At 51.3% G+C, this 56,510-nt stretch carries 61 protein-coding genes and 2 tRNA genes; 59 read left to right on the top strand and 4 right to left on the bottom strand.

From position 1 onward, the window contains the following. From tuf to IQ22_RS18225, 31 genes are all read left to right on the top strand, one after another. Positions 1-1,193, top strand: a 1,193-nt coding sequence (tuf, locus tag IQ22_RS18075) for an elongation factor Tu (RefSeq protein ID WP_145144593.1), incomplete at its 5' end; no start/stop codon positions are given. Between the two features lie 142 nt (positions 1,194-1,335). Continuing rightward, entirely contained in the window at positions 1,336-1,647 is a 312-nt protein-coding gene (gene rpsJ, locus IQ22_RS18080; RefSeq protein ID WP_003243886.1) for a 30S ribosomal protein S10, read from the top strand. Between the two features lie 83 nt (positions 1,648-1,730). After that, the gene (gene rplC, locus IQ22_RS18085; protein ID WP_145144595.1) at positions 1,731-2,366 is read left to right on the top strand and encodes a 50S ribosomal protein L3; all 636 of its coding nucleotides are present in this window, start codon (positions 1,731-1,733) and stop codon (positions 2,364-2,366) included. A 14-nt stretch (positions 2,367-2,380) separates the two neighbouring features. Next, entirely contained in the window at positions 2,381-2,983 is a 603-nt protein-coding gene (gene rplD / locus IQ22_RS18090) for a 50S ribosomal protein L4 (protein ID WP_145144597.1), read from the top strand. Continuing rightward, the gene (gene rplW, locus IQ22_RS18095) at positions 2,980-3,279 is read left to right on the top strand and encodes a 50S ribosomal protein L23 (protein ID WP_145144599.1); all 300 of its coding nucleotides are present in this window, start codon (positions 2,980-2,982) and stop codon (positions 3,277-3,279) included. Before rplD ends, rplW begins: the two co-directional genes overlap by 4 nt. Before the next feature lie 13 nt (positions 3,280-3,292). Further along, positions 3,293-4,114, top strand: a complete 822-nt coding sequence (rplB, locus tag IQ22_RS18100; RefSeq protein ID WP_145144601.1) for a 50S ribosomal protein L2 — start codon at positions 3,293-3,295, stop codon at positions 4,112-4,114. A gap of 18 nt (positions 4,115-4,132) precedes the next feature. Continuing rightward, the gene (gene rpsS, locus IQ22_RS18105) at positions 4,133-4,408 is read left to right on the top strand and encodes a 30S ribosomal protein S19 (RefSeq protein ID WP_145144603.1); all 276 of its coding nucleotides are present in this window, start codon (positions 4,133-4,135) and stop codon (positions 4,406-4,408) included. A 13-nt stretch (positions 4,409-4,421) separates the two neighbouring features. Then, a complete protein-coding gene (gene rplV / locus IQ22_RS18110) occupies positions 4,422-4,754 on the top strand; it encodes a 50S ribosomal protein L22 (protein WP_003103908.1) in 333 nt (110 codons plus the stop codon). Between the two features lie 13 nt (positions 4,755-4,767). Continuing rightward, positions 4,768-5,454, top strand: coding sequence for a 30S ribosomal protein S3 (gene rpsC, locus IQ22_RS18115; RefSeq protein WP_145144605.1), 687 nt, complete (start codon positions 4,768-4,770; stop codon positions 5,452-5,454). A gap of 12 nt (positions 5,455-5,466) precedes the next feature. Then, positions 5,467-5,880 (top strand): 50S ribosomal protein L16, encoded by a 414-nt coding sequence (gene rplP / locus IQ22_RS18120; protein WP_145144607.1) that lies wholly within the window; start codon positions 5,467-5,469, stop codon positions 5,878-5,880. Further along, a complete protein-coding gene (rpmC, locus tag IQ22_RS18125; RefSeq protein ID WP_010796757.1) occupies positions 5,880-6,071 on the top strand; it encodes a 50S ribosomal protein L29 in 192 nt (63 codons plus the stop codon). Before rplP ends, rpmC begins: the two co-directional genes overlap by 1 nt. 2 nt (positions 6,072-6,073) lie before the next feature. Then, positions 6,074-6,340 carry a 30S ribosomal protein S17 gene (gene rpsQ, locus IQ22_RS18130; protein ID WP_010796758.1) on the top strand — a complete coding sequence of 89 codons (267 nt, stop codon included), beginning with the start codon at positions 6,074-6,076 and terminating at the stop codon, positions 6,338-6,340. A 12-nt stretch (positions 6,341-6,352) separates the two neighbouring features. After that, positions 6,353-6,721: a 50S ribosomal protein L14 gene (rplN, locus tag IQ22_RS18135; RefSeq protein WP_007161241.1), complete on the top strand. Its 369-nt coding sequence runs from the start codon at positions 6,353-6,355 to the stop codon at positions 6,719-6,721. A gap of 12 nt (positions 6,722-6,733) precedes the next feature. Next, complete coding sequence (gene rplX, locus IQ22_RS18140; RefSeq protein ID WP_145144609.1) at positions 6,734-7,048, top strand: 50S ribosomal protein L24; 315 nt, start codon at positions 6,734-6,736, stop codon at positions 7,046-7,048. A gap of 19 nt (positions 7,049-7,067) precedes the next feature. Continuing rightward, complete coding sequence (gene rplE / locus IQ22_RS18145; RefSeq protein WP_145144611.1) at positions 7,068-7,607, top strand: 50S ribosomal protein L5; 540 nt, start codon at positions 7,068-7,070, stop codon at positions 7,605-7,607. 12 nt (positions 7,608-7,619) lie between these two features. Then, entirely contained in the window at positions 7,620-7,925 is a 306-nt protein-coding gene (rpsN, locus tag IQ22_RS18150) for a 30S ribosomal protein S14 (protein WP_145144612.1), read from the top strand. 156 nt (positions 7,926-8,081) lie between these two features. Beyond that, positions 8,082-8,474, top strand: coding sequence for a 30S ribosomal protein S8 (rpsH, locus tag IQ22_RS18155; protein WP_145144615.1), 393 nt, complete (start codon positions 8,082-8,084; stop codon positions 8,472-8,474). An 11-nt stretch (positions 8,475-8,485) separates the two neighbouring features. Next, entirely contained in the window at positions 8,486-9,019 is a 534-nt protein-coding gene (gene rplF, locus IQ22_RS18160) for a 50S ribosomal protein L6 (protein WP_145144617.1), read from the top strand. Between the two features lie 10 nt (positions 9,020-9,029). After that, positions 9,030-9,380, top strand: coding sequence for a 50S ribosomal protein L18 (gene rplR / locus IQ22_RS18165; RefSeq protein ID WP_145144620.1), 351 nt, complete (start codon positions 9,030-9,032; stop codon positions 9,378-9,380). A 3-nt stretch (positions 9,381-9,383) separates the two neighbouring features. Continuing rightward, positions 9,384-9,884: a 30S ribosomal protein S5 gene (rpsE, locus tag IQ22_RS18170; protein ID WP_010796765.1), complete on the top strand. Its 501-nt coding sequence runs from the start codon at positions 9,384-9,386 to the stop codon at positions 9,882-9,884. Between the two features lie 2 nt (positions 9,885-9,886). After that, positions 9,887-10,063, top strand: coding sequence for a 50S ribosomal protein L30 (gene rpmD / locus IQ22_RS18175; RefSeq protein WP_145144622.1), 177 nt, complete (start codon positions 9,887-9,889; stop codon positions 10,061-10,063). 3 nt (positions 10,064-10,066) lie between these two features. Continuing rightward, a complete protein-coding gene (gene rplO, locus IQ22_RS18180) occupies positions 10,067-10,501 on the top strand; it encodes a 50S ribosomal protein L15 (RefSeq protein WP_145144624.1) in 435 nt (144 codons plus the stop codon). Continuing rightward, positions 10,502-11,830, top strand: coding sequence for a preprotein translocase subunit SecY (gene secY, locus IQ22_RS18185; RefSeq protein WP_145144626.1), 1,329 nt, complete (start codon positions 10,502-10,504; stop codon positions 11,828-11,830). Positions 11,831-11,859: 29 nt separating this feature from the next. Beyond that, positions 11,860-11,976: a 50S ribosomal protein L36 gene (gene rpmJ / locus IQ22_RS18190; protein ID WP_003281814.1), complete on the top strand. Its 117-nt coding sequence runs from the start codon at positions 11,860-11,862 to the stop codon at positions 11,974-11,976. Between the two features lie 132 nt (positions 11,977-12,108). Then, positions 12,109-12,465: a 30S ribosomal protein S13 gene (gene rpsM / locus IQ22_RS18195; RefSeq protein ID WP_145144628.1), complete on the top strand. Its 357-nt coding sequence runs from the start codon at positions 12,109-12,111 to the stop codon at positions 12,463-12,465. A 30-nt stretch (positions 12,466-12,495) separates the two neighbouring features. Next, the gene (gene rpsK, locus IQ22_RS18200; protein WP_003093689.1) at positions 12,496-12,885 is read left to right on the top strand and encodes a 30S ribosomal protein S11; all 390 of its coding nucleotides are present in this window, start codon (positions 12,496-12,498) and stop codon (positions 12,883-12,885) included. 16 nt (positions 12,886-12,901) lie between these two features. Further along, positions 12,902-13,522 (top strand): 30S ribosomal protein S4, encoded by a 621-nt coding sequence (rpsD, locus tag IQ22_RS18205; RefSeq protein ID WP_145144630.1) that lies wholly within the window; start codon positions 12,902-12,904, stop codon positions 13,520-13,522. A gap of 22 nt (positions 13,523-13,544) precedes the next feature. Next, positions 13,545-14,546 carry a DNA-directed RNA polymerase subunit alpha gene (locus IQ22_RS18210; protein ID WP_010796771.1) on the top strand — a complete coding sequence of 334 codons (1,002 nt, stop codon included), beginning with the start codon at positions 13,545-13,547 and terminating at the stop codon, positions 14,544-14,546. Positions 14,547-14,589: 43 nt separating this feature from the next. Continuing rightward, positions 14,590-14,985 carry a 50S ribosomal protein L17 gene (gene rplQ, locus IQ22_RS18215; RefSeq protein ID WP_145144633.1) on the top strand — a complete coding sequence of 132 codons (396 nt, stop codon included), beginning with the start codon at positions 14,590-14,592 and terminating at the stop codon, positions 14,983-14,985. A 231-nt stretch (positions 14,986-15,216) separates the two neighbouring features. Next, the gene (locus IQ22_RS18220; RefSeq protein ID WP_145144635.1) at positions 15,217-16,674 is read left to right on the top strand and encodes a catalase; all 1,458 of its coding nucleotides are present in this window, start codon (positions 15,217-15,219) and stop codon (positions 16,672-16,674) included. A 145-nt stretch (positions 16,675-16,819) separates the two neighbouring features. Then, positions 16,820-17,653 (top strand): MBL fold metallo-hydrolase, encoded by an 834-nt coding sequence (locus IQ22_RS18225; RefSeq protein ID WP_145144637.1) that lies wholly within the window; start codon positions 16,820-16,822, stop codon positions 17,651-17,653. A gap of 49 nt (positions 17,654-17,702) precedes the next feature. Here the strand turns inward: IQ22_RS18225 and uvrA are convergent, their stop codons facing one another. Next, positions 17,703-20,537, bottom strand: coding sequence for an excinuclease ABC subunit UvrA (gene uvrA, locus IQ22_RS18230; protein WP_145144639.1), 2,835 nt, complete (start codon positions 20,535-20,537; stop codon positions 17,703-17,705). Positions 20,538-20,753: 216 nt separating this feature from the next. On the opposite strand from uvrA, the gene IQ22_RS18235 reads away from it, so the two are divergent. The 5 genes from IQ22_RS18235 to IQ22_RS18255 all read left to right on the top strand — a co-directional run bounded on the left by IQ22_RS18235 (position 20,754) and on the right by IQ22_RS18255 (position 27,155). Then, the gene (locus IQ22_RS18235) at positions 20,754-22,217 is read left to right on the top strand and encodes an MFS transporter (RefSeq protein ID WP_280177100.1); all 1,464 of its coding nucleotides are present in this window, start codon (positions 20,754-20,756) and stop codon (positions 22,215-22,217) included. Between the two features lie 29 nt (positions 22,218-22,246). After that, positions 22,247-22,756: a single-stranded DNA-binding protein gene (locus IQ22_RS18240; protein ID WP_145144643.1), complete on the top strand. Its 510-nt coding sequence runs from the start codon at positions 22,247-22,249 to the stop codon at positions 22,754-22,756. 245 nt (positions 22,757-23,001) lie between these two features. Further along, the gene (gene yccS, locus IQ22_RS18245; RefSeq protein WP_145144645.1) at positions 23,002-25,215 is read left to right on the top strand and encodes a YccS family putative transporter; all 2,214 of its coding nucleotides are present in this window, start codon (positions 23,002-23,004) and stop codon (positions 25,213-25,215) included. A gap of 106 nt (positions 25,216-25,321) precedes the next feature. Further along, positions 25,322-26,221, top strand: a complete 900-nt coding sequence (locus IQ22_RS18250) for a sugar nucleotide-binding protein (protein WP_145144647.1) — start codon at positions 25,322-25,324, stop codon at positions 26,219-26,221. Next, complete coding sequence (locus tag IQ22_RS18255) at positions 26,214-27,155, top strand: NAD-dependent epimerase/dehydratase family protein (protein WP_145144649.1); 942 nt, start codon at positions 26,214-26,216, stop codon at positions 27,153-27,155. Before IQ22_RS18250 ends, IQ22_RS18255 begins: the two co-directional genes overlap by 8 nt. 58 nt (positions 27,156-27,213) lie before the next feature. Here the strand turns inward: IQ22_RS18255 and IQ22_RS18260 are convergent, their stop codons facing one another. Continuing rightward, positions 27,214-27,759 carry an outer membrane protein assembly factor BamE gene (locus tag IQ22_RS18260; protein WP_145144651.1) on the bottom strand — a complete coding sequence of 182 codons (546 nt, stop codon included), beginning with the start codon at positions 27,757-27,759 and terminating at the stop codon, positions 27,214-27,216. A 92-nt stretch (positions 27,760-27,851) separates the two neighbouring features. On the opposite strand from IQ22_RS18260, the gene fur reads away from it, so the two are divergent. Beyond that, positions 27,852-28,256 carry a ferric iron uptake transcriptional regulator gene (gene fur / locus IQ22_RS18265; RefSeq protein WP_145144653.1) on the top strand — a complete coding sequence of 135 codons (405 nt, stop codon included), beginning with the start codon at positions 27,852-27,854 and terminating at the stop codon, positions 28,254-28,256. A 59-nt stretch (positions 28,257-28,315) separates the two neighbouring features. Here the strand turns inward: fur and recN are convergent, their stop codons facing one another. Then, the gene (gene recN, locus IQ22_RS18270) at positions 28,316-29,983 is read right to left on the bottom strand and encodes a DNA repair protein RecN (RefSeq protein WP_145144655.1); all 1,668 of its coding nucleotides are present in this window, start codon (positions 29,981-29,983) and stop codon (positions 28,316-28,318) included. 198 nt (positions 29,984-30,181) lie between these two features. Here recN and grpE point away from each other — a divergent pair, with 198 nt between their 5' ends. From grpE to greA, 8 genes are all read left to right on the top strand, one after another. Further along, complete coding sequence (gene grpE, locus IQ22_RS18275; RefSeq protein ID WP_145144657.1) at positions 30,182-30,751, top strand: nucleotide exchange factor GrpE; 570 nt, start codon at positions 30,182-30,184, stop codon at positions 30,749-30,751. Positions 30,752-30,843: 92 nt separating this feature from the next. Then, positions 30,844-32,766 (top strand): molecular chaperone DnaK, encoded by a 1,923-nt coding sequence (gene dnaK, locus IQ22_RS18280; protein ID WP_145144659.1) that lies wholly within the window; start codon positions 30,844-30,846, stop codon positions 32,764-32,766. Positions 32,767-32,882: 116 nt separating this feature from the next. Then, on the top strand, positions 32,883-34,016 hold the full coding sequence (dnaJ, locus tag IQ22_RS18285; protein WP_145144661.1) for a molecular chaperone DnaJ: 1,134 nt from the start codon (positions 32,883-32,885) through the stop codon (positions 34,014-34,016). A gap of 60 nt (positions 34,017-34,076) precedes the next feature. Continuing rightward, positions 34,077-34,883, top strand: coding sequence for a 4-hydroxy-tetrahydrodipicolinate reductase (dapB, locus tag IQ22_RS18290; RefSeq protein WP_145144663.1), 807 nt, complete (start codon positions 34,077-34,079; stop codon positions 34,881-34,883). Positions 34,884-35,161: 278 nt separating this feature from the next. Next, complete coding sequence (carA, locus tag IQ22_RS18295) at positions 35,162-36,298, top strand: glutamine-hydrolyzing carbamoyl-phosphate synthase small subunit (RefSeq protein ID WP_145144665.1); 1,137 nt, start codon at positions 35,162-35,164, stop codon at positions 36,296-36,298. A 3-nt stretch (positions 36,299-36,301) separates the two neighbouring features. Then, entirely contained in the window at positions 36,302-36,958 is a 657-nt protein-coding gene (gene leuE, locus IQ22_RS18300; RefSeq protein ID WP_145144667.1) for a leucine efflux protein LeuE, read from the top strand. Between the two features lie 19 nt (positions 36,959-36,977). Next, positions 36,978-40,199 (top strand): carbamoyl-phosphate synthase large subunit, encoded by a 3,222-nt coding sequence (gene carB / locus IQ22_RS18305; RefSeq protein ID WP_145144669.1) that lies wholly within the window; start codon positions 36,978-36,980, stop codon positions 40,197-40,199. Further along, a complete protein-coding gene (gene greA / locus IQ22_RS18310) occupies positions 40,196-40,672 on the top strand; it encodes a transcription elongation factor GreA (protein ID WP_145144671.1) in 477 nt (158 codons plus the stop codon). Before carB ends, greA begins: the two co-directional genes overlap by 4 nt. 132 nt (positions 40,673-40,804) lie before the next feature. Here greA and yhbY read toward each other — a convergent pair whose 3' ends face one another. Further along, positions 40,805-41,116 carry a ribosome assembly RNA-binding protein YhbY gene (gene yhbY, locus IQ22_RS18315; protein ID WP_145144673.1) on the bottom strand — a complete coding sequence of 104 codons (312 nt, stop codon included), beginning with the start codon at positions 41,114-41,116 and terminating at the stop codon, positions 40,805-40,807. Positions 41,117-42,017: 901 nt separating this feature from the next. Here yhbY and ftsH point away from each other — a divergent pair. From ftsH to pnp, 14 genes are all read left to right on the top strand, one after another. Then, on the top strand, positions 42,018-43,934 hold the full coding sequence (gene ftsH / locus IQ22_RS18320) for an ATP-dependent zinc metalloprotease FtsH (RefSeq protein ID WP_145144760.1): 1,917 nt from the start codon (positions 42,018-42,020) through the stop codon (positions 43,932-43,934). Positions 43,935-43,940: 6 nt separating this feature from the next. Next, positions 43,941-44,789 (top strand): dihydropteroate synthase, encoded by an 849-nt coding sequence (gene folP / locus IQ22_RS18325; RefSeq protein ID WP_145144675.1) that lies wholly within the window; start codon positions 43,941-43,943, stop codon positions 44,787-44,789. Positions 44,790-44,804: 15 nt separating this feature from the next. Then, positions 44,805-46,142 (top strand): phosphoglucosamine mutase, encoded by a 1,338-nt coding sequence (glmM, locus tag IQ22_RS18330; RefSeq protein WP_145144677.1) that lies wholly within the window; start codon positions 44,805-44,807, stop codon positions 46,140-46,142. Between the two features lie 66 nt (positions 46,143-46,208). Continuing rightward, entirely contained in the window at positions 46,209-46,967 is a 759-nt protein-coding gene (gene tpiA / locus IQ22_RS18335) for a triose-phosphate isomerase (protein ID WP_145144678.1), read from the top strand. Then, positions 46,967-47,350, top strand: coding sequence for a preprotein translocase subunit SecG (gene secG / locus IQ22_RS18340; protein ID WP_145144680.1), 384 nt, complete (start codon positions 46,967-46,969; stop codon positions 47,348-47,350). Before tpiA ends, secG begins: the two co-directional genes overlap by 1 nt. A 23-nt stretch (positions 47,351-47,373) precedes the next feature. Next, positions 47,374-47,459: transfer RNA gene (locus IQ22_RS18345), tRNA-Leu, on the top strand. A gap of 83 nt (positions 47,460-47,542) precedes the next feature. Next, positions 47,543-47,619, top strand: a tRNA-Met gene (locus tag IQ22_RS18350). A gap of 129 nt (positions 47,620-47,748) precedes the next feature. Beyond that, the gene (rimP, locus tag IQ22_RS18355; protein ID WP_145144682.1) at positions 47,749-48,207 is read left to right on the top strand and encodes a ribosome maturation factor RimP; all 459 of its coding nucleotides are present in this window, start codon (positions 47,749-47,751) and stop codon (positions 48,205-48,207) included. A gap of 47 nt (positions 48,208-48,254) precedes the next feature. Continuing rightward, the gene (gene nusA, locus IQ22_RS18360; RefSeq protein ID WP_145144683.1) at positions 48,255-49,736 is read left to right on the top strand and encodes a transcription termination factor NusA; all 1,482 of its coding nucleotides are present in this window, start codon (positions 48,255-48,257) and stop codon (positions 49,734-49,736) included. 26 nt (positions 49,737-49,762) lie between these two features. Then, the gene (infB, locus tag IQ22_RS18365; protein ID WP_145144685.1) at positions 49,763-52,345 is read left to right on the top strand and encodes a translation initiation factor IF-2; all 2,583 of its coding nucleotides are present in this window, start codon (positions 49,763-49,765) and stop codon (positions 52,343-52,345) included. A gap of 90 nt (positions 52,346-52,435) precedes the next feature. After that, positions 52,436-52,816, top strand: coding sequence for a 30S ribosome-binding factor RbfA (gene rbfA, locus IQ22_RS18370; protein WP_145144687.1), 381 nt, complete (start codon positions 52,436-52,438; stop codon positions 52,814-52,816). Positions 52,817-52,819: 3 nt separating this feature from the next. After that, complete coding sequence (truB, locus tag IQ22_RS18375; RefSeq protein WP_145144689.1) at positions 52,820-53,734, top strand: tRNA pseudouridine(55) synthase TruB; 915 nt, start codon at positions 52,820-52,822, stop codon at positions 53,732-53,734. Between the two features lie 93 nt (positions 53,735-53,827). After that, on the top strand, positions 53,828-54,097 hold the full coding sequence (rpsO, locus tag IQ22_RS18380; protein ID WP_145144691.1) for a 30S ribosomal protein S15: 270 nt from the start codon (positions 53,828-53,830) through the stop codon (positions 54,095-54,097). 150 nt (positions 54,098-54,247) lie between these two features. Next, entirely contained in the window at positions 54,248-56,353 is a 2,106-nt protein-coding gene (gene pnp / locus IQ22_RS18385) for a polyribonucleotide nucleotidyltransferase (RefSeq protein ID WP_145144693.1), read from the top strand. Positions 56,354-56,510: the final 157 nt, after the last annotated feature.

Genomic DNA, 56,510 nt, shown 5'->3' on the forward strand with positions numbered 1-56,510 from the left:
TGGCTAAAGAAAAATTTGAACGTAACAAACCGCACGTCAACGTCGGCACCATCGGCCACGTCGACCATGGTAAGACAACGCTGACCGCTGCGCTGACCAAGGTTTGCGCAGAAACGTGGGGCGGCTCCGCGCGTAACTTCGATCAGATCGATAACGCACCGGAAGAAAAGGCTCGCGGTATCACCATCAACACCTCCCATGTTGAATACGATTCGCCTGTTCGTCACTATGCTCACGTTGACTGCCCGGGTCACGCTGACTACGTGAAGAACATGATTACCGGTGCTGCGCAGATGGACGGCGCTATCCTGGTATGTTCCGCTGCTGACGGCCCCATGCCGCAGACGCGTGAGCACATTCTGCTGTCCCGACAGGTAGGCGTTCCTTACATTGTCGTGTTCCTGAACAAGGCCGACATGGTTGATGATGCCGAGCTGCTCGAGCTGGTAGAAATGGAAGTTCGCGATCTGCTGAACACCTATGACTTCCCGGGCGATGACACTCCGATCGTTGTTGGCTCCGCGCTGATGGCGCTGGAAGGCAAAGACGATAACGAAATCGGTGTATCGGCTGTACGTAAACTGGTAGAAACTCTGGATGCTTACATTCCTGAGCCGGTTCGTGCCATTGATCAGCCGTTCCTGATGCCAATCGAAGATGTATTCTCCATCTCTGGTCGCGGTACTGTTGTGACTGGTCGTGTTGAGCGCGGTATCGTTAAAGTGGGTGAGGAAGTTGAAATCGTGGGCATTCGTGCTACGACCAAGACTACCTGTACCGGCGTTGAAATGTTCCGTAAGCTGCTTGACGAAGGTCGTGCTGGTGAGAACGTTGGCGCTCTGCTGCGTGGCACCAAGCGTGAAGACGTTGAGCGTGGCCAGGTTTTGGCCAAGCCGGGCACTATCAAGCCGCACACTAAGTTTGAGTGCGAAGTGTATGTGCTGTCCAAGGAAGAAGGTGGTCGTCATACCCCATTCTTCAAGGGCTACCGTCCGCAGTTCTACTTCCGTACTACGGATGTAACTGGTAACTGCGAGCTGCCGGAAGGCGTTGAGATGGTAATGCCGGGTGACAACATCAAGATGGTTGTTACCCTGATCGCTCCGATCGCCATGGAAGAAGGTCTGCGCTTCGCGATTCGTGAAGGTGGCCGTACCGTTGGTGCCGGCGTGGTTGCCAAGATCGTCGAATAAAATCGACGTTCGTCTAGAGAAGGCCCTTCGGGGCCTTTTCTGCTTTGTCTATTATTGACACCCCTTCAGTGCGTCTATAGAATTGCGCCTCCTTTTATCGGGCATATTCTGCCTGAGGGGAAAGCTTGGAGTCTGAGGTCAAATGCAAAACCAACAAATCCGTATTCGGTTGAAGGCTTTTGATCATCGCCTGATTGATCAGTCCACCCAGGAAATCGTGGAAACCGCGAAGCGTACTGGGGCTCAGGTGCGTGGTCCGATTCCTCTGCCTACCCGCAAGGAACGTTACACAGTGCTGATTTCTCCGCACGTCAACAAGGATGCACGTGACCAGTACGAAATTCGTACTCATAAGCGTGTGCTGGATATTGTCCAGCCAACGGATAAAACCGTTGATGCGCTGATGAAGCTCGACCTTGCTGCTGGTGTAGAAGTACAAATCAGCCTCGGCTAAGACCTTTGTGTTTTAGTCGTGTAACGCTCTGAAATGGGCGGCCATAGCGGGTGAAAGCCCCGTACACTCAAGAGGTTTATATAATGACTATTGGTGTAGTCGGTCGTAAATGCGGCATGACCCGCGTTTTCACCGAGGAAGGCGTTTCCGTTCCGGTCACAGTCATCGAGATTGAGCCGAATCGTGTAACCCAAATGAAAGTAGAAGATACTGATGGCTACCGTGCTGTGCAGGTTACAGTTGGTGAGCGTCGTGCTTCTCGTGTAAGCAAGGCTCAGGCAGGTCATTTTGCCAAAGCGAGCGTTGCTGCTGGTCGTAGCGTGCTTGAGTTCCGTCTTGAAGAAGGCGAGTACAGCACTGGCGATCAGATTACGGTTGATATTTTCCAGGCGGGACAGTTGGTCGACGTGACTGGCCAGTCCAAAGGTAAAGGCTATGCCGGTACCATTAAGCGCTGGAACTTCCGTGGTCAAGATAATACTCACGGTAACTCCGTTTCTCACCGCGCACCTGGCTCCATCGGCCAGTGCCAGACTCCTGGCCGAGTGTTCAAGGGCAAGAAAATGTCCGGTCACATGGGTGCTGAGCGTGTAACTGTGCAGTCCCTTGAAATTGTCCGTGTTGATGCTGAACGCAACTTGTTGCTAGTTAAGGGTGCCATTCCTGGTGCTCCTGGCGGTGACGTGGTTGTTCGTCCTGCAGCCAAAGCTCGCGGTTAAAAGGGGAACGGAACATGCAACTTAATGTAAATGGCTCTCAGGCTATTGAAGTCTCTGAGCGCGCTTTCGGTGGCGAGTTTAACGAAACCCTAGTTCATCAAGCTGTGGTTGCTTACATGGCTGGTGGTCGTCAGGGTACTCGTGCTCAAAAGACTCGCTCCGAAGTTTCTGGTGGTGGCAAGAAGCCCTGGCGTCAAAAAGGTAGCGGCCGTGCTCGTGCCGGTACTATCCGTAGCCCTATCTGGCGTGGCGGTGGTACTACCTTTGCGGCCAAACCGCAGAATCATGAGCAAAAGCTCAATAAAAAGATGTACCGCGCCGCTCTGCGTTCTATTTTGGCTGAGCTGGTACGTCTGGATCGTCTGGTCGTAGTGGATGAGTTTTCTATCGATGCCCCTAAGACCAAAGGGTTAGTAAGCAAGCTTGATGGCCTTGGCCTGAAAGATGTCCTGATCGTAACTGATAATGTCGATCAGAACCTTTACTTGGCTGCCCGCAACCTGCCTTTTGTTGACGTGCGTGATGTGCAGGGTTCTGACCCTGTCAGCTTGATCGCCTACGACAAAGTGCTGGTCACAGTGTCTGCCGTGAAGAAATTCGAGGAGCTGCTGGGATGAACCAGGAACGTGTATTCAAGGTACTGCTTGGTCCGCACATCTCCGAGAAGGCTACTGTGCTGGCGGAAAGTCAAAAGCAGTTCATCTTTAAGGTTGCAACTGATGCAACCAAGCTGGAAATCAAAAAAGCTGTCGAACAGCTGTTCGACGTAAAAGTGCGTAGCGTAAGTACTCTGAATGTAAAGGGTAAGACGAAGCGTACTGCGCGTGGTCTGGGCAAGCGTAACGACTGGAAAAAAGCATATGTTGCTCTCCAGCCGGGCCAGGATCTCGATTTCTCCAGCAATGCTGAGTAAGTAAGGGGGCATCATGGCAATCGTTAAATGCAAGCCGACCTCCGCTGGCCGCCGTTTTGTGGTCAAGGTTGTCAATGCTGAACTGCACAAGGGCGCTCCGTATGCTCCTCTTGTAGAGAAGCAGGGTAAGTCTGGCGGCCGTAACAACAACGGTCGTATTACCACTCGTCACAAAGGCGGTGGTCATAAGCAGCATTATCGCCTAGTTGATTTCCGTCGCGACAAAGATGGAATCCCGGCTGTAGTAGAGCGTGTTGAGTACGATCCAAACCGTACTGCTCACATTGCTCTTCTTAAATATGCTGACGGTGAGCGTCGTTATATTATTGCGCCGAAAGGTGTAAGTGCTGGTGATCAGCTGATTTCAGGTGCTGGTGCGCCGATTAAAGCAGGTAACAGCTTGCCGCTGCGCAACATTCCTGTTGGTAGTACTGTGCATGGTATCGAGCTGAAGCCTGGTAAAGGTGCTCAGATCGCTCGTTCTGCTGGTGCTTCTGCTCAATTGGTTGCTCGTGAGGGTGCCTATGTTACTTTGCGTCTCCGTTCCGGCGAGATGCGTAAAGTGCTAAGCGAATGCCGAGCTACATTGGGTGAAGTTTCCAATGCCGAGCATAGCCTGCGCTCCTTGGGTAAAGCAGGTGCTAAGCGCTGGCGTGGCATTCGTCCCACCGTTCGCGGTGTGGCAATGAACCCTGTTGACCACCCGCATGGTGGTGGTGAGGGTCGTACCTCCGGTGGCCGTCATCCAGTGTCTCCATGGGGCTTCCCGACCAAGGGTGCGAAGACCCGTGCGAATAAGCGCACTGACAAGATGATCGTCCGTCGCCGCAAGTAATGAATTGAGGATACGACTGTGCCACGTTCTCTTAAAAAAGGTCCTTTTATCGATCTTCACCTACTGAAGAAGATCGAAGTTGCGGTAGAGAAAAACGATCGTAAGCCAATTAAAACTTGGTCTCGTCGTTCAATGATTCTGCCGCAAATGGTTGGTTTGACCATTGCTGTACATAACGGCCGTCAACATGTCCCGGTGCTTGTAAACGAAGACATGGTTGGCCATAAACTCGGCGAGTTTGCTGCTACCCGCACGTATCGCGGTCATGTGGCTGACAAAAAAGCCAAGCGTTAAGGGGTAAGGAAAGATGGAAGTAGCCGCTAAGCTGTCGGGCGCTCGAATCTCCGCCCAGAAAGCCCGCTTGGTCGCCGACCAAATTCGCGGGAAGAAGGTGGGCGAAGCGCTCAACCTCCTGGCTTTCAGCAGTAAGAAAGCTGCCGAGATTATGAAAAAAGTGCTCGAGTCGGCTGTTGCTAACGCCGAGCACAACGAAGGCGCTGACGTGGATGATTTAAAAGTCTCCACTGTATTCGTCAACGAAGGGCGTTCGCTGAAGCGCATCATGCCGCGCGCCAAAGGTCGTGCTGATCGCATCGTGAAGCGGTCTTGCCATATCACGGTCAAGGTTGCGGACAAGTAACGGAGTCGATCAGATGGGTCAGAAAGTACATCCCAATGGCATTCGCCTGGGTATCGTCAAGGAGCACACTTCCGTTTGGTATGCAGATAAGCGCACATACGCTGATTATCTGCTTGCCGATCTGAAGGTTCGTGCATATCTCCAAGACAAACTAAAAAGCGCGTCCGTAAGCCGTATCGATATTCATCGTCCGGCTCAAACTGCACGCATCACTATTCACACTGCTCGCCCCGGTATTGTTATCGGCAAGAAAGGTGAGGATGTTGAAAAGCTGCGTCAGGACCTGACCAAGCAAATGGGTGTGCCAGTGCACATCAACATCGAAGAGATCCGTAAGCCGGAGCTCGACGGTGCGCTAGTTGCGCAAAGCGTAGCTCAGCAGCTCGAGCGTCGTGTAATGTTCCGTCGCGCTATGAAGCGTGCCGTGCAAAGTGCGATGCGTCTTGGCGCTAAAGGCATCAAGATTCAGGTGAGTGGTCGTCTTGGTGGGGCAGAAATTGCTCGTACCGAGTGGTATCGGGAAGGTCGTGTGCCTTTGCATACTCTTCGTGCTGATATCGACTACGCAACTGCGGAAGCTCATACCACTTATGGTGTGATTGGTGTAAAGGTGTGGATCTTCAAGGGCGAGGTCATTGGTGGCCGCCAGGAAGAGCTTAAGCCTGTAGCGCCAGCTCCGCGCAAAAAAGCTGCTAAGTAAGGGGTACGCATCATGCTGCAACCTAAGCGTACGAAATTCCGCAAGCAGATGACTGGCCACAACCGTGGCTTGGCTCATCGCGGTAGTAAAGTAAGTTTTGGCGAATATGCACTAAAAGCTGTTAGCCGTGGCCGTCTTACTGCTCGCCAGATCGAAGCGGCTCGTCGTGCCTTGACTCGTCACGTTAAGCGTGGCGGTAAAATCTGGATTCGCGTTTTTCCTGACAAGCCTGTAACCAAAAAGCCGCTTGAAGTGCGGATGGGTAAAGGTAAGGGTAGCGTGGAGTACTGGGTAGCCCAGATCCAGCCGGGCAAGGTGCTGTACGAGATCGAGGGCGTTTCTGAAGTGTTGGCTCGCGAAGCTTTTGCTCTTGCTGCTGCCAAGCTTCCACTTGAAACCTCCTTTGTTAAGCGGACGGTGATGTAATGAAAGCGCAAGAATTACGTGAGAAATCCGTCGAGGAGCTGAACGAGCAGCTTCTCAGCCTGCTGCGTGACCAGTTCAATCTGCGTATGCAGAAAGCAACTGGCCAACTGGGGCAGTCTCACATGCTCTCGCAAGTGAAGCGCGACATTGCTCGTGTCAAGACTGTGCTGAACCAGCAAGCAGGTAAGTGATCATGGCTGAAGCTGAAAAGACCGTCCGTACGCTGACCGGCCGAGTGGTCAGTGACAAAATGGACAAAACCATCACCGTTCTGATTGAGCGTCGCGTAAAGCACCCGATCTACGGTAAATACGTCAAGCGTTCCACCAAGCTGCACGCTCACGACGAAAACAATCAGTGCCGCGCTGGTGACCTGGTCACTATTCGCGAAACACGCCCGCTGGCAAAGACCAAGGCGTGGACCCTGGTTGATGTCGTCGAGCGCGCCGTACAAGTGTAAGGGTGAAGAGCCATGATTCAGACTCAATCCATGCTCGATGTGGCCGATAATAGCGGCGCTCGTCGTGTTATGTGCATCAAGGTGCTGGGTGGTTCGCATCGCCGCTACGCGGGTATTGGCGATATCATCAAGGTCACCGTGAAAGAAGCCATTCCTCGCGGAAAGGTTAAAAAAGGTCAGGTGATGACGGCTGTTGTGGTTCGTACTAAGCACGGTGTGCGTCGTACAGATGGCTCCATCATTCGCTTCGACGGTAACGCTGCGGTACTGCTAAATAACAAGCAGGAGCCAATCGGTACCCGTATCTTTGGGCCGGTGACGCGTGAACTTCGCTCTGAGAAGTTCATGAAGATCGTCTCCCTTGCCCCCGAAGTGTTGTAAGGAGTAGCCGTCATGCAAAAAATTCGTCGTGACGATGAAGTAATCGTCATTGCCGGCAAAGACAAAGGTAAGCGTGGCAAAGTGCTAAAGGTGCTTGCTGATGACCGCTTGGTCATTGGTGGGGTAAACCTTGTTAAGCGCCACACCAAGCCGAATCCGATGCTGGGCGCACAGGGTGGCATTGTTGAGAAGGAAGCTCCTCTGCATGTCTCCAACGTTGCTATCTTCAATCCAGAAACCAACAAGGCAGACCGTGTTGGCTTTAAGGTGGAAGACGGTAAGAAAATCCGTATCTTCAAGTCGAACCAAAAAGCGGTTCAGGCTTGAGGTTGCTAGGTAGATCACCATGGCACGATTGAAAGAAATCTATCGGAAGGAAATTGCGCCCAAGCTGAAAGAGCAGCTTCAGCTGGCTAACGTGATGGAAGTTCCGCGTATCACCAAGATCACCCTAAATATGGGTATTGGCGAAGCCGTTGGCGATAAGAAAATTATCGAAAACGCATTAGCTGATCTTGAGAAAATTGCTGGTCAAAAGCCCGTAGTAACATATGCGCGCAAGTCGATCGCGGGTTTCAAAATCCGTGAAGGTTGGCCGATTGGTGTGAAGGTAACTCTGCGTAAAGACCGTATGTATGAGTTTCTGGATCGCCTCTTGTCTATCTCCTTGCCGCGTGTTCGTGACTTCCGGGGCTTGAATGGCAAGTCCTTTGATGGTCGTGGCAACTATAGTATGGGTGTTAAAGAGCAGATTATTTTCCCGGAAATCGATTACGACAAAATCGATGCTCTCCGTGGTATGGATATCACTCTGACAACAACTGCTCGTACGGACGAGGAAGGTCGTGCACTGTTGCGTGCATTTAACTTCCCGTTCCGTAATTGATAGGAGTTTCAGATGGCTAAGCAGAGTATGAAAAACCGTGAGCTGAAGCGTCAGCAAACGGTTGCTAAGTACGCACAAAAGCGTGCTGAGCTGAAAGCGACTATTGCTAATCCGAATACGGCTCCAGAAGAGCGTTGGGCTGCACAGGTTGCTTTGCAAAAGCAGCCTCGTGACGCTAGTGCTAGCCGTTTGCGTAATCGTTGCCGACTGACCGGTCGTCCACACGGTGTATACCGTAAGTTCGGTTTGTCGCGTATCATGTTGCGCGAAGCTGCAATGCGTGGTGATGTTCCTGGCTTGGTAAAGGCCAGCTGGTAATAGCCTCGCATGATAAGCGGTTAAAGAATCAAGCCCCTCATGGGGCTTGATTTGTTTTTATTTGGCTATTAGAATGGTCGGCTCGCCCGAGTCAGCGTCTAGGCTGGGCGGTTTCAGAGCTATAGGCTCATATATGCATTTAGGAGCTACAAGCCCATGAGTATGCAGGACCCGTTAGCAGATATGCTAACTCGTATCCGTAATGCCCAGATGGCTGAAAAGTCCGTCGTAAGCATGCCATCTTCCAAGTTAAAGGTGGCAGTTGCCAAAGTCCTAAAGGATGAAGGCTATATTGCGGGTTTTCAGGTCAGTGCGGAAATCAAGCCGCTGCTGTCTATCGAGCTGAAGTATTTTGAAGGCAAGCCTGTCATCGAAGAACTGAAGCGTACTAGTCGTCCTGGTCTTCGCCAGTACAAATCTGTTGACCAGTTGCCAAAAGTACGTGGCGGCTTGGGCGTGTCGATCGTTTCCACCAACAAGGGTGTGATGACGGATCGCGCGGCTCGTGCTGCAGGTGTTGGCGGCGAAGTGCTCTGCACTGTTTTCTAAGGGGAAAAAGCATGTCTCGTGTTGCTAAGAACCCTGTGAAGCTGCCTGCAGGCGTAGAAATTAACCTGGCCGGTCAACAGCTTTCTATTAAAGGTACTAAAGGCTCTCTTGAGCTTAAAGTTCATCCCTCCGTTGAGATTTCTCAGGAGTCGGGTGAGCTGCGATTTGCTGCTCGTAATGGCGATCAGCAGACGCGCGCAATGGCGGGTACAACTCGCGCGCTGGTTAATAACATGGTTATTGGTGTTAGCCAGGGTTTCGAGCGTAAGCTGCAACTGGTCGGCGTGGGTTATAAGGCACAGGCTAAAGGTCAAGTGCTTTCATTGTCCCTCGGCTTCTCTCATCCGGTCGATTATGAGCTTCCTCAAGGCATTACTGCCGAGACTCCTAGCCAGACTGATATCTTGATTAAAGGTATCGATAAGCAGCTAGTAGGTCAGGTGGCAGCCGAAATTCGTGATTTCCGTCCGCCAGAGCCTTATAAAGGTAAAGGTGTTCGGTATTCCGATGAAGTCGTTCGCCGTAAAGAAGCCAAGAAAAAGTAGGGCATAGCAAATGAGCGTCAAGAAAGAAACTCGACTGCGTCGCGCTCGCAAGGCACGCTTGAGAATGCGCGAGCTGGAAGTAGTGCGTCTATGTATATACCGCTCTTCTCAGCACATCTATGCCCAGGTCATCGCGGCCGACGGCAGCAAAGTTTTGGCCAGTGCCTCGACTTTGGACAAAGACCTACGCGAAGGCGCTACCAGCAATATCGAGGCGGCTCAAAAAGTCGGCAAGCTGGTTGCTGAGCGTGCCAAAGCGGCTGGCGTTACTCAGGTAGCGTTTGATCGTTCTGGCTTTAAATACCATGGCCGCGTGAAGGCGTTGGCTGATGCCGCACGTGAAAGCGGACTGGAGTTCTAAGTCATGGCAAATAACGATCAAAAGCGCGACGAAGGTTATATCGAGAAGCTGGTTCAAGTTAATCGTGTCGCTAAAACCGTCAAGGGCGGCCGGATCTTTGCTTTCACTGCGTTAACCGTAGTGGGTGATGGTAAAGGGCGTGTAGGCTTCGGTCGTGGTAAGGCGCGTGAAGTGCCTGCTGCAATCCAGAAAGCTATGGAAGCTGCTCGTCGCAATATGATCCAGGTGGATCTGAACGGCAATACGCTTCAATATCCAGTCAAGTCTGCTCATGGAGCCTCTAAGGTATTCATGCAGCCTGCCTCTGAAGGTACTGGAATCATTGCTGGCGGTGCTATGCGCGCTGTGCTGGAAGTGGCTGGTGTGCAGAACGTTTTGGCTAAGTGCTATGGCTCTACCAATCCTGTAAACGTGGTTTATGCCACTTTTGAAGGATTGAAGCACATGCAATCTCCAGAGTCCGTTGCAGCCAAGCGTGGCAAGAGCGTCGAGGAGATTCTCTGATCATGGCTACTGTAAAAGTTACATTGATTAAGAGCACGAATGGCCGTTTGGCCAACCATAAGGCTTGCGTCAAAGGCCTCGGCCTGCGTCGTATTGGTCATACTGTAGAGGTTCTGGATACTCCAGAAAATCGTGGCATGATCAATAAGGCCTATTACCTACTGCGTGTGGAGGGTTAAGTTATGAAGCTTAACGATCTGCGTTCCGCTCCAGGGGCTCGCCGCGAAAAGCTGCGTCCTGGTCGTGGTATTGGTAGCGGTCTGGGCAAGACAGGCGGCCGCGGTCATAAAGGTGCTACTTCTCGCTCCGGCGGTAAAGTTGCTCCTGGTTTCGAGGGTGGCCAACAGCCTCTGCACCGTCGCCTGCCAAAGTTTGGTTTCGTTTCCTTGAAAGCTTTGTATCGTGCAGAAGTGCGCACGTCTGAGCTGGCTAAGGTCGAGGGCGACATTATTACCGTACAAGCTTTGAAAGATGCCAATGTCATCAATCGTAGTGTTGTACGTGTAAAAGTCGTTCTGTCCGGCGACATCTCTCGTGCTGTTACTCTGAAGGGCATTCCAGCCACGAAGGGTGCGCGTGCGGCTATTGAAGCAGCTGGCGGTAAGATCGAGGAATAAATGGCTAAGCAAGGTTCTCTCTCTGCGCTCAGCAATGGCGGTTTGTCCGAACTATGGGCGCGCTTGCGCTTTCTTTTTCTGGCAATTATCGTGTATCGGATTGGCGCGCATATACCAGTTCCGGGTATAAATCCGGATCAGCTGGCGGCGCTTTTCCGGCAGAATGAGGGGACCATTCTTAGCCTGTTCAACATGTTCTCTGGCGGCGCGCTGGAGCGGATGAGTATTTTTGCATTAGGGATCATGCCGTATATATCGGCCTCGATCATTATGCAGTTGCTAACCGCTGTCAGCCCGCAGCTGGAGCAGTTGAAAAAAGAAGGCGAGTCTGGTCGCCGTAAGATCAGTCAGTATACCCGCTACGGCACTTTGGTATTGGCATTGGTTCAGGCAACTGGGATGTCTGTCGGTCTTGCAAGTCAAGGTGTTGCCTTCTCTACAGGCATTAGCTTTTACTTTGTAGCCGTGACTACCTTTGTTGCTGGGGCGCTGTTCATGATGTGGCTGGGTGAGCAGATCACCGAGCGCGGTGTTGGTAATGGTATTTCCATGCTAATTTTCGCGGGCATCGTGGCGGGGCTTCCGCGAGCAGTAGGTCAGTCTTTCGAGTCTGCACGACAAGGTGATATCAATATTTTTGCCTTGATTGCTGTTGGACTTGTGGCTGTAGCCATTATAGCGTTCGTGGTGTTTATCGAACGTGGCCAACGCCGGATCGCTGTGCACTATGCTAAGCGTCAACAGGGTCGTAAAGTCTTTGCTGCTCAAAATAGCCACTTGCCGCTTAAGGTAAACATGGCAGGTGTTATTCCTGCTATCTTCGCCAGTAGCATTTTGCTGTTCCCTGCATCGCTAGGATCTTGGTTCGGTCAATCCGAAGGACTCGGGTGGCTTCAGGATATAGCTCAGGCTATTGCTCCTGGCCAGCCGTTGAACATCTTGCTGTTTAGTGCGGGCATTATTTTCTTCTGCTTTTTCTATACGGCTTTGATGTTTAACCCTAAAGATGTAGCTGAAAATCTGAAGAAGTCGGGTGCGTTTATTCCAGGAATCCGTCCTGGTGAGCAGTCTGCGCGCTATATAGATGGCGTTTTGACTCGTTTAACCATGTTCGGCGCCCTGTATATGACGGCAGTATGCTTGTTACCTCAGTTTTTAGTGGTGGCAGCTAACGTGCCGTTTTACCTTGGCGGGACTTCACTGTTGATTGTGGTTGTGGTTGTCATGGACTTTATGTCCCAGGTTCAATCACATCTCGTGTCTCATCAGTATGAGTCTTTGATGAAAAAAGCCAATCTGAAGGGTTATGGCGGCGGAATGCTTCGCTGATATAAGCCGTAAGGTTAGAGGAGTTGGTGATGAAAGTTCGTGCATCGGTTAAGAAGCTGTGCCGTAACTGCAAAATTATTCGCCGCGACGGTGTTGTACGAGTAATTTGTAGCGCGGAACCGCGTCACAAGCAGCGCCAAGGCTGAGTGTGAATACACGCGTATAACCCGACAGCTAGTGCGCTGTCGGGTTGATCATTTTTTATTACAGCGTTAATATCTTGCGCCCTTTTCTTGGCTTCCAGGGCGTGGGTTGCTGTCAAATGGAGTTTTTCTAGAATGGCCCGTATCGCAGGCGTTAACATTCCGGATAACAAGCATACTGTTATCTCGCTGACTTACATCTATGGTGTCGGTCGCACAACTGCTCAGAATATCTGTGCGGCCACTGGCATCAGCCCGTCCGCTAAAATCAAGGATCTGAGCGACGAGCAGATTGATCAACTGCGCAACGAAGTCGCCAAACTCGTTACTGAGGGTGATCTGCGCCGTGAGATCAACATGAACATCAAGCGCTTGATGGACCTGGGTAGCTACCGTGGCCTTCGCCATCGTCGTGGTCTTCCCGTCCGTGGTCAGCGTACCAAGACCAACGCGCGTACCCGTAAAGGGCCGCGTAAGCCGATCCGCAAGTAATCGCATCCGCGAATCGACAGGAATCTAGTCATGGCAAAACCTGCTGCTCGTCCTCGTAAGAAAGTTAAAAAGACAGTGGTGGATGGCATCGCCCATATCCACGCGTCTTTTAACAATACCATCGTAACTATTACTGATCGTCAGGGTAACGCTTTGTCCTGGGCCACTTCAGGTGGCTCCGGCTTCCGTGGCTCGCGTAAGAGCACCCCTTTTGCTGCCCAGGTCGCTGCAGAGCGTGCTGGTCAAGCAGCTCTTGAGTATGGTCTCAAGAATCTTGACGTGAATGTCAAAGGTCCAGGTCCGGGCCGTGAGTCTGCAGTGCGTGCTTTGAACGCCTGTGGTTACAAGATCGCCAGCATCACCGACGTGACGCCTATCCCGCATAACGGGTGCCGTCCGCCGAAGAAGCGTCGCGTGTAATAGGAGACAGTAAGAAATGGCTCGTTACATTGGTCCCAAGTGCAAACTGTCCCGCCGCGAAGGCACTGATCTCTTTCTGAAGAGCGGTGTTCGTGCGATCGAATCTAAGTGCAACATCGAAAACGCTCCTGGTGCACATGGCCAGCGCCGTGGTCGCTTATCCGACTATGGTCTGCAGCTGCGTGAAAAGCAGAAGGTACGCCGTATTTATGGCGTTCTAGAGCGTCAGTTCGCTGGTTATTACAAAGAAGCTGCTCGCCGTAAAGGTGCGACAGGTGAAAACCTACTTCAGCTTCTTGAAACTCGCCTAGATAACGTTGTTTATCGTATGGGCTTTGGTGCTACTCGTGCTGAGTCTCGTCAGCTGGTTTCGCACAAATCCATTACTGTAAACGGTCAAACTGTGAACATCCCGTCTTACCAAGTTAAGCCGGGTGACGTAGTTGCTGTTCGTGAAAAGGCTAAGAATCAGTTGCGTATCGCTCAAGCTCTTGAGTTGTGCGCCCAGCGCGGTCGTGTTGAATGGGTTGAAGTAGACGCCGAAAAGAAGTCCGGTACTTTCAAGAGTATTCCGGCTCGTGGTGATCTTTCCGCCGACATCAACGAAAACCTGATTGTCGAGCTCTACTCCAAGTAAGGGCTAGAAAATAGGTGCATCCATGCAGAGTTCGGTAAATGAGTTCCTGACCCCCCGCCACATTGATGTGCAGGCGGTCAGTCCAACCCGCGCCAAAATCACGCTTGAGCCTCTCGAGCGTGGTTTCGGCCATACCTTGGGCAACGCGCTTCGTCGCATCCTGTTGTCCTCCATGCCTGGCTGCGCAGTGGTCGAAGCCGAGATCGACGGTGTACTGCATGAGTACAGTGCGATTGAGGGTGTGCAGGAAGACGTTATTGAAATCCTGCTCAATCTCAAGGGATTGGCGATCAAGCTGCATGGCCGTGATGAGGTCACTTTGACCCTGAGTAAAAAGGGACAAGGACCTGTTCTGGCTTCTGATATCCAGCTTGAGCATGATGTCGAAATCGTCAATGGTGATCATGTTATTGCTCACCTGGCGGATAACGGCTCGCTCAACATGAGGCTGAAAATTGCTCGTGGTCGCGGCTATGAACCAGCTGATGCTCGTCAGAGCGAAGAAGATGAAACGCGAGCGATTGGTCGTTTGCAGCTCGATTCTTCTTTCAGCCCAGTTCGTCGTGTGGCTTACGTAGTTGAAAACGCACGTGTTGAGCAGCGTACCAACCTAGACAAGCTAGTGCTTGATCTAGAAACTAATGGCACGCTTGATCCTGAAGAAGCCATCCGTCGTGCAGCAACCATTCTGCAACAGCAGTTGGCCGCTTTTGTTGATCTCAAGGGCGATAGCGAACCTGTCGTTGTTGAGCAGGAAGACGAAATCGATCCAATTCTGCTGCGTCCGGTTGACGACCTTGAACTGACCGTCCGTTCGGCTAACTGCTTGAAGGCTGAGAATATCTACTATATTGGTGATCTGATTCAGCGCACCGAAGTAGAGCTACTCAAGACGCCTAACCTTGGTAAGAAATCTCTTACTGAGATCAAGGATGTTCTGGCTTCACGCGGTTTGTCGCTTGGCATGCGCCTGGACAACTGGCCCCCGGCAAGTCTTAAGAAGGACGATAAGGCTACGGCCTGATCGTTATTAGTCACCGAACGTTAGTTTGGTAAGGAATTTAACCATGCGTCATCGTAAAAGTGGTCGTCACCTGAGCCGCACGAGCGCACACCGCAAGGCTATGTTCCAGAACATGGCTGTGTCGCTGTTCGAGCATGAACTAATTAAAACAACTCTGCCGAAAGCTAAAGAACTGCGCCGCGTTGCCGAGCCGCTGATTACTCTAGCTAAGGAAGATAGTGTTGCCAATCGTCGCCTGGCTTTCGACCGTACTCGTTCGAAAGCTGCTGTAGGCAAGCTGTTTAACGATCTGGGTAAGCGTTACGCTAACCGCCCAGGTGGTTATCTGCGTATTCTCAAGTGCGGTTTCCGCGCTGGTGACAATGCGCCAATGGCCTACGTTGAGCTGATTGATCGCCCTATCGGTGGTTCAGTAGAAACAGCTGAAGCCGCTGAGTAAGGGTTTCGCAAAAAAAAGCCGGGCTTGCCCGGCTTTTTTTTATTTAGAGGTGTAGAAAAACTCAACTCTTTTGAGCTCAGCTACTTGTACTAAATTCTTGGCTTTTACATTCCAAGATTTTTTTGGTTTTACTATTAAAAAGAGAGATTCAATAAATTAGAGCTAATTAAGAGGCTTAGTCATACTGCCCCTATAGCGCAGCGTTGCGTTACCAATAGGGAGACGAAGTAAATGAGCCAGAACAAGACGCTTACAACAGCGAGCGGTATTCCGGTTGCTGATAATCAGAATTCACGATCTGCCGGTCCGCGCGGTCCTCTGCTATTGGACGATTTCCATTTAGTAGAAAAGCTGGCTCACTTCAATCGTGAAGTTATTCCTGAGCGCCGCGTACATGCGAAGGGCTCCGGTGCCTACGGTACGTTTACGGTTACTCAGGATATTACCCATCTTTCGTCAGCAGCTTTGTTTGCATCAGTAGGCAAGCAAACTCCCATATTTCTACGCTTTTCTACTGTAGGCGGAGAGCGCGGGTCAGCCGACACAGAGCGAGATCCACGTGGTTTTGCCGTCAAGTTTTATACCGAAGAAGGCAATTGGGACATAGTCGGAAATAACACGCCCGTTTTCTTCCTGCGTGATCCGTTGAAATTTCCTGACTTTATCCATACGCAGAAACGTAACCCGCAGACCAATTTAAAGAGCCCTCAGATGATGTGGGACTTTTGGTCTTTGTCACCCGAGTCGCTTCATCAAGTAACAATCTTGTTCTCTGACCGTGGTACGCCTGATGGTTATCGGTTTATGCACGGTTTTGGTAGCCATACGTTTAGCGTTATTAACGCTCAAGGCGAGCGTCACTATGTAAAGTGGCACTTCAAAAGCCTGCAAGGTATTAAGAATCTTCATCCTGAAGAGGCCGCCCGTTTGGCTGGGGTTGCACCGGACTATGCTCAGCGTGATCTGTTTGAGGCTATCGAGCGTGGTGAGTATCCGAAATGGCGTGTTTGTATCCAGGTCATGAGTGAGGCTGAAGCTGTGGCCCGGCCTGAGAATCCTTTTGACGTCACCAAGGTATGGTCGCAGAAAGAGTATCCCTTGATTGAGGTTGGGGAGTTGGAGCTTAACCGTAACCCTCTGAATTACTTCGCTGAGGTTGAGCAAGCTGCATTTGCGCCTAGCAATGTTGTTCCTGGGGTAGGCCTGTCGCCTGATCGAATGCTGCAGGGTCGTGTATTTGCCTATGCCGATGCGCATCGCTATCGGGTAGGTACCAATTATCAGCAGCTGCCGGTTAATGCACCGAAGTGCTCTTACCAGAATTATCAACGTGATGGGGCTATGCGTTTCGATGGTAATGGCGGGGCGGCACCAAATTATGAGCCTAACAGCTACACTGATACGCCAAAGCAGGCACCTCGATATCGTGAGCCTGGTTTGGCATTAAGTGGTATGGCAGATCGTTACGATCACCGTATAGATGAAGATTATTACTCACAAGCTGGCGCGTTGTTCCGGTTGATGTCAGCACAACAAAAGGATTTGCTGATCAGCAATATTGTAGGGGCTATGCAAGGCGTAACGCGGGATGTTCAGCGTCGCCAGATTGCCCATTTCCTTAAGGCTGATCGTGTCTATGGAGAGGGTGTTGCTCAAGGGCTTGGTATCGTCTTAAGCGAAGTGGAATAAACTATCGGATGTTTATAAAGCCCCTTTCAAAGGGGCTTTTTTGTATCTGTCTTAAGCCCGTTGAGCAGAGGGATTCGTAGATTAAGAAACACCTAGAGTCGTGCTGCGGTCGCAATCAAAGGCAGACGGCACGAAGGGCTTTGATATGCGTGTTCATCATCTTGATTGCGGGTGTATGTGCCCATGGGGCGGGGCGTTGTTTGATGGTTTTAGTAAGGGGTTAAGAGGCCATTTAGTATGTCATTGTTTATTAGTTGAGACTGATCGCCATGGGCTTGTGCTTATAGACACAGGCTTTGGTGAGCGAGACGTACATGCTCCCTACAAGCGACTAAGCTCTTTCTTCATAAAGCTCAACAATATTCAATTCGATAGGCGCTATACGGCTGTTGAGCAGGTACGAAAGCTCGGATTTCAACCACAGGATGTACGTCATATTGTCCTGACGCATTTGGATTTCGATCATGCTGGAGGTCTTGAAGATTTCCCTGGGGCAACGGTTCACGTCCTTCAACGCGAAATAGAAGCGGCCAAGCTTCCACACGGCTTCATTGCTAAGAATCGTTATCGGCTACATCAGTGGGACCAAGTAAAGCAGTGGCAGTTTTATAAGCCCCACGGGGAACAATGGTATGGCTTCTCCGCTGTGCGTGATTTAGAAGGATTACCTCCGGAAATTCTTCTGATTCCTTTGGCAGGACATACCTGGGGACATGCGGGCGTTGCCATTCAAGGCCCACGCGGATGGTTGCTACATGCAGGCGATGCTTATTTTTATCGTGAAGAGGTAGGTCAACAGAAAAGGGCCTGTCCGCCAGGATTACGCTTCTACCAAACACTTATGGAAGCTAGCCGTGATTTACGGATGCGTAATCAACAGCGCTTGCGTGAGCTTTCTGTACTTCATGCCGGGGAAGTTGAGCTGTTTTGCAGTCACGATGCAAAGGAACTGGAGCGTTATCAGAATTTAAATAGGTAAAGTTAGTAAATAGCCAACCTGTATGTAACAGGTTGGCTATTTAACAATTTTATGCTCTGTCACGTTCTAAAAGAGGTTTGAGGAAACGCCCTGTATGGGACTTAGAGTTTTCCGCAACCTCTTCAGGTGTGCCGGTTGCAATTATTTCTCCTCCTTTGGAGCCGCCTTCGGGGCCTAGATCGACGAGCCAGTCAGCCGTCTTGACAACATCCAGGTTGTGCTCGATGACTACGACGGTATTACCATGGTCGCGCAGACGGTGAAGTACGTCGAGTAATTGCTGAATGTCCGCAAAATGCAAGCCGGTGGTTGGTTCATCCAGAATATATAAGGTTTTACCTGTATCTCGTTTGGAGAGTTCGCGGGCAAGCTTGACTCGTTGTGCCTCGCCTCCTGATAGTGTGGTAGCGCTTTGACCCAAGCGTATATAGGACAGGCCGACATCCATCAGTGTCTGCAGCTTGCGCGCCAAGGCTGGGACTGCATCAAAGAACTGGCGAGCCTCTTCGATAGTCATGTCTAATACTTCAGTAATGGTTTTACCTTTGTATTTGATCTCTAAGGTTTCTCGGTTATAACGCTTACCCTTACATACATCACAAGAAACATAGATGTCGGGTAGAAAATGCATTTCTACCTTTATTACGCCGTCGCCTTGGCAGGCTTCGCAGCGGCCGCCTTTGACATTAAAGGAGAAGCGCCCTGGACCATAGCCGCGTGAGCGTGCCTCGGGTACACCACTGAACAGCTCGCGAATAGGGGTAAATAACCCGGTATAAGTGGCTGGGTTGGAGCGGGGCGTACGGCCAATAGGGCTTTGGTCGATATCAACAACCTTGTCTATATGCTGTAACCCCTCAAAAGATTCATACGGCGCTACTTCCAATGTAGTGGCTCCATTAAGGGCCGTTGCCGTGATAGGGAATAGCGTATTGTTGATCAGAGTGGATTTGCCTGAGCCTGATACGCCTGTAATGCACGTGAACAGGCCTACTGGAAGGCGTAGTTCGACATTCTGTAGGTTATTACCTCGCGCACCTTTGACGACTAATTCCTTTTTCTTATCGTATGGGGTGCGTTTTGCCGGCACGATGATTTTTTTGCGGCCAGACAAGTACATGCCTGTAATGGAGTCCGGATGGTTCATGACTTCATCTGGGGCGCCGGCAGCAATAATTTGACCGCCATGTACGCCAGCGCCAGGACCAATATCGACCACATAATCGGCAAGCCGAATGGCATCTTCGTCGTGCTCGACGACAATAACAGTATTGCCTAGATTTCTCAGGTGCGTCAGCGTGCCCAGTAGCCGCTCATTGTCCCGCTGGTGCAAGCCAATCGAAGGTTCGTCTAGGATATACATCACGCCGACCAGGCCCGCGCCGATCTGGCTGGCTAATCGAATCCGCTGTGCCTCGCCACCTGAAAGTGTGTCGGCACTACGGTCAAGCGTAAGATAGTCGAGCCCTACATTAACCAAAAACTGGAGGCGCTCTCGGATTTCTTTAAGGATTTTGTCGGCGATCTGGCCTTTATGGCCTGTTAGCGATAGGCCAGTAAAATACTGTGTCGCATCGCCGACAGGGAGACGGGTCACTGCTGGTAGGGTTTTTTCACCTACCCAGACATGACGAGATTCCCGCCGCAAGCGGGTGCCGTTGCATTCTGAACAGGGCTGAGTGCTCAGATACTTGGCTAACTCATCGCGAACACTTTGGGACTCAGTTTCACGGTAACGTCGTTCAAGGTTAGGCAGGATGCCTTCGAATGAGTGCGAACGTTTGACGATGTCGCCTCGGTCATTGAGATAGCGGAACTCTACGCTATCGCGCCCTGAGCCATTCAGTACGGCTTTCTGATGTGCAGGACTAAGGTTCTTGAAGGGTTCTTCCAGGCTGAAGCCATAGTGCGCAGCGAGGGATCCCAGCATTTGGAAGTAATAGACATTACGCCGATCCCATCCACGGATGGCGCCTTCGGATAGTGATAGCTCACCGTTTACTACTCGTCGCGCGTCGAAGAACTGCTTAACACCCAAGCCGTCACAGGTAGGGCACGCGCCGGCCGGGTTGTTGAAGGAAAACAACTTAGGCTCAAGCTCTCCAATGGAGAAGCCACAAACTGGACAGGAAAAGCGTGCGGAAAAAATAACTTCCTCGCCCTCTTCATCTTCCATGGGAGCAATCAGGGCAATGTCGTCCGCCAGTTTGAGCGCTGTTTCGAAGGATTCAGCCAGGCGTTGTTGCAAGTCACTGCGGACTTTGAACCGGTCGACAACGATTTCTATGGTGTGTTTCTTCTGTTTGTCGAGCTTGGGCAAATCATCCAGTTCATAGAGACGCCCATTCACCCGGGCCCGTACAAAGCCTTGGGCCCGCATTTCCTCGAAGATTGCCTGATGCTCACCTTTGCGTTCCCGGACCACGGGGGCAAGCAGCATGAGGCGGCGGCCTTCCGGCATGGCGATAACTTGATCTACCATCTGGCTGACCGTTTGCGCCTCCAAAGGAACATCATGGTCGGGACAGCGCGGTGTACCTACGCGTGCATAAAGCAAACGCAAGTAGTCATAAATTTCAGTAATGGTACCAACCGTAGAGCGCGGGTTGTGCGAGGTAGACTTTTGCTCGATTGAGATGGCCGGCGACAAGCCTTCGATACTGTCAACATCCGGCTTTTCCATCATCGACAAGAACTGGCGCGCATAGGCTGATAGCGACTCGACATAGCGACGCTGGCCTTCAGCGTACAAGGTATCAAACGCCAGTGAGGACTTGCCCGAGCCAGATAAGCCAGTAATAACAATTAGCTGGTCGCGGGGCAGGGTGAGATCAAAGTTTTTCAGGTTGTGGGTTCGTGCCCCACGGATAAGGATCTTATCCACGTATGATATGGCCTCGCTGGCAGGCATCAGAAGCCCGCAATTATTCGGCGACAGCACGAGAGCGCGTCGAAACGTCGCGCCTGTGCCAAGCAGATCAAGACTGGTAAAATTACTGACGCGCTTCTACGGTGACATGTACTTCAGCTTTTGTTGGTACAGCCAAGAGACACTACGTCTCCGCTATAACGTAGTCTGCTTCGTCCCGCTTCCTCCTATGTGGTTACTCTTACTTCATTTTTAAAGTTATACGGTGCTATGAATTTTGCTGCACCGACAAAAGGAGTTTTCATGCACGATAAGCACAGCGAGCGCATGAGCGCTACGGAGCGTCGCGCTGCGGTTGGACTGGCCCTTGTTTTTGCGTTTCGCATGCTCGGTATGTTCATGGTGTTACCTGTTCTGGCTACATATGGTCAGGCGTTAGATGGTGCCACGCCTGCACTCATCGGGTTGGCTATTGGCGCCTATGGTTTGACCCAGGCTATTCTCCAGATTCCTTTTGGAGCGCTCTCAGACCGAATCGGGCGACGTCCGGTGATTATTGGCGGTCTTCTTATCTTTGCAGTGGGCGCTGCAGTGGCAGCCTGTTCACATTCGATCTGGGGCGTTATTGCTGGTCGTATCCTTCAGGGCGCAGGTGCCATCTCAGCAGCAGTCATGGCTTTATTATCCGATCTGACGCGTGAGCAGAATCGTACGAAGGCTATGGCTACGATTGGTATGAGTATCGGCGTTTCCTTTGCCGTTGCCATGGTGGGCGGCCCGTTGTTGACACGGGCGTTCGGTCTGTCGGGATTGTTCTGGACTACCGTTGGTTTGGCACTGGTGGGCCTTTTACTCGTTTTATTTGTGGTGCCTGTCAGCTCCAGAGCCATGCAACATCGTGAGTCCAGCGTAGCGCGCCAGGCTCTCGGGGCAACGCTACGCAATCCTGATCTGCTGCGTTTGAATCTGGGTATTGGGGTCTTGCATGCAGTTTTGATGTCCAGTTTCGTCGTCTTGCCTTTAGCAATGGCTGAGCGGGCAGGGCTTCCCAAGGAAGAGCACTGGTGGGTTTATCTAACAGCACTGGTGGTGGGCTTCTTCGCGATGGTCCCGTTTATCATCTATGGTGAAAAGAAGCGCCAAATGAAGCGGGTGCTGCTTGGCGCGGTGGCCATACTGGCGCTATGCGAACTGTTTTTCTATGTGTTCTATGCTCATCTCATAGCCTTGATAGTAAGCATTATCATCTTCTTTACTGCATTCAATTTGTTGGAAGCCTCTTTGCCATCATTGGTAAGCAAAGTAGCTCCAGCAGGAGGAAAGGGAACGGCAATGGGGATCTACTCCACTAGTCAGTTCCTTGGTTCGGCTGCAGGTGGCATCTTGGGTGGGTGGCTGTTTCAGCACGGTGGGCTATCCATAGTCTTCTTGGGTTGTGCAGCGCTCTGTGTTGTCTGGCTAGTAGTAGCTGCTACGATGCGTGAACCGCCGTATGTGACCAGCCTACGTATGCCACTGACGCCTGCGGCTGCAAAGGATAAAGGGCTGGCCGAAAGGTTGATGGCACTACCTGGCGTCGCTGATGCCATTGTAGTAACCAATAGTGATGAGATGGCTGTCTACATCAAGATAGATACCAAACAGGTTGATCGCGCTGCGCTCGAACAGCTAGTAAATTCAGCGTCTGCTGCGTAGCGGTTTTTAAAGATTTCAGGAGAGATAGTATGGCTCGTGGCGTAAACAAAGTAATTCTCGTTGGCAACGTAGGGGGCGATCCCGAAACCCGTTACATGCCCAATGGTAATGCAGTTACCAACATTACTCTGGCTACCAGCGACAGCTGGAAAGACAAGCAGACTGGCCAGCAACAAGAGCGTACCGAGTGGCACCGCGTTGTATTTTTTGGCAAATTGGCGGAGATCGCTGGGGAATACCTACGTAAGGGCTCTCAGGTCTATGTAGAGGGTAGCTTGCGCACTCGCAAGTGGCAGGGGCAGGATGGTCAGGATCGTTACACGACGGAAATTGTGGTAGATATCAACGGTACCATGCAGTTGCTCGGTGGACGTGGCAATGCGGGAGGCAGTGCTGATGAGTATAGCCAGGCGCCAGCCGCTCCGCGCGCTCAGCGTCCTCAACAGGCTGCTCCACAGCGTGAAAATCGCCCGGCACCACAACAGCAGCCTCAGCCGGCGCCTGACTATGATAGTTTCGATGATGATATTCCGTTCTGATCGATACGGCTGTTGATATATAAACAAAGGGTCCTGTGGTGATACATCGCAGGACCCTTTTGCTTAGGTAGTGTCATCAGTGTCTGCACGTGTCCTTTGGTTTTTCTTAAAACGCTGATCTATGTAAGAGTTCAACATTTTTAATAGCTAAAACACTTTGTTTAGAAAGATGTCTTTTAGTGTTACTCCGGCGTCATAGTAAAAGTTGCCTCTGAAGGAGGCGTTATGGAGCGTGCACGGTACACATGACTTTCTTCGGTAAACCTTGGCGTCACCTTTGGGCCCATAACAAAGCCAGCTACGGTGTACGAGTTTTCATCGCGCTAACCGGGGCCATGTCGGTCTGCTGGTATTTTGGAAGTCTAACGTCCATTTCGCCTGTATTTCTGGGCATCATTGCCAGCGCCTTGGCAGAAACTGATGACAATTGGCTAGGACGGCTAAAGTCGCTTCTTGCAACCTTGCTCTGTTTTGGTATTGCGGCGGTTTCCGTTGAACTCTTGTTTCCCTACCCCTGGCTTTTCGTGATCGGCCTGGCATTGGCTACTTTTTCTCTAACAATGCTAGGGGCTTTGGGTGAGCGTTATGCCTCAATTGCTCAGGCTACAGTGATCTTGTCAATTTACGGCATGATTGGTGTAGATCAGCGCCTTAATATGGATGGAGTCCTTTGGCTCGAGCCGAGTTTGCTCTTGGCTGGCGCTACTTGGTATGGCCTGTTATCAGTTCTGTGGTGTGCTTTATTCGCTCATCAGCCAGTCCGCCAGAATCTGGCCAGCCTATATTATGAGCTAGGGCTTTTTCTCCGTTATAAGGCGGACTTGCTGGAGCCGGTGCGCCAAATCGACCTGCATCAGCGACGGCTCAAACTGGCACAGCAAAATGGTAAGGTAGTAGAGGCGTTAAACCGTGCCAAGGCAACTATTTTGAGCCGCTTTGGCCGTTCAGGGCGTCCTGGTGTGCGTTCGGGTGCCTATTTCAAACTGTACTTCATGGCGCAGGATATCCACGAGCGTGCCAGCTCATCCCATTATCCCTATAGTGCCCTGACCGAGACTTTTTTTCATAGTGATGTTCTTTTTCGCAGCCAGCGTCTGCTGACTTTGCAGGCCAAGGCATGCGCTGCCTTGGGTGAAGCCATTCGTCTGCGCCACCCCTTCGATTACGGCCAGCAGAGCCAGCAGGCTATGGCTGATCTGACTGCTTCGCTGGATTATTTAAAGCAACAGAAAAACCGTAACTGGAAGGGTTTGCTGCGCTCTCTCGATTCCTTGTGCGATAACTTGGCCACGCTTGAGCGGCAGTTATCTGAGGCAAGTCGACCTGAGGTCAGTGTAGGCGAGCTAGATACGAGCCTGCTTGACCCAGCACCGCGGTCGCTCAAGGACATGTTTCAACGCGTCCGGCTTCAGCTTACGCCGACTTCATTGCTGTTTCGTCATGGGTTGCGCATGGCGCTAGCACTGGCAGCGGGGTATGGCGTCCTGCATCTGATCCACCCTAACTATGGTTATTGGATTCTACTTACTACTGTATTCGTCTGCCGTCCGAACTATGGTGCTACGCGGCTGCGTTTAGCTCAGCGAATTGTCGGTACCGTGATTGGCTTGTTGCTGGGTCATGCCTTTTTGCAACTCTTCGAGACGACTGAGGTGCAACTGCTAATGGCTGTTGTGGCAGGCACTGTTTTCTTTTTGACGCGAACAGATCGTTATACGGTTGCGACTGCTGCCATTACCGTCATGGTTTTGTTCTGCTTTAACCAGGTAGGCGATGGCTTTGGGCTAATCTGGCCACGTCTGATCGATACTTTGATTGGCTGTTTCATCGCTGTCCTGGCAGTGTTTTTTATTTTGCCAGACTGGCAGGGGCGACGTTTGCACCAAGTTATGGCCAATACGCTGGTCACCAGCAATCTTTACTTGTGTAGCGTGATCGACCAGTACCGTAACGGCAAACGCGACGACTTGGCCTATAGGGTCGCTCGGCGCAATGTGCATAACGCCGATGCAACCTTATCGGCCGCGTTGGCTAACATGCTGAGAGAGCCTGGTCATTTCCGACGTAACCTAGATGCAGGCTTTCGTTTTCTGGCGCTTTCCAACACTTTATTGAGCTATCTGTCGGCTCTGGGGGCGCACCGTACTAAGCTGGCAGAGCACCCGTCGGACGAGATTATCGGTAAAGCTCTTGCTCGCTTGAATAGTGGACTGGATGAGATTGCCACAGCTCTTGCTGAGCGTAGACCATTAGTTCCTACTGCCGAGGAGGAAAATGCATTGGCCGATGAGCTCGAACAGGCTCACGATGAGTTAGATGATGGACATCGGTTAGTGCTTACCCAGTTGGCGTTGATTAGTCGACTGCTTCCAAATCTCAAAAGCGCGGCGGCTTATGTCCTGCGCGAGCCTCATGATAACGAGGGCTCTGATACAACTGTTGATGCCGTATCGTCCTGATCATGGATGACGAACCCTTTCGCTATGCGTCACAATGCTTAATTATTGGTCAGCCTGGCCTTCAGGCAGGCCAGCCACTTTCGCTACTGGAAAATACCCAAACGCCATGCGCATGCGCCTCATGCTATTGGGCGGTGGTAATGCTCTGGGTCAGGCACTGATTCGCCTGGGAGCCGAGGAAGATATTTACTTTCTAGCTCCACGTCCGCCCGCGCAGGGCTGGGATGCCAGCCACTTGACCCGGTTGCTTGACGATACCCGCCCAGATGCTGTTATCAATCTGGCCTATTACTTCGACTGGTTTCAGGCCGAATTGCCTGATGACGAGCATTTATTTCACCAGGCTCGGGCTGTTGAGCGACTGGCCGAGTTGTGCCAGCACTATGCGCTTCCCTTGATTCAGCCTTCCAGCTACCGCATTTTTGATGGCGGTCGGACAAGTGCTTATAGTGAAAAGGATGACGCCAATCCGTTAGGCGTTCGCGGTCAGGCGCTCTGGACTATTGAACAGTCTGTTCGTGCGCTCTGTCCGCGACATATCCTTTTACGCTTGGGCTGGTTGCTGGATGAAAGTTCTCAAGGATGGCTTGATCGTTTTCTACGCCGTGTAAGCTTAGGGGAGCGCTTGTGCTTGGCGGATGACCGCCGTGGAAGCCCGACTCCTGTAGATGACGCTGCGCGCGTGATCTTGGCCATTATCAAGCAACTCGACTGTGCTGCGCCTTTATGGGGAACCTATCACTACGGCGGGGTTGAGGCTGTGACTCAATTGACCTTGGGCCACGCTATCCTGGCTGAGGCGGGAGCTTTGATGTTACTACCTGAAGCTCGTTTAGAGGCGCAAGCACATACACAAGCTGAGAATGCAGCGGAAGAGCCTCAGAATGCCGTCCTGACCTGCAAAAAAATATTGAATACCTTTGGTATCAAGCCGCGCAACTGGCGCAGTGAGCTGCCTGCCGTGCTCGAGCGCTATTACCGGCAAATAGGAAATCGTAATGCCTGATCCACTCATTCTTGTTACAGGAGGCGCTGGTTTTATCGGCTCTCATCTCGTTGACCTGTTGCTGAGCAAAGGGCTTCGCGTACGGGTGTTGGATGATTTGTCGACAGGCAAATTGGCTAATCTCCCTATAGGTTACCCTGGGCTTGATGTGGTCCAGGCCGATGTAGCCGATGCCCATGCTGTTCAGGCTGCCGTGGACGGTTGCAGCGCAGTGGTACATCTTGCGGCAGTGGCTTCGGTACAGGCATCGGTTGAGGATCCAGTCGGTACACACCGCAGTAACTTTATCGGTACGTTGAATGTCTGCGAGGCGATGCGTAAAGCGGGTGTGAAGCGAGTGATTTTCGCCTCCAGCGCTGCTGTATACGGTCCGAACGGCGAAGGGATGGCAATCGATGAGGAGACACCCAAGGCCCCGCTAACGCCCTATGCGGCGGATAAGCTTGCCAGCGAATACTATCTCGACTTCTATCGCCGCCAGCACGGCCTTGAGCCGGTTGTTTTTCGGTTTTTCAATATTTATGGGCCCCGCCAGGATCCTTCTTCACCTTATTCAGGGGTGATCAGTATCTTTACGGAGCGGGCACAACGAGGCGAGCCTATTACCGTCTATGGTGATGGGGAGCAAACGCGCGATTTTGTATTCGTAAGCGATCTGGTTGGGCTGATTGCTCAGGCTTTAGAGGCATCATGTCCTGCGCCTGAGGCGGTAAATGTAGGGCGTGGGCAGGTGATCAGTCTGAATCAATTGTTACAGCATATTGGCGATCTACTGGGCTTATTACCGCCAATCCGCCACGATCGTCCTAGGTCAGGTGATATTCGGCATTCAAAGGCTAATAACGCTCGTTTGCTGCAACGTTTTGAGGTAGGGGAGGGAACATCGATGCGTGACGGGCTTGCCACCTTATTGAAACTATCTCACCCGAAATAATACCCATATAAATAACCCCGCTTATGGGCGGGGTTATACGAAAATACTTAACGCTCGGTCAGTCAGAACTGGTATCGATCGGGGTAGGCGTTGGAACCGGCTCGGTTCTAATGCTATCGATCTCGCGCTGCAGTTCCTCTTCAGTAGAGCCAGGTTTAGCAGGCTCATCCTGTGGTGCTTGTTGCTGCGGTTGAGCAGGCTGCTCAGGCATGGTGCTGGCTGGCGAAGTGCTATCCGCCGGGCTACCCATGATTTCCTGCTCGCGACTTGTGCCGGGCATGAAATCACCTGACAGGCCGACCAGTTGATCGTTGTTGTCAAAGACCAAGCTGACTCGCTCCTGCTGGCGCTGCCCGCCACCAGGCTGAATGCTGTATAGATAATCCCAGCGGTTAGCGTGGAACGTGTCCACAATCAACGGGCTGCCCATAATAAACCGCACTTGCCGCCGGGTCATTCCTGGGCGAAGCTGGTCTATCATATCCTGCGTGACCACATTACCCTGTTGGATATCGATTTTGTAGACCCCCGGAAAGGAACATCCGGCGAGCGTGGCGAGGCCCAAAAAAGTAAGCCCGGTCAACGTTAGCTTGAGGTTTTGCATCAGGGGGTAACTTCCACTATCTTGCTAGGCAATGAAATCCGATCATACCTGCATTCCGAAGTGCTGCGAAGCGTCCGGAACCGAGAAAGAACATGGTTGAAAATAACGAACTCCGTAAAGCTGGGCTGAAAGTGACTCTCCCACGGGTCAAAATCCTGCAAATGCTGGACTCAGCCGAGCAGCGCCATATGAGCGCTGAAGATGTATATAAGGCATTAATGGAAGCTGGCGAAGATGTCGGCTTAGCCACTGTTTATCGCGTTTTAACTCAATTTGAGGCCGCCGGCCTGGTTGATCGACATAATTTTGATGGCGGTCATGCAGTTTTCGAGTTGGCCGATACGGGTCATCATGATCATATGGTCTGTGTTGATTCAGGTGAAGTCATCGAATTTACTGATGCTTCCATTGAGAAGCGTCAGCGCGAAATTGTGGAAGAGCATGGCTATGAGCTCGTCGATCACAATCTTGTGCTCTATGTAAAAAAGCGGAAGTAATGCACAAATAAAAACAGCGGCTAATAGCCGCTGTTTTTCTATCTAGGATTTTTTGTGCGCTACCTAACGTTGACCATTTTTTTGGCATGCGCCAAAGACTCACGAGTAAGATCAATTCCGCCTAGCATCCGTGCGACCTCTTCAATACGGCGGTTCTTGTCAAGAATGGCTACGGCTGTACGCGTTTCGCTGGCGCCACGTTCCTTATGAACAAAAAGGTGATGATGACCCTGAGCGGCTACTTGGGGTAGGTGAGTTACTGTCAGGACTTGCCCGCTTTCTCCCAGTCGGCGCAAAAGTTGCCCAACGATTTCGGCGGTAGGGCCACCAATGCCTACATCCACCTCATCGAATACCAGGGTTGGCACACGAGATGTCTGCGCTGTTATAACTTGGATGGCCAGACTGATGCGGGACAGTTCGCCGCCAGAGGCGACTTTGGCTAGTCCTTTCAGTGGCTGGCCTGGGTTGGCGCTAACCTGAAATTCCACGGTTTCCTGGCCGTTTGGCTGCAGATCTCCGGATGTCTCCGGCTGCAAAATGATAGCGAAGCGACCACCAGGCATACCCAAACGTTGCATCTCAGTCTCGACTGCCGCAGCCAAGGCGGGCGCACGCGTGTAACGCCGTTCACTGAGTTCATTGGCTTTTTCTTGATAATGCCTGGCGTAAGAGGCTAACTCTTCTTCAAGCCGCTCTATTGCTTCGTCATCAGCATTTAAAGCTTCCAGCTCCTGCTGAAGATTTATCTGTAAGGTATTCAAGTCTTCCGGCTGAACGCGATGCTTGCGAGCCAGTGTATAAATAGTATCCAAACGCTCTTGCACGATTTGCTGGCGCTCTGGATCTGCTTCGAAATGATCCATGAATCGACTGATTTCGGAAGTAGCCTCTTCAACTTGGATCTGGGCGGATGCGAGCAGATTTGTTGCTTCTTCCAGCGCTTTAGGAACATGACCAAAGCTGCTCAGGCGTTGTACGCTTGCCCCCAGGGCAGATAAGACATTGCCGCCTTCTCCTTCGCTACACATATCAATAACCTGTCGACAGGCAACAAGCAGATGCTCAGCACTGGCGAGTGTTTTTTGCTCTTGCTCCAAGGATTCGATTTCACCTTCAGCAAGGGCCAGGTTGTTTAACTCTTCCAGCTGATAACTCAGGAGTTGATAGCGGGCGCGTTGCTCTTCACCTGTGCTGGAAAGACGTTCCAGTGTCTGCTTAGTCTGTTTCCATCGTTGAGACGCCAACTGCACCTGTCGTGCAAGATCCCGTGCTTCAGCAAACTCGTCTAGAAGACGACGGTGCGTATCGGTCTTGAGTAGCGATTGATGTTCATGCTGGCTATGGATGTCGATCAATAGACTGCCCAATGCCCGTAAATCGCCTTGAGGGCAAGGGGAGCCGTTAATGTAGGCGCGCGATCTACCTTCAGCCGTAATCACTCGACGCAACAGGCACAGCGTGTCGTTATCCAGGTCCCGCTCGGAAAGCCAGTTCTGAGCTTCAGGAATACTGCGAATGTCGAACGTGGCGAGAATGTCAGCCTTGTCTGCGCCTGGGCGCACCACCCCGCTGTCGGCACGGTCACCTAATGTTAGCCCAAGCGCATCGAGCATAATTGATTTACCGGCACCCGTTTCGCCAGTAATCACCGTCATGCCGTGCTGTAGTTCTAGATCAAGGTGTTCAACGATAGCGTAATTACGGACGGACAAATGCACCAGCATGTCGGTGAGACTCCGAAAACAAGACCTGTTTATTTACTCAGTATTGGTATTTTATACAGTGTTTCTTTTCGTCCTGGCAATGCCACTGACCCCTTGAAGCGCCAATCAGTGTCCCCATATAGCGGGCAGAGCCGCAGGCCTTTGTAGTGTTCTTTCCGCTGCGAACCAGGCCTGCCCACGTTTCGACAGGAGGAAGACATGGCTGACGAACACAATCCGGATACCCAAAATCCAGAATTTAATCCGGACGAACAGGGCGCTCAGGCTGATGACCTGACGAGCCGAGTGGCAACGCTGGAAGAGCAACTCGCCACTGCACAGGATCAGATACTGCGTAATGCTGCTGAGTTGCAGAACGTCCGTCGCCGCGCTGAGCAGGATGTCGAAAAAGCGCACAAGTTTGCTTTGGAAAAGTTTGCCGGTGATCTGTTGGCAGTCATCGACAGCCTGGAGCGAGGCGTCGAGATGTCCGATGCCAGTAATGAGGCGCTTCGTCCCATGCGGGAAGGTATGGAGCTGACGCTCAAAATGTTCCAGGACACGCTCAAGCGTTACCAGGTCGAGGCGGTTGATCCACATGGTGCGCCGTTTAATCCAGAACACCATCAAGCCATGGCTATGGAAGAAAGCGCGACCGTGGAGCCGGGTAGTGTTCTCAAGGTGTTCCAGAAGGGGTATCTGATTAATGGTCGTCTGCTGCGTCCTGCCATGGTCGTAGTAAGCAAAGCGCCTGCTGATCAGCAACCAACGATCAACGAAAAAGCTTGAAATAATCCGCTCGGTCCCCATTTGGTGAGTCAACCGAGCATGAAAGATCCGCAGGTGGATCGCACGGAATTCAAGATTTCTGGAGAGTGAATATGGGTAAGATCATCGGTATCGACTTGGGGACGACCAACTCCTGCGTCGCAATCCTCGAAAACGGCAATGTCAAGGTGCTTGAGAATGCTGAAGGCGCTCGCACCACGCCGTCTATCATCGCCTACACCAATGATGGCGAAACCCTGGTAGGTCAGCCGGCCAAGCGCCAGGCGGTTACCAATCCGCAGAACACCCTGTATGCCGTGAAGCGCCTGATTGGCCGTCGCTTCGAAGAAGGTGTTGTGCAGAAAGATATCCAGATGGTGCCGTATAGCATTGTCAAGGCTGATAATGGCGACGCCTGGGTGGAAGTGAAAGGCCAGAAAATGGCACCTCCGCAGATTTCTGCCGAAGTTCTGAAGAAAATGAAAAAGACAGCCGAGGATTACCTGGGCGAAAGCGTGACCGAAGCGGTTATTACCGTTCCAGCCTACTTCAATGATAGCCAGCGTCAGGCTACCAAAGATGCCGGCCGTATCGCCGGTCTGGATGTAAAGCGCATCATCAACGAGCCGACAGCGGCTGCACTGGCCTACGGTCTGGACAAGGCCAAGGGCGACCACACTGTTATTGTGTACGACCTGGGCGGTGGTACCTTTGACGTGTCTGTTATTGAAATTGCCGAAGTAGATGGCGAGCACCAATTCGAAGTGCTGGCTACTAATGGCGATACTTTCCTGGGTGGTGAAGACTTCGATATTCGTCTGATTGACTACCTAGTAGATGAATTCAAGAAGGAAAGTGGTATCAACCTTAAGGGTGACCCACTGGCCATGCAGCGCTTGAAGGAAGCGGCTGAAAAAGCCAAGATCGAGCTTTCGTCTGCGCAGCAAACCGATGTAAATCTGCCGTACATTACTGCCGATGCGAGTGGTCCCAAGCATCTGAACGTGAAGATTTCTCGCGCCAAGTTAGAGTCGCTGGTTGAGGACTTGGTTGAACGTACGATCGAGCCCTGCCGTACTGCTCTGAAAGATGCCGGTATCGATGTTTCCAGCATCGATGAAGTCATCTTGGTAGGCGGTCAGACACGTATGCCATTGGTTCAAAAGCGTGTAGCTGAGTTCTTTGGCAAGGAAGCGCGTAAGGACGTTAACCCTGACGAAGCCGTTGCTATTGGCGCTGCTATTCAGGGTGCTGTATTGGCTGGCGACGTAAAAGACGTTTTGCTGCTGGACGTAAGTCCGCTAACCCTGGGGATCGAAACCATGGGTGGCGTGATGACTCCGTTGATCGAAAAAAACACCACGATTCCAACCAAGAAGTCGCAGGTGTTTTCGACTGCTGACGACAACCAGAGCGCTGTAACCATTCATGTGCTGCAGGGCGAGCGCAAGCAAGCGGCTCAAAACAAATCTCTAGGCAAGTTCGACTTGGCCGAGATTCCACCAGCACCGCGTGGTGTGCCGCAGATTGAAGTGACATTCGACATCGATGCAAACGGTATTCTGCATGTGTCTGCAAAAGACAAGGCCACCGGCAAGCAGCAGTCGATTGTCATCAAGGCATCCTCTGGTCTGTCGGAAGAAGAAATTCAGCAGATGGTGCGTGACGCGGAGGCTAATGCCGACGAAGATCGTAAGTTCGAGGAGCTGGTTACTACGCGTAACCAAGCTGATGCCCTTGCACACGGAACTCGTAAAATGCTGACCGAGGCGGGCGATAAAGCTACAGCTGACGAAAAAGCCACCATTGAGAAGGCTATTGGTGAGCTTGAAGCTGCCCTTAAGGGGGACGACAAGGATGCAATCGAAGCTAAGATGAGTGCTTTATCCCAGGCTTCCGCTCCGCTGGCTCAAAAGCTGTACGCTGAACAGCCTGCCCAGGGTGCCGACGGTGCCGCCAAAGCAGATGCTGGTAGCAAGCCAGCAGGCGACGACGTGGTGGATGCCGAGTTCGAAGAGGTCAAGGACAATAAGTAAGCCTTGCGCTTGCTTGAGCCCTGGCAGGTCCGTGAGGCCTGCCAGATCCGCTACGCGGGAGCCTGCTCCCGCGTTGGCGTGTCTGGAGGGTTGAAAACTAGAGATGCAGGAAACTTATGGCCAAGCGTGATTATTACGAGATTCTTGGTGTCGAACGCGGCGCTAGCGAGGCTGATTTAAAGAAGGCCTACCGGCGTCTGGCGATGAAGTATCACCCGGACCGTAATCCGGGCGATAAGGCCGCCGAAGACAAATTTAAAGAGGCCAATGAGGCCTATGAGATCCTTTCCGATCCGGGCAAGCGATCCGCCTATGATCAATATGGTCATGCTGGAGTCGATCCCAGTATGGGCGCAGGTGGGTTTGGTGCGGGAGCAGGAGGCGCCAGCTTTTCCGATATCTTTGGAGATGTATTTAGCGATTTCTTTGGCAACGCTCGAGGCCCTGGCGGCCGCGGCGGTGCGCAGCGTGGCTCGGATCTCCGCTATACCCTGGATCTTGATCTGGAGGAGGCTGTACGCGGTACTAACGTAACCATTCGTGTACCCACCCTGGTAGGTTGTAAAACATGTGAAGGTTCTGGGGCCAAGCCTGGAACGTCGCCCACAACCTGTACGACCTGTGGTGGTATCGGTCAGGTCCGTATGCAGCAAGGCTTTTTCTCGGTGCAGCAGACCTGCCCGCGCTGCCATGGTACTGGCAAGGTAATCCCTGAGCCCTGCCAGACTTGTCATGGTCAGGGGCGTGTGGAAGAGCAAAAAACGCTGTCGGTCAAAGTGCCTGCTGGGGTAGATACAGGTGATCGAATCCGTTTGTCCGGTGAGGGCGAGGCGGGGACCATGGGCGGGCCGGCAGGCGATCTTTATGTTGTCGTCAATGTTCGTGAGCACCCTATTTTTCAGCGTGATGGCAAGCATTTGTATTGCGAAGTGCCAATCAGCTTTGCCGATGCTGCTCTTGGGGGTGAGCTGGAAGTGCCTACACTCGATGGACGCGTCAAGTTAAAAATTCCTGAAGCGACCCAAACGGGTAAGCTGTTCCGTCTGCGTGGCAAGGGTGTTGTGCCTGTGCGAGGTGGCGGTGCGGGTGATTTGATGTGTCGTGTGGTAATAGAAACGCCGGTCAATTTGGATAAGCGCCAGCGGGAGTTGCTCGAAGAGTTCCGTAAAACACTACAAGACAACTCATCACATTCACCGCGTGCCAGTGGCTGGTTCGATGGTATGAAACGTTTCTTTGGCGACCTTTAAACCTGCTACCGGCCTGGCAGTATTCTGGTGGGCCGGTTAGAGGTAGTGTGGAGTGTAGCGATGCGACGTATTGCTGTAATGGGTGCCGCAGGGCGCATGGGTAAAACTCTGGTCGAGGCGGTACAGCAGACCAGCGGTGCGGCAGGATTGACGGCTGCTATTGATCGCCCTGATAGCACGTTGGTGGGCGCTGATGCAGGTGAGCTAGCTGCTATTGGTCGAATTGGCGTTCCGCTGTCAGGAGAGCTGGGGCGTGTGCTCGAAGAGTTCGATGTCCTGATTGATTTCACACATCCTACCGTTACGTTACAAAACCTGGCGCTTTGCCGTCAGGCTGGCAAGGCCATGGTTATTGGGACTACGGGCTTTACGGCTGATCAAAAATTGCTGTTGCTAGAAGCTAGCAAGGAAATCCCAATCGTTTTTGCAGCCAATTTTAGCGTGGGCGTTAACTTGTGCCTTAAGTTGTTGGATACCGCAGCACGTGTATTGGGCGATGAGGTCGATATTGAGGTGATCGAAGCTCATCATCGACACAAGGTCGATGCGCCGTCAGGAACTGCGCTTCGTATGGGCGAAGTTGTTGCTCAGGCTTTAGGGCGCGATTTAGCTGAAGTGGCTGTTTACGGTCGTGAAGGGCAAACAGGTGCGCGCGATCGTAAAACGATAGGCTTCGCCACGGTACGGGCAGGCGATGTTGTCGGGGATCATACCGTCCTGTTTGCGGCTGAAGGCGAGCGTGTAGAGATTACGCATAAAGCTTCTAGTCGAATGACTTTTGCAAAAGGAGCTGTTCGTGCGGCGTTGTGGCTTGCCGGACGTGAACCTAGACTTTACGACATGCAAGATGTGTTGGGGCTGCGTTAATTACTTATAGAGGGCGTGCTGCTGTTGTTTCTTTCTTCGCATGACTCTCGGGCTTGAAAGCGTAGTTCTGTTCTGGTTTCTGCTTAAGGCAACGAACCGATAAACGCAACACAGTTGTTCTGGAGTTTTTGCTTAAGTTTCCGTATCATGCAGCTTTAGTGTGTCCACTAAAGCCAGCGCAGCCAGAATCATTATAAAAAGCGGGATGACTGTTCATACGTCATCCCGCTTTTTTACAACCTGCGTTTGCCTCTTCAGACTAGATTTTGGGAGGTCTCTTGACTAAGCCAGCCATTCTCGCCCTTGCCGATGGCACCATTTTTCGCGGTGAGTCCATCGGTGCCGACGGCCTGACAGTCGGTGAGGTGGTGTTCAATACCGCTATGACCGGCTATCAGGAAATTCTTACCGACCCCTCTTATGCCAAACAGCTTGTAACATTAACCTATCCTCATATTGGCAATACTGGGACGACATCAGAGGATCAAGAAGCTAATCGCGTCTGGGCTTCTGGCCTGATTATTCGTGACTTACCGCTAGTTGCTAGCAACTGGCGTAACAAGCAGTCCTTGTCCGATTACTTGAAAGAAAATGGAACGGTTGCCATCGCTGGAATCGATACCCGCAAGCTAACCCGTATCCTTCGGGAGAAGGGAGCGCAGAATGGTTGCATTCTGGCAGGTGACAATATCAGTGAAGAGCAGGCGCTTGAAGCTGCTCGTGTCTTTCCTGGCCTCAAGGGAATGGATTTGGCCAAAGAGGTCTCTGTTAAGACTGCTTACGAGTGGCGTCACTCGGTCTGGAATCTAGAGAGCGATAGCGCTCCGGAAATTCCGGGTGATCAGCTGCCTTATCATGTCGTAGCCTTCGATTACGGTGTGAAATACAACATTCTTCGTATGCTGGTAGCGCGCGGTTGCCGTGTCACAGTGCTTCCTGCTCAAACGCCTGCTAGTGAAGCGCTGGCCCTGAATCCTGACGGTATTTTCCTGGCCAATGGTCCAGGGGATCCCGAGCCTTGTGATTATGCAATCAAGGCAATTCAGGAAGTTCTCGAGACCGATGTTCCGGTTTTTGGTATCTGCCTTGGACATCAGCTATTGGCGCTGGCTTCCGGTGCCCGGACTGTAAAAATGCCCAATGGTCATCATGGGGCAAATCATCCGGTTCAGGACTTGGATACAGGTGTCGTAATGATTACCAGTCAGAACCATGGCTTTGCTGTGGATGAGTCAACCCTGCCAGGCAATGTCCGAGCGACTCATAAATCCTTGTTTGACGGTACTCTCCAAGGGATTGAGCGTACGGACAAAGTAGCCTTTAGTTTCCAGGGGCACCCTGAGGCAAGCCCAGGGCCGCATGATGTGGCGCCTTTGTTCGACCGTTTCATCAGCGCCATGGCGGCACGGCAGTAAGAAATGACGTTATCGGAGTTGGGCATTACTGACATAGGCACTTATGTCTTGGGGGTAATACTGGTTGTATTGTTGCCAGGCCCCAACTCCTTATTCGTACTGTCTTCTTCGGTCCGGCGCGGTGTTTTTACAGGCTATCAGGCTGCTTGCGGTGTCTTTTTAGGGGATGCGATATTGATGCTGCTGTCAGCCTTAGGTGTAGCTTCGCTCCTGAAAACCGAGCCCTGGTTTTTTATAGGGCTTAAATACTTGGGGGCACTGTATCTACTCTATCTGGGCATTGGCATGCTTCGTGGCGCTTGGCGTCAGTTGCAGGAGGTGCCGGGCTCGATAAGGCAGATTGCGGAGGGCGAGACCCACCGGCCCTTTAGAAAAGCCCTCTTGCTGAGCTTGTCGAATCCAAAGGCCATTTTATTTTTTGTGTCCTTCTTCATACAGTTTGTCGATCCAGGTTATGCCTACCCAGGATTGGCGTTTGGGGTTCTCGGGCTGATTCTGGAAGTGATCAGCGCGATCTACCTCAGTTTTTTGATCCTTGCCGGCGTGCATTTGGCGGCTTGGTTCCGCCAGCGGCGACGCTTGGCAGCTGGCGCCAATAGCGGCGTCGGCGCACTGTTCGTTGGTTTCGGCGTGAAACTGGCGACCGCAACTCTGACTTGATTACTGCAACGAGAATCCCATGCCCAAGCGTACAGACATAAAGAGCATCCTGATCCTCGGTGCCGGCCCCATCGTCATCGGCCAGGCCTGCGAATTCGATTACTCCGGTGCCCAGGCCTGTAAGGCCCTGCGAGAAGAGGGCTTCCGTGTCATTTTGGTGAACTCCAATCCGGCGACCATCATGACTGACCCAGCGATGGCGGATGCGACCTATATCGAGCCTATTAAGTGGGCTACGGTTGCCAAAATCATCGAAAAGGAGCGCCCCGATGCGCTGTTGCCCACCATGGGCGGCCAAACCGCATTGAACTGCGCGCTTGATTTGGAGCGCCACGGGGTGCTGGAAAAATTTGGTGTCGAAATGATTGGCGCCAACGCTGACACTATCGATAAGGCTGAAGATCGCTCGCGCTTTGATAAGGCCATGCGTGATATCGGTCTGGCATGTCCTCGCTCCGGTATTGCTCATAGCATGGAAGAAGCATACAGCGTGCTGGAGATGGTCGGCTTCCCCTGCATCATCCGCCCCTCGTTCACCATGGGTGGTAGTGGCGGCGGTATTGCTTATAACCGTGAAGAGTTTGAAGAAATCTGTCTGCGCGGCTTGGATCTTTCTCCGACCAAAGAACTGCTGATTGATGAGTCCTTGATAGGCTGGAAAGAGTACGAGATGGAAGTGGTCCGGGATAAGAAGGACAACTGCATTATCGTTTGCTCAATTGAAAACTTCGACCCCATGGGCGTTCATACCGGTGACTCGATTACCGTCGCTCCTGCACAAACGCTAACTGATAAGGAATATCAAATCATGCGTAACGCCTCACTGGCGGTGCTGCGTGAGATTGGTGTCGAGACGGGTGGTTCGAATGTCCAGTTCGGAATTTGCCCGAACACAGGGCGTATGGTTGTTATCGAGATGAATCCGCGAGTCAGCCGCTCTTCAGCTCTGGCTTCTAAGGCAACAGGATTCCCGATTGCTAAAATCGCCGCCAAGTTGGCTGTAGGTTATACGCTGGATGAGCTGCAAAACGACATTACAGGTGGTCGTACACCAGCATCGTTCGAGCCTGCTATTGACTATGTAGTTACTAAGATCCCACGTTTTGCCTTTGAAAAGTTTCCAAAGGCTGATGCCCGTCTTACCACCCAGATGAAGTCGGTAGGGGAAGTAATGGCCATTGGCCGGACATTCCAGGAGTCAGTTCAGAAGGCACTGCGTGGTCTGGAAGTAGGCGTAAATGGTTTTGATCCCAAGCTGGATCCAGAAAATCCTGAAGCGGACAGTATTCTTAAGCGTGAGCTGACTGTGCCGGGAGCCGAGCGAATTTGGTATGTGGGCGATGCCTTCCGTCGCGGTCTAACAGTAGAGCGCGTATTCGAGCTTACCAAGATTGATCCATGGTTTCTGGTGCAGATCGAAGACCTTATAAAGGATGAAGAAAAAGTTAAAACTTTGGGTTTGGCCGATATTGACCGTAACCTGATGTGGAAGCTCAAGCGTAAAGGCTTTTCTGACGCGCGTTTGGCCAAGCTGCTCGGTGTAACCGAGAAGAGCTTGCGTCGTCACCGTTACAAGTTGGATGTTCTGCCTGTTTACAAACGTGTTGATACCTGTGCGGCCGAATTTGCGACCGATACCGCTTACATGTATTCAACGTACGAGGAAGAGTGTGAGGCCAACCCATCGGACCGTGACAAAATCATGGTTATTGGGGGTGGCCCTAATAGAATCGGCCAAGGTATTGAGTTCGACTATTGCTGTGTACATGCCGCTTTGGCTATGCGCGAGGATGGTTATGAAACCATCATGGTCAACTGTAACCCCGAAACCGTTTCAACTGACTATGACACCTCGGACCGTCTGTATTTCGAGCCGGTTACTCTAGAAGATGTTCTAGAAATCGTGCGTGTCGAGAAGCCGAAGGGCGTTATCGTTCAGTTCGGTGGCCAGACACCTTTGAAGCTGGCGCGTGCGCTGGAAGAGGCGGGTGTACCTATTATTGGTACAAGTCCAGATGCTATCGACCGTGCTGAAGACCGTGAGCGGTTCCAGCAAATGATCGAGCGTCTAAATCTGCGGCAGCCGCCAAACGCTACGGCACGTAGCGAAGAGGAGGCCATTGCAGGTGCTAAGCGGATTGGCTATCCCTTGGTCGTACGTCCCTCTTATGTGCTGGGTGGGCGTGCGATGGAAATTGTTTATGAAGAGGACGAGCTTAAGCGCTATATGCGTGAGGCCGTACAGGTTTCTAACGATAGCCCGGTCTTGCTTGATCATTTCCTCAATTGCGCTATTGAGGTCGATGCTGATGCGGTGTGTGATGGTAAGGATGTAGTGATTGGCGCCATCATGCAGCATATCGAACAGGCCGGTATACATTCGGGAGATTCTGCATGCTCCTTGCCGCCGTACTCGCTGCCTGCTCATATTCAAGATGAAATGCGTGAGCAGATCCGTAAGATGGCGCTTGAGTTAGGCGTGGTCGGCTTAATGAACGTGCAGTTGGCCCTGCAAGGTGAGGATGTTTACGTTCTTGAAGTAAATCCTCGTGCATCGCGTACAGTGCCCTTTGTATCTAAGTGTATTGGCGTGTCCTTGGCTAAGGTCGCCGCACGCATCATGGCTGGGAAAACGCTCGAAGAGATCGGGTTTACTAAGGAAATCATTCCGCCTTACTTCAGCGTCAAGGAAGCGGTATTCCCCTTCGCTAAATTCCCAGGCGTTGACCCTATACTTGGCCCTGAAATGAAGTCGACCGGCGAAGTCATGGGGGTGGGTGATAGCTTTGCTGAGGCGTTCTCCAAGTCGCAATTAGGCGCCAGTGAGATACTGCCAACCGGCGGCTGTGCCTTTATTAGCGTGCGCGACGATGACAAGCCTTTTGTGGCTGATGTCGCTCGTGATTTGATTAATTTAGGATTCGAAGTCGTAGCCACAGCGGGTACAGCGCGTATAGTTGAGGCGGCAGGTCTTCCAGTGCGCCGTGTGAATAAGGTGACTGAAGGACGTCCCCACGTAGTTGATATGATCAAAAATGATGAAATCACTTTAATTATAAATACTACTGAAGGGCGTCAGTCAATTGCAGACTCCTATTCGATTCGACGCAATGCCTTGCAGCACAAGATTTGCTGCACAACTACCCTTGCAGGAGGGCAGGCAATTTGTGAAGCTTTGAAGTTTGGTGCGGAAAAAACCGTACGTCGACTTCAAGATCTACATGCGGGAATTCAGGCATGAATAAATACCCTATGACGGTCCAGGGCGCACGCGCCCTGGAAGAGGAGCTGAAGCACCTCAAAACCGAATTGCGTCCGCAAATAACCCAGGCTATTGCGGAAGCGCGTGAGCTTGGTGATCTTAAGGAAAACGCTGAATACCATGCTGCACGTGAGCAGCAGGGTATGGTTGAGGCGCGTATTCGAGATATAGAGGGACGTTTATCTAACGCCCAAATTATTGATGTGACGGCCATTCCTCATACTGGAAAAGTAATTTTCGGGACGACTGTCGAGATAGCCAATGTCGAGACGGATGAGTCAGTTGTCTATCAGATCGTAGGTGATGATGAGGCTGATATTAAGGCAGGAAAACTATCCGTTAGTTCGCCTATTGCTCGAGCCTTGATTGGTAAAGAGGAAGGTGATGCCGTGACAGTGAAAACACCAAGCGGTGATGTTGAATACGAAATCGTTGAAGTTCGTCACGTCTAGTTGACGACGTTGATGAGAGGGCGCGCCAAGCTGCTGCGCCCTTTCAGTTACATTGTGTAATTGACTAAATCAGAGCATTTGAGGTTTTCGCCGTAACGCCTTTCATATACACATATCCTAATAGAATAAGCATTAAAGGCTGTAACGGACAACATTCGATAACGAGCGGTTTTGTTGAGCTGCTTTGCGGTAAACGAGAGCCATTTTCCCAATGGTTTGGACTAGTTCGCATTTTGCAGCCTGGCACATTTCATCCATGAGCTTGCGGCGATCCTCGCGCTCAGCCAAATTGAACTTGACTTTTATTAGCTCGTGATCATTCAGTGCCCGCTCAAGTTCTGCCTGTACACCTTCATTAAGGCCATTTTCACCTACAATTAATACAGGCTTTAAATGGTGGCCGATAGATTTGAATCGCTTTTTCTGCTCTTGATTGAGCGTCATAATTGAACCCCAGGGAAAAGGCACCTAGTTTACCCGAGCAAGTAGGCGCCGCCCAGGAAAACGAGACGAGGTAGGAGAGGCTTGATCTAAAGCCTAGCGTTGTTGGTTAAATAAGTATTTCGATAACCCTTATCTGAATCTAGTGCAAAAATATCTATTGCTTTGGCTTGAGCTGCAAACTGCTCGGGAGGTAGGAAAAGGGTTGCTTGTTGCGTCCGAGAATGACTGTTATAGATCCTGACCTGAGGAGCGCCAAGCAACTGATGACTAGTAAATGACAGGTTGTCAGCCGAGTAATTGCTAAAAAGGCGCATTATTGCTTCGGATATTCTAGCTATGAATACCATTCCCGATGTCAATTTTATTCAGGGAGGTCTTACTTACGATTCTGTTTTGCGCAAGCTCTCAAGGCGATAGATGGGCTCCCTTAGGCCTTGTGATTTTCGACATGGCCCCAATATGTGGGACTCAAGTATTGTGAACAACCGAAAGCCATATATTGATGTGAGCTAACACTGGGATTTCCTTCGATGTGTACTTCGTCTTGGTGGCAATTTTTTGATCGAAGTATTTCAAAAGTGAAGGGTTCGATAGCTATCTGAAGCTGGAGCGTGAAAACTTCGGTATAAAGTAAACATGCTCAAGCCCTTTGCTTAGTGAGGCTGATAGAGGAAATGTATTCACTGGCATGAGGCTTTAAAGGTCACGTGCAATGGGTATGCAACAGCAGACTGTTTCTAAAGTCTCAGTTAAAGTGAAGATGATAGGATGCGTCTCATAAAGCGTTACAGACGGCCGCTGCCCAGCGCTAGCGTAGTGTAGTAACTTACCGGTCAATAGCCGGTTTCGATATTAACGGTTCCGAGGCGAAACCGGCTCAGAGGGTAGTCAATTGAACGATATGGCAAAGAATCTAATTCTGTGGCTCATCATCGCGGCGGTGCTGGTCACGGTGATGAATAATTTCTCCAGCCCAAACGAGCCGCAAACGCTCAACTATTCCGACTTTATCCAGCAGGTCAAGGATGGTCAGGTAGAGCGCGTTACTGTAGATGGCTACGTTATCACGGGTAAGCATCGTGGTGGCGATACCTTCAAGACTGTTCGTCCTGCGATACAGGACAATGGTTTGATCGGTGACTTGGTCAATAATAACGTGACGATTGAAGGCAAATTGCCCGAGCAGCAGAGCATTTGGACTCAACTGCTTGTAGCTAGCTTTCCCATTCTAGTAATCATCGCGGTGTTCATGTTCTTCATGCGCCAGATGCAGGGGGGCGCTGGCGGCCGCGGTGGCCCTATGAGTTTTGGTAAGAGTAAAGCTAGATTGCTGTCTGAGGATCAAGTTAGAACTACTTTTGCTGACGTGGCAGGTTGCGATGAGGCAAAAGAAGAAGTTACCGAGCTAGTTGAATTTTTGCGTGACCCTGGCAAGTTTCAGCGCCTCGGCGGACGTATTCCGCGTGGTGTTCTGATGGTTGGGCCGCCTGGTACAGGTAAGACGCTGTTGGCTAAAGCTGTTGCCGGTGAAGCCAAAGTGCCTTTCTTTACTATTTCCGGATCTGATTTTGTTGAGATGTTTGTTGGTGTAGGCGCTAGCCGCGTACGTGACATGTTTGATCAGGCCAAAAAACATGCGCCTTGCATCATCTTTATTGACGAAATTGACGCGGTCGGTCGCCATCGTGGTGCTGGCATGGGTGGCGGGCATGATGAACGTGAGCAGACACTAAACCAGTTGCTCGTTGAGATGGACGGTTTTGAGATGAACGATGGCATCATCGTCATCGCAGCTACTAACCGCCCAGATGTGCTGGATCCAGCATTATTACGTCCTGGACGATTCGATCGGCAAGTAGTTGTAGGGCTTCCCGACATTCGTGGCCGCGAGCAGATCCTCAAGGTACATATGCGTAAAGTGCCAATGGGGGAGCGTGTCGATGCAGGCGTCATTGCCCGTGGTACTCCAGGGTTCTCCGGTGCTGATCTTGCAAACTTAGTCAATGAAGCTTCTTTGTTTGCTGCAAGATCTAATAAGCGCACTGTTGATATGCGTGAGTTTGAGTTGGCAAAAGACAAGATCATGATGGGTGCTGAGCGTAAAACCATGGTCATGTCAGAAAAAGAAAAGCGAAACACCGCTTATCATGAGGCTGGTCACGCTATCGTAGGGCGGTTGGTGCCTGAGCATGATCCTGTCTATAAGGTATCGATTATTCCTCGTGGCCGTGCGCTGGGCGTTACCATGTTCTTGCCTGAGGAAGATCGCTATAGCTTGTCCAAGCGAGCCTTGGAAAGTCAAATTTGTTCCTTGTTTGGTGGTCGAATTGCTGAGGAAATGACCCTTGGTTTTGAGGGGGTCACGACAGGAGCTTCAAACGACATCATGCGTGCAACGCAACTGGCCCGAAACATGGTAACTAAGTGGGGCTTATCAGAAAAACTAGGGCCTTTGCTTTACGGCGAAGAAGAAAGCGAGAGCTTCTTGGGTCGTGGTGCTGGAGGCGGTAGCGGTAGCATGTCTGGTGAGACTGCAAAAGAAATTGATTTAGAAATTCGCCGTATTATTAATGACTGTTACAGTACGGCAAAGCGTTTGCTCGACGAAAATCGGGACAAGCTTGAAATGATGGCAGATGCGCTCATGAAGTATGAGACGATCGACTCGGATCAGATTAATGACATCATGTCGGGGCGTATCCCTCGTGAACCGCGTGATTGGCAAGGGGGTTCTGGGCCAACTGATGCTAGTGCGGGTACACAAGGTGATAACAGCCGTCCGGAGGCTCCCATCGGTGGGCCTGCTGGCGAGCATTAATCTGCAATGAGTTTAAGCTCTATTGAGGCCCGGTTATCATGTGGTAACCGGGTACTTGACCTTAAAAAGCCCCATGTTATGGGGATTCTTAATGTAACTCCTGATTCCTTTTCTGACGGTGGCCGCTTCAATTCTCTTGATGCGTCTCTGTGGCATGCGGATGCTATGGCAAAAGCAGGTGCTACTTTAATTGATGTAGGTGGCGAATCTACGCGTCCAGGTGCTCCTCCTGTCAGTGTTAGTCAAGAGTTGGAGCGAGTCATTCCTGTCGTAGAGGCGATTGCGCGCAGAATTGACGTCGTTATTTCTGTGGATACCTCTGCGCCTGAGGTTATAAAGGAAAGTGCAAGAGCTGGGGCTGGGCTGATCAATGATGTGCGTGCCCTGCGTAGATCAGGGGCTCTTGAGGCTGCAGCGCAAAGCGGTTTGCCTGTCTGCCTGATGCATATGCAGGGTGAGCCGCAGACAATGCAAAAGGATCCTCGCTATGATGATGTAGTTGAGGGGGTTGTAGGTTTTCTGCGTGAAAGAATCCAAGCCTGCGAGGTTGCTGGTATTGCTAAATCTCAAATCGTTCTTGATCCTGGATTTGGTTTTGCAAAGACCTTAGAGCATAACCTAACGCTGTTTAAGCGACTGTCCGAGCTTATAACGCTGGGCTTTCCTCTCCTAATAGGTGTTTCACGCAAAAGCATGATTGGCGAAGTATTGGCAAAGCCGGTAGATGAACGCCTGTATGGCAGTCTGGCCTTGGCTGCATTGGCCCTTGTGAAAGGTGCCAGCATTATTCGAGTGCATGACGTGGCTCAAACAGTTGATATTGTCAAAATGATTTCTGCAGTAGAGCAGGCATAAAGCAGGCAAATAAGAATGAGTAGAAAGTACTTTGGTACCGATGGCATTCGCGGTCGTGTCGGGGAGTCTCCTATTACGCCAGACTTCATGCTGAAGCTCGGCTGGGCGGCTGGCATTGCCTTTCGTAGCCAAGGTGTTTGTCGGGTTTTGGTGGGTAAGGATACGCGTAACTCAGGTTACATGTTCGAGTCTGCTCTTGAGGCTGGCCTATCGGCGGCAGGGGCTGATGTTATGTTGCTTGGACCTATGCCTACGCCTGGCATTGCTTATCTAACGCGTACCTTTCAGGCTAATGCCGGTATCGTAATTAGTGCTTCGCATAATCCCTATTACGATAATGGTATTAAATTCTTTTCGGGTGCTGGGAAAAAGCTTCCTGATGAGATTGAGTTGATGATTGAGGAGTTGCTTGACGATCCAATGACAGTAGTCGACTCGGCTCGTATCGGAAAGGTCTCTCGCATTAATGATGCTGCAGGGCGTTACATTGAGTTTTGTAAAAGCAGCGTTCCGGCGGGAACGAGCCTTGCTGGTCTGCGGATAGTTCTTGATTGTGCTCATGGCGCTACTTATAAAATTGCTCCAAGTGTCTTTCGTGAGCTGGGGGCGGATGTCTTTTCTATAGGTGTGCAGCCTGATGGTTTGAATATTAATAAAGATAGCGGCTCTACCCATCTAAACGCTCTTCAAAAAACAGTTCGGGATCGCCACGCGGACCTTGGAATTGCCTTTGATGGTGATGGTGATCGTGTGTTAATGGTTGATCACACGGGAGCTGTGGTAGATGGTGATGAGTTACTTTTCCTTATTGCTAAAGATCTAAAGCAGTGTGGGTGTCTGGAGGGTGGGGTGGTCGGTACCCAGATGAGTAACCTTGGCCTTGAATTGGCCTTGGCTGATCTTAAGGTGCCGTTTGTGCGAGCCAAAGTGGGGGATCGATATGTTATGGCTGAATTACAGGAGCGTAATTGGTCATTGGGCGGAGAGAACTCAGGTCATATCGTCTGTAAGCAATTTACCACCACAGGGGATGCCATTATTTCTGCCTTGCAGGTATTAATGGCGCTTAAGCGCTCTGGGCAAAAGCTTGCAGAAGCTCGTAAGTCTTTGCGGAAATACCCTCAAGTATTGATTAATGTCCGTTATTCTGGAGATGTTGATCCGCTTGGACATTCTGATATTCAAGCAGCCTGTTCTGAAGTGACGCAGCATATGGCCGGTAAAGGGCGTGTGCTTTTGCGAAAATCAGGTACTGAGCCGTTGGTGCGCATTATGGTTGAGGGGGACGATGAGCGGCAGGTTAAGGGATATGCAGAGTCGCTGGCAAAATTAGTAGCTGAAGTATGTGCTTGATTTTACTTGCCAATCTTTTTCGTCTTGGATAATATCTGTGCCCACTTCGCTCCCTGAGGCATTAGCATGCGCAAACCTTTGGTTGCTGGTAACTGGAAGATGCACGGTTTACGTGCTGACATAGTTGAGCTAGTCGATGGCCTAAACAAGGCCGATTTGCCGGATGATGTAGAGGTTGCAGTTTTTCCGCCTTTTATTCATGTTGAGCGTGTTGTCGGTGCGTTGTCGAGAAGCGATATAAAGGTCGGTGCGCAAGATTGTGCTATCCAGCCAGGTCAGGGAGCGTTGACTGGTGAGGTTTCCGCAAGCCAGTTGCGTGATTTAGAGTGTAAGTACGTGTTGGTGGGTCACTCTGAGCGCCGCTTGGTGTTAGGTGAGAGTGATCAGGTGATTTGTGATAAGTTTGTTTCTGCTCAAAGTGCTCAGATGATCCCGGTTTTGTGTGTGGGTGAAACACGTGAGCAGCGAGAGGCGGGGGAAACGTTTGAGGTTGTTAGAGAGCAGCTTGGTGCTGTAATCGATGCCTTGGGCGTGCAAAGTTTAGTGTCGGCTGTTGTGGCTTATGAGCCGGTTTGGGCGATAGGTACGGGGCTGACTGCGACTCCGGATGAGGCGCAGGCGGTGCATGCTGAGATTCGTGCATTGCTATCTGGTTATAGCAAGGATCTGGCTGAAGAAATCAGAATTTTGTATGGTGGCAGTGTAAAAGCTACTAATGCGGCTGAGCTTTTCGGTATGCCAGATATAGATGGTGGGCTAGTGGGTGGGGCCTCCCTGAATGCAGATGAGTTCAGCACGATTTGTCGTGCTGCTGGATGTAAATAATGGTAGAAACTCTGGTAGTTGTCGTACATTTGCTGGTAGCGTTAGGGCTGGTTGTGCTGGTTCTGCTGCAGCAAGGTAAAGGTGCGGACGCTGGTGCTTCTTTTGGTTCGGGTGCCTCTGGTACGGTATTTGGAAGCCAAGGTTCTGCTACCTTTTTGAGTCGTTTTACTGCTATACTGGCCGCGGTTTTTTTTGCGACTAGTGTTGGTTTAGCTTATTTTGCTAAAGAGCAGGCTTCAGGTATGAGTGATGTTGGGCTTCCTAGTCCAGCGGCTATTCAAAGTCCAGAAGTTAAAAAGCCTGTTGTTAGTGATGATGTACCAATGACGCAGCAATCTTCGGGTAGTAATACCCAAGGTGATGTGCCAGGTACTCAGAAGTAAGTTTGCGTTGATAGTAAGTTTTTGCCGAAGTGGTGGAATTGGTAGACACGCTATCTTGAGGGGGTAGTGGCCAACGGCTGTATGGGTTCGAGTCCCATCTTCGGCACCAAATTTAGACATCATAAAGGGTGTCTTGAGCGTAAGTCGATTGACCATTTGTTCTGGTTTTCGTATAATTATGCTCAGTTTTGAAGCGGGGTGGAGCAGTCTGGTAGCTCGTCGGGCTCATAACCCGAAGGTCGTTGGTTCAAATCCAGCCCCCGCAACCAGTTAATAAATAGCCCCTTTATAGGGGCTTTTTATTAGCTAAACAGTCTGGCTACGCGTTCTTGCGGTAGCCACAAGGGATGGGCGTTATCGCCCATTTTTTATTTGCATAGCATGCGTGAGGCAACCAGGTGTCGAGCAAGCTAGAACAGTTGCAAGTCATGCTGGCCCCCGTCATCGAAGCGCTTGGCTATCAATGCTGGGGCGTCGAGTACATTTCTCAGGGCCGGCATTCACTGCTCAGAGTCTATATCGATCATATCAATGGCATCCTGGTTGAAGACTGTGAAAAAGTCAGTCGTCAAGTAAGTGGTGTTTTGGATGTAGAAGATCCGATACCAGGTGAATATACACTTGAGGTTTCTTCTCCAGGTATGGATCGACCACTTTTTACCCTTGAGCAGTTCGCTGCGTTTGCCGGAGAAGTGGTCAAGGTAAAGCTTCGGTCGCCCTATGAAGGGCGCCGCAATTTTCAAGGCCTGTTGCGCGGTGTAGAGGAGCAAGATGTAATCGTTCAAGTTGACGATCATGAATATTTGCTGCCCATCGAGTTAATCGACAAGGCCAATGTCATTCCCCGATTTGAGTAAAGCGCAAATCCGCGGATCCCAAAGGATTGCGACAGGCGAGGCGTACGATGAGTAAAGAAGTTCTACTGGTAGTGGAATCCGTTTCTAACGAAAAAGGCGTTCCGCCCGGCGTGATTTTTGAGGCATTGGAATTGGCCTTGGCTACTGCTACTAAAAAACGTTTCGAGGAAGATGTAGAGTTACGTGTGGCAATTAATCGCCACAATGGCAGCTACGAAACGTTTCGGTGCTGGAAGGTAGTCAAAGATGAAGACTTCGATAATCCTGCTGCGAACCTGACGCTAGACGAGGCGCAGGAGATTAAGTCAGATGCCAAAATAGGCGACATAATCGAAGAAAAAATAGAGTCGATAGAGTTCGGTCGTATCGCTGCTCAAACTGCCAAGCAAGTGATTGTGCAGAAAGTTCGCGAAGCGGAGCGTGCCCAGATCGTTGATGCTTATCGTGAAAAGGTAGGTGAAATCATTTCTGGGACTGTAAAAAAGGTCACACGTGATAATGTTATTGTAGATTTAGGCAATAACGCCGAAGCCCTGTTAGCTCGTGACCAAATTATCCCGCGGGAGAACTTTCGGGTTGGCGTTCGGGTGCGTGCCTTACTTAAGGAAATTCGTACGGAAAATCGTGGGCCTCAATTAGTTTTGTCACGTACGGCTCCGGAAATGTTAATTGAACTTTTCCGTATTGAAGTGCCTGAAATAGCCGAGCAGTTAATCGATGTTATGGCAGCCGCCCGAGATCCAGGTTCTCGAGCCAAGATTGCCGTGCGTTCCAAGGATAAGCGCATTGACCCTCAGGGCGCTTGCATTGGCATGCGGGGCTCCCGTGTCCAGGCTGTTTCCGGAGAGCTAGGGGGCGAGCGGGTAGATATCGTACTGTGGGATGACAATCCTGCTCAGTTCGTAATCAATGCCATGGCTCCTGCTGAAGTGGCTTCGATTATTGTCGATGAAGATACACATACTATGGATATTGCCGTAGCAGCTGACAATCTGGCTCAAGCCATTGGACGCAGCGGGCAAAATGTACGCTTGGCAAGTCAGCTGACTGGCTGGACGCTAAATGTGATGACTGAAGAAGACATCATGGCCAAGCAACAAGCCGAAACGGGCGGTATCCTTCAGCAGTTCATTAACGAACTGGACGTCGATGAGGAATTGGCCCAAGTATTGGTTGAAGAAGGCTTCACTTCATTAGAAGAGATCGCCTATGTCCCCATGGAAGAAATGCTCAATATTGATGGTTTCGATGAAGATATCGTTAATGAGCTGCGAAATCGGGCTAAGGATCGCCTATTGACGCGTGCCATCGCGACGGAAGAACAGCTGGCTGATCAACAGCCAGCCGAAGATTTGCTGGGTCTCGAAGGCATGACAGAAGAACTCGCGCTTGAGCTCGCTAAGAAAGGCGTTGCCAATCGTGAAGATCTAGCCGAGCAGTCGATTGACGACCTGCTCGATATCAAAGGCATGACCGAAGAGCGTGCCGGCAAGTTGATCATGGCTGCTCGCGCTCATTGGTTTGAATGAGCGGTGCAGCCTGAGGAGATGAGTGCATGACGCAAGTCACGGTGAGAGAACTGGCCCAGACGGTCAATACACCGGTTGAACGCCTGCTGCAGCAAATGCGTGAAGCGGGCCTGTCCCATAGTAGCGCGGACCAGGTAGTAACTGATAATGAAAAGCAGAAGCTTCTGGCCCACCTGAAGGGTAATGTCAAGCTGGACGAACCTAGTAAAATTACGTTACAGCGAAAAACTCAAACGACATTGAAGGTTGCAGGTAGTAAAACCGTCAATGTTGAGGTTCGTAAGAAAAAGACCTATATGAAGCAAAGCCCTGCTGAATTGGCAGCAGCGCAGCAAAAAGAGTTAGAAGCCCAGCGTGCTGCCGAAGAAGCGGCGCGTGTTAAAGCTGAAGAAGAAGCCCGTCAGCGTGCTGAAGAAGAAGCACGTCTGAAGGCAGAAGAAGACGCACGTCTCAAGGCCGAAGAAGAGGCGCGTCAGCAAACTGCTGCGAAGGCCACAGTGCCTACGACAGAGACGGCGGTCACTACAGCTGTGAAAACCAAGCCCGAGGAAATCGTGGAAGAAGTGGTTGCAGAAAAACCGGCGCCCGCAGCTGTTGAAGCGGCCGACCGCAAGCGTGAAGAGCCTCGTCGTGTCGCTCCAGTAGCAAGCAAGCGTGATGAGGACGAGCGTCGTGATCGTAAGCACGCCCAGCATCGTCCTTCGTTGAAAGAGAAGGAAAAAGTTCCTGCTCCACGTGTCGTTCGTGCCAGTGGAGGCGACGATGAGGAGGAGGGCTTTGGCCGTCGTGGTGGCCGGAACAAGTCCAAGCTCAAAAAGCGTAATCAGCACGGATTCCAGAATCCGACAGGACCCGTAGTGCGCGAAGTGATACTGGGCGAGACTATTACCGTTGCCGAGCTGGCTCAGCAAATGTCTGTTAAGGCAGCTGAAGTCATCAAGTTCATGTTCAAGATGGGCTCTCCGGTTACTATTAACCAAGTACTAGATCGCGAAACTGCTCAGTTGCTTGCCGAAGAGCTTGGTCATAAGGTCAAGCTAGTCAGTGAAAATGCGCTTGAAGAGCAATTGGCCGAGTCGCTGAAGTTTGAAGGCGAAGAGGTACATCGAGCGCCTGTAGTAACAGTTATGGGACACGTGGACCATGGCAAAACCTCGCTGCTTGATTATATTCGCCGCGCCAAGGTAGCTGCTGGAGAGGCAGGTGGGATTACCCAGCATATCGGTGCGTATCATGTTGATACGGATCGTGGCATGGTTACTTTCCTGGATACGCCTGGCCACGCAGCCTTTACTGCAATGCGTGCCCGTGGCGCTCAAGCGACTGACATTGTTATCCTGGTTGTGGCTGCAGATGATGGCGTTATGCCTCAAACCGAAGAGGCGATTCAACATGCTAAGGCGGCAGGTGTTCCAATTGTCGTTGCGGTTAACAAGATTGATAAGCCCGATGCCGATCCGGATCGCGTGAAGCACGATTTGGCTGGTCGTAACGTTATTCCCGAAGAATGGGGTGGCGATACGCAGTTTGTTCATGTGTCTGCCAAGGCGGGTACTGGCGTCGATGAACTGCTTGAGGCCATTCTCTTGCAGGCTGAAGTTCTAGAACTGACCGCAACTCCTTCAGCTCCTGGGCGTGGTGTTGTTATTGAGTCCCGCCTGGATAAGGGTCGTGGTCCTGTAGCTACGGTTCTGGTTCAGAACGGTACCCTGCGCCAGGGTGATATGGCATTGGTTGGCGTGAATTATGGCCGTATCCGCGCCATGCTTGACGAAAACGGCAAGCCGATCAAGGAAGCCGGACCTTCAATCCCTGTTGAAATTTTGGGTCTGGATGGTACACCAGAGGCCGGTGATGAACTTACTGTGCTGACAGATGAGAAAAAGGCCCGTGAAGTTGCCTTGTTCCGTCAGGGTAAGTTCCGAGAGGTCAAGCTGGCGCGGGCTCAGGCAGGTAAACTCGAAAACATCTTCGAGAACATGGGGCAGGATGAGAAAAAGACCCTAAATATTGTTCTGAAGTCAGATGTCCGCGGGTCTTTAGAAGCGCTACAAAGCTCTCTGAATGGCCTTGGTAATGACGAAGTACAGGTGCGAGTTGTAGCCGGTGGCGTCGGTGGCATTACGGAAAGTGATGCAAACCTTGCTCTAGCCTCTAATGCAGTCCTGTTTGGCTTCAACGTCCGCGCTGATGCTGGCGCACGTAAAATCGTTGAACAGGAAGGCCTAGATCTACGTTATTACAACGTTATTTACGACATCATCGAAGATGTAAAGAAAGCTCTCACTGGGATGCTGGGCAGCGATGTCCGTGAAAATATCCTAGGGATTGCCGAAGTTCGTGATGTGTTCCGCTCGCCAAAATTTGGTGCTGTTGCTGGTTGCATGGTTGTCGAAGGTATAGTGCACCGTAATCGCCCAATACGTGTCCTGCGTGAAGATATTGTTATCTTCGAAGGCGAACTTGAGTCGCTGCGTCGTTTCAAGGACGATGTGGCTGAAGTTCGTGCCGGCATGGAGTGCGGTATCGGCGTCAAGAGCTATAACGATGTGAGGGTTGGCGACAAGATCGAGGTCTTCGAGAAAGTTGAAGTTGCTCGCTCGCTATAACCTACGCACGTAAAAGTCACGAGCTGGAAGTCGTTTAAAGCGGCTTCCAGCTTCGTCTTTTAATGACGTGTGGCTGTTGAGAGAACGAACATGGCAAAAGATTACAGCCGTACTCAGCGCATTGGTGATCAGATGCAGCGTGAGTTGGCATCTCTGATTCACCGTGAAATCAAAGATCCTCGTCTTGGGATGGTTACCATCACAGGGGTGGACGTTACGCGTGACCTGGCTCATGCCAAGGTCTTCGTTACGATGCTAGGTAAAGACTCAGCTGAAGATATCGCTCAGAACCTTAAGGTCTTGAAAGACGCTGCGGGATTTTTGCGTCAGCAGCTAGGCCGGACAATGAAACTCCGTAGTGTTCCTCAATTGCATTTTCATTACGATGAAAGTATTCGTCGGGGCGCGGAATTGTCGGCCCTGATTGAGCGCGCCGTAGCTGAAGACCGGCATCACGAGGGTGAGGAATAAGGTGTGGCCCAAGTAAAGCGAATTCGTCGCGCCGTCAACGGAATCCTGGTGCTCGACAAGCCGCGAGGGCTCAGCTCCAATGCTGCCCTGCAAAAGGTTCGCTGGTTGTTAAATGCTGAAAAAGCAGGGCATACCGGCAGTTTAGATCCACTCGCTACGGGGGTATTGCCCCTTTGCTTTGGAGAGGCGACAAAATTTTCCCAGTATCTGCTTGATGCAGATAAGGGGTACGAGACGGTAATGCAATTAGGTGTCACCACAACAACAGGTGATGCTGAAGGCGAAATACTTGAGCGAAGACCGGTTATGGTCAATGCTTCGCTCATTGAAGATGCATTACCAAGGTTTCGTGGTGATATAGAACAAGTTCCACCCATGTACTCCGCGTTAAAGCGTGATGGTCAACCACTATACAAACTGGCACGTGCTGGAGAAGTAGTGGAGCGCGAAGCGCGTTCTGTTACTATTGCTCGCCTTGAGCTAGTTGCATTAATAGATGATCGCGCCACGTTAAATGTAGCATGTAGCAAGGGAACTTATGTTCGTACCCTAGTAGAAGATCTAGGGCAGGTTCTCGGCTGTGGTGCCCATGTTGCTGAATTGCGCCGTACCCAGGCAGGGCCCTTTACCCTGGCCCAAAGCATCAGCCTTGAAACATTGGAAGAGGCTCATGCACAAGGTGGGTCGGAAGCGCTGGACGCTTTGCTGCTTCCTGTGGACAGCGGTCTTGAGCATTGGCCTCTGTTACAATTAACTGAGCACAGCGCTTATTATTGGCTGCATGGTCAGCCTGTGCGGGCCGCCGATGCTCCTAAGTTCGGCTGGATGCGGGTGCAGGATAATAACGGTCGCTTTATCGGAATCGGTGAAGTAACTGAAGACGGGCGTATTGCGCCTCGTCGACTGATTCGGTCGTGAGGCCGATACGAGGGTGGCTGTCAACAGGCGCGGTCATTTCTCTTTCTTGAAAACGAGGTAATTCCTCGGCCTGTTACCTCAAGGAGCCCTATCATGGCACTGAGCGTTGAAGAAAAAGCCCAGATCGTTAACGAGTACAAGCGCGCTGAAGGCGACACCGGTTCTCCGGAAGTGCAGGTAGCTCTGCTGTCCGCCAACATTGACAAGCTGCAAGGCCACTTTAAGGCCAACGGTAAGGACCACCACAGCCGTCGTGGCCTGATCCGCATGGTTAACCAGCGTCGTAAGCTGCTGGACTACCTGAAGGCCAAGGACACCTCTCGTTACAGCGACTTGATCGGTCGTCTGGGTCTGCGTCGTTAATGACGATGCGAGCTGGAGGCTAGCAGCTCAGAGCTGGGGGTCGGTACATGCCGGCCTCCAGCTTTTTTGCTTCAGGCATCCCGAGATTGCGTAGGGTCCGATTCCCACCACTCTCACAATTTCCCCAAGGCAATACAAGAAGGAAATACTGTGAATCCAGTAATCAAGACATTTAAATTCGGTCAGCAGACCGTAACCCTGGAAACCGGGCGCATTGCCCGTCAAGCCAGTGGTGCCGTATTAGTATCGACTGAAGACGTTAGCGTCCTGGTGACGGTAGTAGGTGCAAAGTCTCCTGCCGAAGGCCGTGATTTCTTCCCGCTTTCAGTTCATTATCAGGAAAAGACCTATGCAGCAGGTCGAATTCCTGGCGGCTTCTTCAAGCGTGAAGGTCGGCCAAGCGAGAAGGAAACACTTACCTCACGTCTGATCGATCGTCCGATCCGTCCCCTGTTTCCTGAAGGCTTCATGAACGAAGTGCAAGTTGTTTGCACGGTAGTTTCAACTAACAAGAAGACTGATCCGGACATTGCTGCGATGATCGGTACTTCGGCTGCGTTGGCTATTTCAGGTATTCCATTCGCTGGTCCTATTGGCGCTGCACGCGTTGGTTTCCATCCTGAGCTGGGTTACATCCTCAACCCTACTTATGAGCAGCTAGAAAGCTCCAGGCTCGACATGGTCGTAGCGGGTACGTCAGATGCCGTATTGATGGTTGAGTCCGAAGCGGACGAGCTGACCGAAGATCAAATGTTGGGTGCAGTTCTATTCGCCCACGAAGAGTTCCAGGTTGTTATCGATACAATCAAGGCATTTGCTGCTGAAGCTGGCAAGCCAGCCTGGGAATGGCAGGCTCCAGCCGAAAACACCGTACTGGTTAACCAGTTAAAAGCGGAGTTTGGTGAGGCTATTTCGCAGGCCTACGCCATTACGATCAAGCAGGACCGCTATGCAGCCCTGGGTGCGCTACGTGACGAAGCGGTTGCCAAATTTGCTGGCGAGGCTGAAGGTCAGTTCAGTGCGGCCGAGGTTAAAGAGGTCTTTGGCCTTCTGGAATACCGCACCGTTCGTGAAAACATAGTCAATGGCAAGCCTCGTATCGATGGCCGTGATACCCGCACTGTGCGTCCATTGAAAATCGAAGTAGGCGTACTGGACAAGACACATGGTTCTGCCCTGTTCACGCGCGGTGAAACTCAGGCGTTGGTTGTTGCTACGCTAGGTACAGCACGTGATGCGCAGTTGTTGGACACCTTGGAAGGAGAGCGCCGCGATACTTTTATGCTGCACTACAACTTCCCACCTTTCTCTGTAGGTGAGTGTGGACGTATGGGTAGCCCGGGCCGTCGTGAGATTGGTCATGGTCGCTTGGCACGTCGTGGCGTACAGGCCATGTTGCCTGCTCAGGAAGATTTCCCTTACAGCATTCGGGTTGTGTCGGAAATTACGGAGTCTAATGGTTCCAGCTCCATGGCTTCTGTATGTGGCGCCTCTCTAGCTTTGATGGATGCTGGCGTACCGGTACGTGCACCGGTGGCCGGTATTGCCATGGGCTTGGTCAAGGAAGGTGATAAGTTTGCCGTTCTGACCGATATCCTAGGTGATGAAGATCATCTGGGTGACATGGACTTTAAGGTAGCTGGTACTGATAAAGGTGTTACTGCTCTGCAGATGGACATCAAGATCAACGGTATTACCGAAGAGATCATGGAAATTGCCCTGGGCCAAGCCTTGGAAGCCCGTCTGAACATCCTTGGTCAGATGAACCAAGTGATTGCTAAGCCGCGTGCTGAACTGTCTGCAAATGCACCGACCATGCTCGCCATGAAAATCGATTCAGATAAGATTCGTGACGTCATCGGTAAGGGCGGCGCTACGATCCGTGCTATTTGTGAAGAAACCAAGGCTTCGATCGATATCGAAGACGATGGTAGCGTGAAGATCTATGGCGAAACTCGCGAAGCTGCAGAAGCGGCTCGGCAGCGTGTCTTGGGCATCACGGCGGAAGCTGAGATTGGCAAGATTTACGTTGGTAAGGTCGAGCGAATCGTAGATTTTGGTGCTTTCGTCAATATCCTGCCTGGCAAGGATGGCCTGGTACATATTTCCCAGATCAGTGATCAGCGCATCGAGAAAGTAACCGATGTGTTGAAAGAGGGTCAGGAAGTGAAAGTACTGGTATTGGATGTCGATAACCGCGGCCGTATCAAACTTTCCATTAAAGATGTAGCTGCTGCAGAAGCATCTGGCGCCTAAGTAGAGTAAGTTAAAAAACCCGGCCTAGCGCCGGGTTTTTTTATAATAGTTCCGTCACTTTCAATCATGCAAGTTGCAATGGAGAAAACTAACCTTAATGCAATATGCAACTGATTAAAGTTGGCTTTATTCGTTAAGTTATTGATTTTATTGGATA

It is taken from the genome of Pseudomonas duriflava (assembly GCF_007830155.1).
GTDB lineage: Bacteria > Pseudomonadota > Gammaproteobacteria > Pseudomonadales > Pseudomonadaceae > Chryseomonas > Chryseomonas duriflava.

Coding starts and splice junctions, on each gene's coding strand:
- IQ22_RS18225 (WP_145144637.1), top strand. CDS start 16,820: ATGCGTGTTCATCATCTTGATTGCGGGTGTATGTGCCCATGGGGCGGG.
- IQ22_RS18240 (WP_145144643.1), top strand. CDS start 22,247: ATGGCTCGTGGCGTAAACAAAGTAATTCTCGTTGGCAACGTAGGGGGC.
- rplC (WP_145144595.1), top strand. CDS start 1,731: ATGACTATTGGTGTAGTCGGTCGTAAATGCGGCATGACCCGCGTTTTC.
- rpsH (WP_145144615.1), top strand. CDS start 8,082: ATGAGTATGCAGGACCCGTTAGCAGATATGCTAACTCGTATCCGTAAT.
- rpmC (WP_010796757.1), top strand. CDS start 5,880: ATGAAAGCGCAAGAATTACGTGAGAAATCCGTCGAGGAGCTGAACGAG.
- rpsD (WP_145144630.1), top strand. CDS start 12,902: ATGGCTCGTTACATTGGTCCCAAGTGCAAACTGTCCCGCCGCGAAGGC.
- rpmJ (WP_003281814.1), top strand. CDS start 11,860: ATGAAAGTTCGTGCATCGGTTAAGAAGCTGTGCCGTAACTGCAAAATT.
- rplQ (WP_145144633.1), top strand. CDS start 14,590: ATGCGTCATCGTAAAAGTGGTCGTCACCTGAGCCGCACGAGCGCACAC.
- rplN (WP_007161241.1), top strand. CDS start 6,353: ATGATTCAGACTCAATCCATGCTCGATGTGGCCGATAATAGCGGCGCT.
- rplW (WP_145144599.1), top strand. CDS start 2,980: ATGAACCAGGAACGTGTATTCAAGGTACTGCTTGGTCCGCACATCTCC.
- rplV (WP_003103908.1), top strand. CDS start 4,422: ATGGAAGTAGCCGCTAAGCTGTCGGGCGCTCGAATCTCCGCCCAGAAA.
- rpsK (WP_003093689.1), top strand. CDS start 12,496: ATGGCAAAACCTGCTGCTCGTCCTCGTAAGAAAGTTAAAAAGACAGTG.
- rpsO (WP_145144691.1), top strand. CDS start 53,828: ATGGCACTGAGCGTTGAAGAAAAAGCCCAGATCGTTAACGAGTACAAG.
- yccS (WP_145144645.1), top strand. CDS start 23,002: ATGACTTTCTTCGGTAAACCTTGGCGTCACCTTTGGGCCCATAACAAA.
- grpE (WP_145144657.1), top strand. CDS start 30,182: ATGGCTGACGAACACAATCCGGATACCCAAAATCCAGAATTTAATCCG.
- IQ22_RS18255 (WP_145144649.1), top strand. CDS start 26,214: ATGCCTGATCCACTCATTCTTGTTACAGGAGGCGCTGGTTTTATCGGC.
- dnaK (WP_145144659.1), top strand. CDS start 30,844: ATGGGTAAGATCATCGGTATCGACTTGGGGACGACCAACTCCTGCGTC.
- nusA (WP_145144683.1), top strand. CDS start 48,255: ATGAGTAAAGAAGTTCTACTGGTAGTGGAATCCGTTTCTAACGAAAAA.
- rbfA (WP_145144687.1), top strand. CDS start 52,436: ATGGCAAAAGATTACAGCCGTACTCAGCGCATTGGTGATCAGATGCAG.
- glmM (WP_145144677.1), top strand. CDS start 44,805: ATGAGTAGAAAGTACTTTGGTACCGATGGCATTCGCGGTCGTGTCGGG.
- rplF (WP_145144617.1), top strand. CDS start 8,486: ATGTCTCGTGTTGCTAAGAACCCTGTGAAGCTGCCTGCAGGCGTAGAA.
- rpsM (WP_145144628.1), top strand. CDS start 12,109: ATGGCCCGTATCGCAGGCGTTAACATTCCGGATAACAAGCATACTGTT.
- rpsE (WP_010796765.1), top strand. CDS start 9,384: ATGGCAAATAACGATCAAAAGCGCGACGAAGGTTATATCGAGAAGCTG.
- ftsH (WP_145144760.1), top strand. CDS start 42,018: ATGGCAAAGAATCTAATTCTGTGGCTCATCATCGCGGCGGTGCTGGTC.
- rpsN (WP_145144612.1), top strand. CDS start 7,620: ATGGCTAAGCAGAGTATGAAAAACCGTGAGCTGAAGCGTCAGCAAACG.
- IQ22_RS18210 (WP_010796771.1), top strand. CDS start 13,545: ATGCAGAGTTCGGTAAATGAGTTCCTGACCCCCCGCCACATTGATGTG.
- rpsQ (WP_010796758.1), top strand. CDS start 6,074: ATGGCTGAAGCTGAAAAGACCGTCCGTACGCTGACCGGCCGAGTGGTC.
- dnaJ (WP_145144661.1), top strand. CDS start 32,883: ATGGCCAAGCGTGATTATTACGAGATTCTTGGTGTCGAACGCGGCGCT.
- secY (WP_145144626.1), top strand. CDS start 10,502: ATGGCTAAGCAAGGTTCTCTCTCTGCGCTCAGCAATGGCGGTTTGTCC.
- rplX (WP_145144609.1), top strand. CDS start 6,734: ATGCAAAAAATTCGTCGTGACGATGAAGTAATCGTCATTGCCGGCAAA.
- fur (WP_145144653.1), top strand. CDS start 27,852: ATGGTTGAAAATAACGAACTCCGTAAAGCTGGGCTGAAAGTGACTCTC.
- infB (WP_145144685.1), top strand. CDS start 49,763: ATGACGCAAGTCACGGTGAGAGAACTGGCCCAGACGGTCAATACACCG.
- rplD (WP_145144597.1), top strand. CDS start 2,381: ATGCAACTTAATGTAAATGGCTCTCAGGCTATTGAAGTCTCTGAGCGC.
- rplO (WP_145144624.1), top strand. CDS start 10,067: ATGAAGCTTAACGATCTGCGTTCCGCTCCAGGGGCTCGCCGCGAAAAG.
- rpsJ (WP_003243886.1), top strand. CDS start 1,336: ATGCAAAACCAACAAATCCGTATTCGGTTGAAGGCTTTTGATCATCGC.
- IQ22_RS18250 (WP_145144647.1), top strand. CDS start 25,322: ATGCGCATGCGCCTCATGCTATTGGGCGGTGGTAATGCTCTGGGTCAG.
- folP (WP_145144675.1), top strand. CDS start 43,941: ATGAGTTTAAGCTCTATTGAGGCCCGGTTATCATGTGGTAACCGGGTA.
- carB (WP_145144669.1), top strand. CDS start 36,978: ATGCCCAAGCGTACAGACATAAAGAGCATCCTGATCCTCGGTGCCGGC.
- yhbY (WP_145144673.1), bottom strand. CDS start 41,116: ATGACGCTCAATCAAGAGCAGAAAAAGCGATTCAAATCTATCGGCCAC.
- greA (WP_145144671.1), top strand. CDS start 40,196: ATGAATAAATACCCTATGACGGTCCAGGGCGCACGCGCCCTGGAAGAG.
- rpmD (WP_145144622.1), top strand. CDS start 9,887: ATGGCTACTGTAAAAGTTACATTGATTAAGAGCACGAATGGCCGTTTG.
- leuE (WP_145144667.1), top strand. CDS start 36,302: ATGACGTTATCGGAGTTGGGCATTACTGACATAGGCACTTATGTCTTG.
- dapB (WP_145144663.1), top strand. CDS start 34,077: ATGCGACGTATTGCTGTAATGGGTGCCGCAGGGCGCATGGGTAAAACT.
- recN (WP_145144655.1), bottom strand. CDS start 29,983: ATGCTGGTGCATTTGTCCGTCCGTAATTACGCTATCGTTGAACACCTT.
- tpiA (WP_145144678.1), top strand. CDS start 46,209: ATGCGCAAACCTTTGGTTGCTGGTAACTGGAAGATGCACGGTTTACGT.
- IQ22_RS18220 (WP_145144635.1), top strand. CDS start 15,217: ATGAGCCAGAACAAGACGCTTACAACAGCGAGCGGTATTCCGGTTGCT.
- rplR (WP_145144620.1), top strand. CDS start 9,030: ATGAGCGTCAAGAAAGAAACTCGACTGCGTCGCGCTCGCAAGGCACGC.
- rpsC (WP_145144605.1), top strand. CDS start 4,768: ATGGGTCAGAAAGTACATCCCAATGGCATTCGCCTGGGTATCGTCAAG.
- IQ22_RS18260 (WP_145144651.1), bottom strand. CDS start 27,759: ATGCAAAACCTCAAGCTAACGTTGACCGGGCTTACTTTTTTGGGCCTC.
- rplP (WP_145144607.1), top strand. CDS start 5,467: ATGCTGCAACCTAAGCGTACGAAATTCCGCAAGCAGATGACTGGCCAC.
- rplE (WP_145144611.1), top strand. CDS start 7,068: ATGGCACGATTGAAAGAAATCTATCGGAAGGAAATTGCGCCCAAGCTG.
- secG (WP_145144680.1), top strand. CDS start 46,967: ATGGTAGAAACTCTGGTAGTTGTCGTACATTTGCTGGTAGCGTTAGGG.
- rplB (WP_145144601.1), top strand. CDS start 3,293: ATGGCAATCGTTAAATGCAAGCCGACCTCCGCTGGCCGCCGTTTTGTG.